This window comes from Thalassoroseus pseudoceratinae, assembly GCF_011634775.1.
GTDB classification, from domain to species: domain Bacteria; phylum Planctomycetota; class Planctomycetia; order Planctomycetales; family Planctomycetaceae; genus Thalassoroseus; species Thalassoroseus pseudoceratinae.
Genome location: NZ_JAALXT010000007.1, coordinates 461,372 through 503,075, shown reverse-complemented (window position 1 = coordinate 503,075; position 41,704 = coordinate 461,372). Strand labels below are relative to the sequence as shown.

The following is a 41,704-nucleotide window of genomic DNA, read 5'->3' as shown; positions in this document are numbered from 1 at the left end:
CCGGCCTTTTATGCGCAAAACACGACTCATTCTCACCATTAAAAGCGGCTAGCTTTCAACAGCAAACCGTCTGGTAGCAACACCAGACCAGAGCCGATTTTCCACTCAAATCTTGCTCACACACAATCTATCAACCAAGTTGTCAAAGATCAGTTCCGCGTGTTTCATTGCCGTTTGTGTTTGGCTTTGTTGCTCGCGGGAGAGGAATAATAGCCGCATTCGCGAAGATGTCAACGGTCCGCTTCAAGAAAACTTCAAATTTCCGGAAACGGCGACTTTTCAGCGTTTTTCGCTGTCAAAATCGGTGTCTGACGCTTCGTAATCCACCACATCTTCGCTTCCGTCTTCTTCGTCCGCGTCGGGATCGGTTTCATCAACTTCGGCGGTTAGCACCTGGTCCAACGGCGTGACCGTCTTTAAATGTTCGGCGAGCGGGAATGGAATCGCCAGATGTTTGATCAGATCGTCGGAATTCGTTTGCAGATCCCCATCGCTATCCGTGGTGATCGTGATGTGTGAAACGGTTAGATAATTACAGTCTTCACAGCTCGGGCACGAATGGACTGTGGCTTGTAGATAGTCGGTGTTGGGTGCGGGTTGATTTTGAAGTTCTTCGAGAGTGGCGTAATTTTCGGATTCCAAGTCCTCGCGGAGTTGTTCGATGTCGGTGTGCGGCATTCGCGCGGGTGAGATTGTGGAGTCCGTCCATTCGTTGCACTCATCACAGAATGGGGTGTCGTTCGAGAGCGCGACGGTCGTCGAGGTGACAATTACCACCCCAGCTTCCACCAACCAAAAGCCCATCAGAGTCCAACCGGTTGGCGTCCAACCTTTCATTTCCCACAGACCGTTGTCGATGAGGACTTCCCACGCAATCCAGAGGTGTTCCGGATTCCACAAGAACTGATCGATGAATGGAACCTGCCAGAGATAAAACACCCAGGCGAAATACATTCCCAGCACTCCGGCGGCGAATCCGAGTAGCCCCGTAAAGAAGCGACTACGAACTTTGCCGAGCGTCGCCCCAAACTGCACCGCGAATCCCATCAACAACCCAAACCCGAATGTCGCCAGGAAATTGATGTATATGAACGGGTTATGGTAAGTGAGCAAACCGTATAGCAAGCCGCCGACGGCTCCCGCGATGATGGCAAAGAGTTGAATCAGGATCACGCCCGCAAAGGGAACGCGACCTGTACTGCTGTAATACCGCTCGGACGCAAGTTCCATGCAACGCCTACGCTTTCTGGACGGATGATGAAGAAGTCTGGACGAGATTGGGTGGGGAGATGCCCCCGGCTCACGCAGAATGGGTGAACTTCTTGGCATCGTAAACCGCTGTTTTACCCGCGCCAAGCATTTTTGCCCTACCTCATCGACTTCTCACATCGCCCTCTCCGATTACGCCGAGATCGCGTCCATCAACTGGTCGATATCGTCCGCATTGGTGTAAACGTGTGGACTGGCCCGCAGATGTCCGCCCCGCGAATTCACCGCCACGCCACGTTCTTCACAGCGTTTCTTGATTGCTAGTGGGCTTTCATCGGGTATGTCGAACGTCACGATTCCCGACCAATGGTTCTCATCGCGTGTGCTGACGATTGTCGCGTTGATCGACTTTAACCGCTCGCATAGTTCCTCGGTGACGGCGTATAACCGCTCGCCGACATTGTGGATTCCGGCATTCGCGAGCAACTCTAATGACGCTGCTAACCCTGCCGTGCCGACCATGTTATAGGTACCGCCTTCGTAGCGACCGGCGTTCGTCTTCAGACGGAATTCGGGATTTGAAAAGTTTCCGGCGTCTTGGATGCTGTTCCAACCAACACCAAGCGGATGCAGTTCTTCCAATCGATCCGGCCGAACATAGAACACACCCGCCCCTTCCGGACCGAGCATCCATTTGTGTCCGTCGGCGGCGAGGAAGTCGATGGGAACGGCTTGCACGTCCAAAGGCAACACACCCATGCCTTGAATGGCGTCGACGAAAACACGGATTCCGCGGACGTGGGCCATTTCGCAGACGGCGGCCAAGTCGGTTCGCCAACCGGTTGTGAAACCAACCCAACTCAGGGAAATCAAGCGGGTTCGCTGATCACAGGCTCCGAAGAGTTGATCCAAATCAATTCGCCCCTCCGGACAGTGCACTCGCCGAGTTTCCACGCCCCGCCCCGCCAAATTCATCCACGGGAATAAGTTGCTGGGGAATTCGCTGTCGGGAACGACGACGTTATCACCGTCTCGCCAATCGAATCCTTCAGCCACCAATCCGATGCCTTCGGTCGTGCTGTGAACAATGGCGATGTTCTTCGCTTCCGCATTGATTAGGGTGGCGGCGTGATTGCGAGCCATTTCGATTTTCTTCCGCCAATACGGCCAATTTGTCGTGCCGAGCGTGGCGTAGGAATCCGCATACTCTTTGATGACTTGCTGTGAAGGCTCCGGCAACGGTGCGACGGCGGCGTGATCAAAATACGCCCACTGTTCGATAATGGGCATGTGTTTGCGGAAAGATGTCCAAATCGAATCAGCAGCGGGCATTGGTTTTCCAAGACGGGTGAAGGGAATTAAAGCGGTTATCAATATCGTGCGAATTGTAACGAGCCGCTGCGGAAAGTGACCGCTTTGTTTCCCCAATCGCAATAAACTCAACTTTCCCACGGGATTTTCGTCGTCAACTGATCGACAGACCGAGAACTGCTTGACCCTGCAAAAATTCCGGCCATATACTGAATATCCCCGTCACCGCGAGAGCTTTTGCAAGGTCTTCCTATGTTTCGCTTCGGCTGGACGATTCGACTGCCGCTGGTTTTGGCCGTTCTATGTTTAATGACGAGCCACACGCAGGCTCAGTCCCGTGATCGTTATGCACTCAACGCACCGGCTCGCGCGGCGGGTGAGGAAATCGCCGGTCAACCACGGTTGTGGGTGATGGATGTCGATTTCAAACCGATGCGGTTTCTCGATGTGCCCGTCAAAGACCCGGAAAGCGGCGAAACCAAGACCGAGCGAATTTGGTATCTGGTGTATCGAGCGATCAATCGCACACTTCCCCAACGGGAAGGTCTCGGCGATGTTGTTCCGTTGAACGATGACGATCCCGAACCACGTCCGCCACTGTTCGTTCCAGAGTTCACGCTCCAAACCGACGACACCACCGACAACCGCAAGGTGTCCGAAGTGTTCCCCGATGTGCTCGTGCCCGAAGCCGAACCGTACATCAATCGCCGGGAAAAACGTGTTTACAAGAACACCGTGGATGTCATTCAGCCCGTTCCCGAACCGGTCGCCAAAGATGAAGATGCCGGAGACAAAGCCATCTACGGCGTGGCAATGTGGCGTGGTATTCCCAAAGAAACCGACTACTTCACAGTCTATATGGAAGGGTTTTCGAACGGATATCGGTATGTGAAGGGTCCTGTGCCGTTCGACAAACTTCAGGAATTGGCGACGAATGGCGAATTGAAAGCGGGCAATTCAGTATGGGACGGTGCAGGTGACTTGAAAACCGCTTCCGAGTATTGCCGATGGGACGTCTCTGGAAAACGATTGTTCGATCAGAATCGTGAATGGACACTCGCGGGGAATGTCTCGGGGTTGCTCTCCGACTTGGCAGCACCGGCGCCGGGAGCAGAAGAAAAAGTCTGGTTCTACACACAAACGCCCGATCAGTTCGCCGGACAACCCAAACCGCCGGTTTGGCGTCGCACATTGCGACAGCATTTCACGCGGTTCGGCGACCAATTCGACGAACGCGAACGCGAATTCCGATCGTGCGGCGAACCCACATGGATTTACCGAGCCGAATCACCCAAGAAACCAGCCCCGGTAGCGGGTGAGTAAATCCGACAGAACCGAAAAATCGGATTTTTTTGGCGGATTGTGTCCTCGGCGTGCATAGAATGGGATTGTAAGAATGACAATCCCTTCAGCCTCTGCATGTCGGAGAGACGCTCATGAGAACTGCATTAGCCGTTGCAATTTTGGCGAGTACCGCGTTCCTCGCCATGGATGATACCGCCGACGCGGGATATTACCGGTACTATAACTATCGGCCCTCGTACTATCGCAGTTACTATCGGCCATACTACAGCTATAGCTACCGAAGTTACCGTCCGTACCGCACTTACAGTTCGTATTACCGGCCGTACTATAGCTCGTATTCCTACACGACACCGGGATATACGGCGTACTCTTATGCACCGTACGCCACGACCTACACGCCTGTTCCAGTCGGTTATTACGCCCCGGCATACTACGGTTCGTACTACCGAGGCGGCTTTTTCAGCGGTTACGGAATTAGTGTGGGCTGGTAACGCTCCATACAACTGAACCTATGCATCTTTCATTAGCGTGCAGAAACCGTCTTCCGATCGCTTTGTGCGGTCGCGGGGGCGGTTTTTAGTTGGTAGGTGTAGGGTTTCTCAAAGAGATCCACACTCGTCAAACTGTCCTTGAGCAATGGTCCCCAATCTCCTTGAAAGCTGATGCCGTTTAATTTCCACTGCCCTTCGTATTGGAAGGCGTGGAACGCGAAGAACATCGGTCCACGAGTGCTGTTGCCAACGAACGCAAGTCGATAGGCCTGCGTTGAGATCTGTTTCGCTCCGATGAAATCCACGGTCTCGAAGTCGAACTTCACTCGGGCGAACACAGCGTGTTGTTCCATCCAGTATTGCCGAGTGTTCTGTTGGAACGGAGATTCGTCTTTGCCGGGAAGTGGAGTCGGCAAGTGACGACTGACTTGATCGATGGCGTTTTCCAGATGCCCGCGTCCCAAGTCTTCAATGATATGCACCAACTGCGGGGCGTATTTCTCAACGGCTGGCAACGGGAATTCCTGAGCATCATCTGCCGCAAGTGGCGAACACACGACCAGAATTCCGAAGACGCTCGCCGCCAATCGACTCCAACTCCACGAACTCAAATCGAACATCCCTCACCTCCGTGCTGATTTCTGGGAACAAATCGGCCAATCACGCCAAGTATTTCCCGAGAATATACGCCAGGACAGGGAATTGGTTAAAGATCAATCTCCCCACGTCCGAGCAGTCAGCAGGATCCGTGCACCGAGGACGAGACGAATACGCGACGAAACCGTCAGCTTTTGGATGGCTTAGGCGTCTGAGGAAATCTCGTCGGATTCGAATTCCACTTCCACGAGCGTGGTCACGCCATAACCTTTGGGAGAGAAGCCTTTGCGGAAGTGAACTCGCCAAAGCAATTCACCTTTCATCTTCTCCAGCCCTTCGATTCCGCTGGGAATGAACGTCTCGAACGACTCACCCGGCTTCAGTTTTTTGCCCAGGTTTTGCCCTTTCAAGTCCCAATCACCGACGACAATGTGATCGTAAACCAGCAGCACGTCACCAGTAACGTCGTTGGTCTTCTGTTCGGGCGTGGCGAGAAAATTGTTGGCGTGCCAGCCTTCACGGTCGCTGGCGATGTGTCCTCGGGTGAACACCAGTTTCGCGTCCAATGGGTCGATAACCTGATCTTCCGAGACATTCTTGAATTTCAACCACAGTTTGAGCACCGGACCATCGGTCTCTTTTTTCGGCTGACCAGTCGCGTGGTGCACAAACTCGAGCGACCCCTGTGTCACACGGACCGGCGTGACTTCGATGTTGCCAAACCGTTGGGTCTCACCAAGTTTCAACGTGTGAGCCAACGGCAGCGTGGCGGCTTCCGGTGCAATGCGTACCGAGACTTCGCCTTGGTCATCCATCTTCGGCCGAACATCCGGCAGACTTTCCAGTTGATGTGGCTTGGAATTGCTCGCCCGATACCACAGCAATCCGGCGACGAACGTGATCAAGATCGTGTAGCTCAGCCACACCTGAAACGCCAGATTCGGGAGCGATTTCGTCGATGCTCGTCGTTTGCGGATTGCGACGGTGTCATCCTTCGGCATGGTTTCCGCAGGTTTCGCCGATGCAGCGGCCGCCGGAGTTGCTGTCGACGAAGCCGCGACAACTGCCGGAGCCGCTGGTTGAGATTCCGCCGCTGCACCCGGGGAATCGAAACTCGGAAACGCAGGGGCGGCGTCTCCGTTATCTTGGCCCAATCCGCTGAAGTCCGGACCGTCGGAACCCGCTGCATCCGCAGGCGGCCCAACGGGAGCTGCCACCGACGGCGTTTCTGGTGTTTCCGGTTTCTCATCGGATGCCGCCGTTTCCGCAGTCACGACCGGAACAGCAGGCGTTGCCGCCGGAGGACTTTCGTCGAAACTTGGAAAAGAAGGCTCGTCGTCATCACTTTGACCGAGACTACTGAAATCCGGACCGTCGGAAACTTCCGGCTCGCTGGGCGGACCAACCGGTGTCACGGCAGCCGGAGGTTCAGCGGGTTTTGCTTCCGATTCCTCGGGCTGATCGTCGGTCGAAGCCGCTTGAGCTGCGGCCGCCGTTACCGCCTCGACGTTGATGCTCGGGAACGTTGGTGTGTCGTCGTCTTGTTCGTCCAGTCCACTGAAATCCGGCATACCGCCGGTAGAGTTCGCGGCTGGTGCTGCCGGAACTTCTGGCTTCGCAGGAGCTTCCGGAGTTTCCACCGACTCGGCTGGCGGTTCTTCCGGCGTAGTCGGTGCCGGTTCGACGGCGGAAGTCACTTCCGGAACATCCTCGGTGACGGTCGGCGGAGCCGTGAAATCCGGGATTTCGTCAACGGCCTCTGCACTTGCCGGCCGCATGAATTCCGGGATTTCCTCTTCGGCGGGTGACGTACTTTTCTCCAATTCCGAGGTGGATTTCACGATGATCGAAGACCCGGTCGATGCGGGAGCTTCGGACGATGCAGTCGCGGAGACGGTCGAGGTCGGTTCGGCTGATGGAGTCGGTGGCGTCTCAACCGGCTTGGCGGCGGGAACCGCGGCATTCGGGTCCATCTCTTTGGGGATCGAGAGATGAGCGCCACAATGCGGACACGCGACAACAATACCGAACTGCTCGACAAGCAATCGGCCTTGGCATTTCGAACACGCTAATTCAACCGCAGACATGATCCGCTTTCAGTGACAAACGTCAGGAAGATTAAATGATTGCGTTCCAGTCTACCCCCAGACCGAGTTCGCTCTCAAGCATTCCCGATCCCACCACACCGAAAACCGGCACATTGGATCGCCGGGCGATTTCCTCTGGATTGGTTTTCGTAGCCGGATCGTCGGATTGTGGGGGATGATCGTTCAGCACGATGCCCGTAATCGGCAACCCCCGCGACCGCGCTACCTCGACTGTGAGCAAGGTGTGATTGATTGTCCCCAATCCCAAGCGAGCGACAATCAGAAGCGGAAAGGCCAAATCGGCCGCTACATCTGCGATGGTCGTGGATTCCGTCATCGGGCAAAGAAGTCCGCCAGCTCCCTCAATGAGCAGCACATCCACCCTGCCCCGCCACCAGTCTGCACCGGATCGCAGTAAGTCGGCGTCCACACAACGCCCTTCCGCCAAAGCCGCGACCGGCGGTGCCAACGGAGCATGAAAACATTGCGGACAAATCCGTTCCCGTGGAAACACGCCGTCGAGTGCGTGAAAGTGAGCATCCACGTCTTCCCACATCGGTTCACCGGCTTCGTTTGCCTCCACTCCACTGCACGCCGGTTTGTAGATGCCGACAGACACACCCGCCGTTTGCAGCTCTTGTGCAATCCGTGTGGTCACGAAGGTTTTGCCCACGCCCGTGTCCGTGCCGGTGATAAAAAGACCGCGTGTCATCGTCAGGAAGTGCCCATTCGTCCCGAGGAACGTTGCAATGCCGGGAAAAGTCGTCTCGAACTTTTCCCGGTCAAACTGTGTCCACTCCCGAGAGAAACGTGTTATCCTCGCTGATATGAGGATTCTTTGCGGGAGTGATCACGATCATGCACACCGACAACGAATTTTTCCAGGCGGTCTTGGCTGATCCGGACGATTTGATTCCTCGGTTGGTCTACGCGGATTGGCTCGATGAGCAAGGCGATCCGCGGGGCGAGTTCATCCGCGTGCAATGTGAATTAGCCGACATGCCGGAAACGAACGCCCGACGCCGAGCACTTCTCACCCGGCAAAGCGAACTACTGCATCAGCACAAACAGAAGTGGCACGCTGAGGTGCATCGGTATTTCGACCGAAGCGTGTTCCACGAGCGAGTCAGCAAACGCAAGAAAGGTTGGATTCGCAATTGGCGGTTCGGCCGTGGTTTGGTCGAACATGTCTCGATTGGTTCCGAAGCCTTGGAACATCCGAATGAGTTATTCGGAGTCGGACCGTTGCAAAGCCTTCAGGTTCACAACATTCCGTTCCCGACCAAAGCCCGTATGCTCTTCAGGACGCCGCAATTGAAACAGATTCGTCACCTGCGAATTTGGATCGGTGGCTTCTTATCCCGCGATGCGTTCGTTCGCCAAATCATTGAAATGCCGTTTGTTGACGGGCTGCATTCGCTGGAAATCAACGGCGTGCCGTACCAACATCTCAACAATGGGCGTATTTGGCGTCGGTTTCCGGAACTCGAAAACCTATTGCCGATCGATACCCCGTCCCAATCGCGGTAATCAATCAGTGATTGTGACCACCAGGACCGTGGACGTGGCCGTGTTCTTTTTCCTCGGCGGTCGCGTCGCGGACTTCGACGACTTTCACCTGGAACTTCAGTGGTTGACCGGCGAGCGGATGATTGCCGTCGACGGTGACGGTTTCATCGTTCGCTTCGACAACCGTGACCAAACGCGGGCCGTTCGGTGTTTGTGCCTGAAACTGTGCTCCGACGGGCACATCGGCTCCTTCGGGAAAATTGCTACGGGGCACGGGTTGAACCAAACTTGGATCGCGTTCGCCGTAACCGTCCTTCGGAGCAACTTCCACCGCAAGTTCCGCACCCGCTTCCTGCCCGGCTAATGCTTGTTCCAGCCCCGGAATAATATTGCCGGACCCGTGCAAATAAGCCAACGGTTGGCGACCTTCCGAAGTATCCAGAACTTGGCCTTCTTCGTTGGTCAGCGTGTAGTCGATACTAACGACTTTGTCATTTCCGGCTTGCATGGTCACACCAATTTCCGTTCGAGTAGAGTAACTGGCAGAATAGTTTAACACATTCGAAATCAAATCGACAGGGGGCGTTTTGGGCTTCTGGACGTCCCGAAATCCACTTTCGCATTGACGCTCTTCCCGGTTCCGACGACACTGTTCCCGCTGAACCGACTCCGCAATTGTGTTCACGGATGAACCACCGATGAGTGAAGCCACACCCAAGCCAAAGAAGAAAAAGAAGAAAAAGCCCAAATCGCTGTGGCGGTATCGAGCCGAGTATTTCGCGTTTCGGGCGGTGGTCTGCGTGATCGACATGCTGCCATTTCGGGCTTCGGTCAAGGCAGCCGAAGGTTTGGCGTGGTGTGTGTTCCATGTGCTACCGAAGAAAATGACGCGGTACCACGTCGCCGCGGAGAACATCCGCACGGCGTTTGGAGAGTCGGTTCCCGATGCGGAAGTCGATCGCATTATTCTCGGCATGTGGAAGCACTTGTTTCGCATGGTCGTTGAGATTGTGCAGATTCCCCGCAAGTTTCGGCTCGACAATTGCGCAGAGTTCCTCAACTTTCGGCATCGTGACGAAACCATCAAAGCGATGTGCAGTGGTCGTCCGGTGATGGTGTTGAGCGGCCACTTCGGCAACTGGGAAATGGCGATCTCCACGTTCGGCGTGTTCGGCTACCCGATGGGCGTGGTCGCAAGAGATCTCGATAACCCCTACCTACACGAGTGGTTCCGCCAATGGCGAATGCGGACCGGACATCAATTGCTCTCCAAAAAGGGCGGCGGGTCGGACATGGTGCAATACATGGAGCACCGGGGGAATCTCGGTTTGCTCGCCGACCAAGATGCCGGGAAAAAAGGGTTGTTCGTCCCGTTCTTCGGGAAGCCCGCCTCGACGTTCAAAAGTGTGGCATTGCTCGCGCTTCAATATCGGGCGGTGTTGCTCGTCGGATATGCACGACGGTTGCCGGATGATTTCATCAATCGTCGCTGGGTAAAGTTTGAACTCGGAACCGAGGAAGTCATCGACTCCGCCGACTTCGACGGGCCAAACGCCGTCCGTGAACTCACCGAAGCGTACACCACGGCGTTGGAACGAGTCGTGCGGTTGGCTCCGGAGCAGTACTTCTGGGTCCATCGTCGCTGGAAAAGCGAACCTCGCGTCCGCAAACAACGACAACGCCAAGCCGCCTGACAGTCTCAAAAGTGTGCCACGGCTCTTTTGATCGTTCAGCCTTCAGCCGATGACGACACTGGCGTCGTTCGTATGGATGACAGGAATCAGACCGCGTATGATCGAGTTTCGATTCATCGATCTTGATTCATCACACGCGAGCGGAGAGCGGTTCTATGTGGCGTCTATGCGGTCTTCTTTTGGTCATCTGCGGTTCGGTGTCGGCGGCGGAACCGGCTGACGAAACACACGTCATCCGCGACATCGAAGGTTGGACGGTGCATATCGATCCGTCCCTGCTCGACGGTGAACACAAATCGCTGGGCGATAAAGCACTGAAGGTTCTCGCGGCCGAGTTGTTCGAAGTCACGCTGTTGGTGCCGGAGTCCCGTGTGAAGGAACTCCGCAAAGTTCCGATTTGGATCGACCGCGAACACGCTCTCGGCAGTTGCCAATACCACCCGAGTGTCGGTTGGCTCAAGAACAACGGCCACAATCCCAAGATGGCCAAAGCCGTTCACATTCCACGGGCGAAACGACTGATCAACCTCCAACGCCCCGCCGGTCAGCCTGCCGTCTTGCTGCACGAGTTGGCTCACGCGTACCACGACCGCGTGCTGAGTTTCGATCACCCCGGCATCAAAGCGACTTACGATGCCGCCGTCGAACGCGGTGACTATGAATCGGTCCTACACATCAGCGGCCAGAAGAACCGTCATTACGCCCTAACGAATCACAAAGAATTCTTCGCCGAGATGACCGAAGCCTACTTCTGCACCAACGACTTCTACCCCTTCGTCCAAGGCGAACTCCGCACCACCGACCCGGAAACATTTCACCTGTTAAAAAGTGTCTGGGGCGATGAAAAGTAGACTGGCTCGTCTGGTGCCATGTGGGTTTCGGCTTCCGAGCAAGAGAACGGAGCAAGTACAAATGATGAAAAAATGGGAGACGTATGAAGAGGTAGCTGCTTATTTGCTCGATCAATTTGCGAGTGCGTTCGGATTAAGTCGAGTCGAGGGGAAACAAGACATCGAAGGTCAACGTTCCGGAACAAAATGGCAAATTGACGGAAAGGGTGTACGCTCGGGTGATGAAGGGTTCATGATTGTCGAGTGTCGTCGATTCACTACGTCAAAGCAGAACCAAGAAAGAATCGGAGCGCTTGCATACCGCATTATTGACAGCGGAGCAGATGGTGGAATTCTTGTGAGCCCATTGGGTTTGCAAAAGGGCGCTGAAAAAATAGCCAATGCTGAGAACATTACTGATGTTTATCTCAACGAACACTCGACTTGCCATGAATATACATTGAAGTTTCTAAATAGAATGATGGTTGGTATACAAGAGCAAGCGACCGCGGGCGATTCATGGGAGTGTACTGTCTTCCGCAAGGACAGTAGCGTGAAATCCGATGAAGGGACATAACAAAGCATGTCGACGGCATACTGATTGGATAAACAACGGGTTCCAAAGGCCCCATGATTTCACAATCGCAAATCGAGTGCCACTGCTGGCTTTGTCCAGCAGTAAGTAGGCTGGGTCAAGACCCAGCATTAAGTTCGGTAGCGATCTGGTAAGAATGCTGGGACGCGTCCCAGCCTACGCTACTTGCAGTTCAAGAGTTCGATGTTATTACCAACACGCGATTACGGTTGGAGCTTGCACCCTACGCAACGAAACCGACGGTTTCGAGAGAGCCGATCTTGCGACCAGTCACGGATTGCGGTCTACGAATTTGTCGAGGGGAATGATCACTTCCGTGCTCAATGCGGCTGCTTCCAGAAGCTGAAATTCATCGCTGCCGGGATCGGCCGGAATGCTGACACCTAACGAATACCAAATCTTGCCATCGAAAATAAGATGGTCAACCTTGACCGCATGCCGAGCCGTTGCTCCGGGGGCGATGAGATCATTGAAGACTCGGTAGCAGAGCCGATTTCCATACCGGCCCTTCTGGATTCGCAAATTCGGATCGTCTTTGTAAACGACGCGGCGAATAAGGTCGTCGTACTGCTTGGGAGTCATATTCGCAGGTACATGAGTCGAGAGGATAAACGCCTCAATGACTGGGTCAAATGCATTGTTCCGACGCAAACCATAGCTGAATTGCCGGCTGTGATCTTGCTGCGAGCCTAAAACGCTGACGCGTACAAACCCAGCCGGTAAATGAAATCGAAACGGACCAGCCACTTGGGTTTGTACAAGTTGGTTGGTCCAGGCCGGATCGGCACTCCAGTTCTCGTTCGTTACTTCAATCAAAGGATTCGTGCTGGCCAGCTGACCGTCCGACCCCAAGGTGGCCACCGCCTGCGCCGGACTTGTGCCGTTCCGATTATTGATGGCATCGGCAACCACAATAAACACCACAAACGCAATTCCCCCGGCTACAAACCAAGGCCAAGACGAGTTGCTAGGCGTTCGCTCGATGTGAGTTCCTTGTGTTCGACGTCGAGGCGAACGACGAGATGGCATGGAAGCGCGTGGTCGCGGCATAATCACGATCCTTTAGAAAAGCGAGTGCTAAAAGAGATAAGGATCGAAGGGACTTGTGGAACGTCGCCATTTAATCCATCAAATTTGCGGACGATGGGATGAGTGATATGTTCATTGAACTAAACAGTGTAACAAAAATCCAGTTCGTTGCCTCTTCGCCGGGTGCCGCTGCTGGCTTTGTCCCATGGTGTTTCGAGCGACTCCCGTTCTCTTAGTAATTCGCACTGCTAGCAAGCTAGCGATGGCATAGCACTTTTTTTATTCAAGCTTTCGAGCACTTCCATCCGATGGGGGAACCATAGCGGGCCGGCTTTTCCGGTCGCGAGGGTTGTTCCGATTCTTTTCGGGCGGGTTGGCGGATGGCGGTGGATTGGAAATCTCGTCGAGTGGCGTTGCCGCGGAGTCGTCGGTTGACGTGCGATGTGCTGCACTTCCATCGCAAAGTTCCAACGTGTGCGCACGAATGTGTCGTTAACCTCAGCGAAGTGCGAGAGTTACGATCGCAATTGCCGACACGGATTTCTTGGCCGGTGTTGTTCATCAAGGCGTATGCGTTGGTGGCGAAAGAGCGGCCCGTGTTGCGACAGATGTGGTGTCGATGGCCATGGCGACATCTGATTCAGAATTCCGTCAGTGTCGGCATGATCGCCGTCCAACGCGAATTCCAGGGTGAACCGTGGTTGTTTTGGGGTCGCATGACCGAACCTGAATCGGCATCGCTGACCGAATTACAAGCCCGACTCGATCGCTACTTGCAACAGCCCGTGGAACGTATCTTCAAGAAACAATTGCAGTTAAGTGCATTTCCCACACCGATCCGTCGGGCGTTGTGGTGGTACAACTTGAACATTGCGGCCGCTTCCCGTGCCAAACGCGTTGGGACATTCTTTCTGACCACACTCGCCGCGAAGGGCGTGGAGATTCCGCATCCGCCGTCGTTCCAGACCGGCAACCTCTCGTACGGGCCGCTAGATGACGACGGAAACTGCCGCGTCACGTTGGCTTACGATCACCGACTCACCGACGGCCTGCAAATCGCGGAATGTCTCGAAGAACTCGAAGCCGCGTTCGCCGGACCGATTGCGAGTGAGTTGCGGGGCTTGGTCGGCGACTCATCGCGTCTTGCTGCATAGGTCGATGTGGAGGGTAGAGTGTTGAGAGTAGAGGGTTTTTACTCACTACCCTCCACTCTCTACATCCATCTTGGCTCAGGCGTGTAAAACTGGTATCTCTCTCCCGACAACCACAACCGGGAGGAGTACACATGCGAGACTGGCAGGGACGGGTAGCGATTGTGACCGGGGCATCCGGGGGCATCGGTGTGTATGTTGCTCGGGTGTTAGTGGAGCGTGGAGCGAACGTGGTTTTGGTGGCCCGGTCGGCGGACAAGTTGGCGACCGTCGCCACGGAGTTGTCGAAGCTGACCGACTCGAAAAGTCGGGTGCTCGTTGTGCCGACGGATGTGACCTCGCTGCCGGACTTAGAACGTCTCGTCTCCCGCACACATGTCGAATTCGGGCAAATTGATGTGCTGGTCAACAATGCGGGCATTGACGGCTACTGCCCGTTTGAGAAGATCTCGCATGAGCGAATTTCGAGCATCGTTGACGTGAATCTGACCTCCGCGATGCACCTCACGCGGCTTGTCATTCCGCATATGTTGAAGCAAGGCGGCGGACATGTGGTGAATATGTCGTCGACGGCGGGTCAGGTCGGACCGGCGTTCGGAGCAGCTTACGGGGTGACGAAAGCCGGGCTGATCGCGTTCACGGAATCGCTGCGGGCAGAGTACGCGGATCGTTGGATCAGTGCCTCGGTCATCTGCCCCGGCTTCACGAATGACGGTGGCATTTATGAGGAAATGAAACGTCGCACCGGTCGCGGCACACCGGCGACAGTCGGTTACACGACTGCCAAAGCCGTTGCGAAAGCCGTCATCAAAGCCATCGAACAAGACAAACCCGAACTCATCGTCAACACGCCGCCCATGCGACCGATCTTCGTGCTCAAAGCAATATGGCCCACATTGGGGAATTGGATCGTTCGCCAAGCGTCGCGTCGGTTCCTCAAAAAAATCGCGAGCCAACCGGAACCGAGTGATTCCTCAGTGAAAGCGGCTTAAACTGGAAAGGATTTCAAGTCACATGGAATTCTTAGGTTCCAGCAATGATTACTTGGCACCCGATTGATCTGTATAACAAGAAACGAAGCCGCAGGTTGGGGGAATCCAATGCTGTCGAACGTGATGAAATTCTGACAGATTTTATGGTGATGTGGAGAACACTATTCTGTGAGCAAATTCCCTCGATTGAGAACCTCGAATGGAACTTGGTCATCTGTGGCATGGTAATTGATAATGGTACTTTCGGCTTGGTCGCTACCAAAGAAGTGGAAAGATCCCTTTCACAAGTCAGCTGTTTGGTCTGTTTTGCCAACCTTCGCGATGAGTTGCAGTCACAATTTGCTTCGTCTGCTGACTACTTGGCAGCCTGTCATGAATGTGAGCAGCGATATGTCAAGATGTTGACGGAGGCATGGACCGCCGTCCGAGTGGAACACTGCATTTGCGATTTGCTTGGAAGCATGCAGTTCCAGTTTCGAGTTGAGACATCACCTGAGAACGATGAACAACCCTTTCTTGAAACCGTTCTGAATTAGCGAACGATTTTGGCAGCTCACGACTCCCATGGCACTGGGACGCCGACGGTCTTTCCGACGGCTTCCAATTCTGCTTGGTGTTCGGCTGTCAGTTCGATCGTTTCGGCTGTGGATTCGGCGGGTTGGAGATGCTCGCGGTCGGCGTCTTCGAGTTCTTGCATCACCATAACCATGCGTTTGTCGAAGGTTTCGCGGCCGATGAGTTGCTCGGGGTCGATAGCGTAGACGAAGTGCTCGTCGCCTTCAATTTGGGGGTCGCGTTTCTTCAAAATGGGCGGTTTGCGGCCGCTGAGTGGGCCGGTCAGCATGTCCAAAACGAAGGCCAAACCGGTGTGCGGCGGAGCCAGCATGTCCCGTACGATGAGCGGTGAACCGTCGGAGATTGGCAAACTGCGGGCGACTCTCCCGGCGGAGGCAATGGGTTTGGAACCGTCCGTCAACGCATGTTTCGCTGGTCCACCGGCCGTGATGATCTGACCGATCAAACCCGCGTCGGCTAACTTGCGGGCATACACACTTAGATTCCCGACCGGTCGGCTGTTCTTCACCACGACGGTGCCAGTGCCGACCTGCTTGGCTTTCTCGATGGCCAATTCGATTGCCCGTGTAGCCGCGACGGGGCCAAGTCCGGTGCTGCCATCGAGGAGTGCGACGGCGGGTGTCTCAGTCAGTGTGAGGATCTGCGCTCGCGGATCGATGCTGGCGGTGTTAATGGCCTCGACCGCGTCTGGCAGCAACCGCGTGCCCAGTTCCGGAGTTCCCGCCAAATCGGCCGCCACCCAACAATCCGCGACGATGGCCGCATCCCGTTCGAAGACACTTTTCTTGTCCAGAACATCGATCACAAACTGCCGCAAACCCGCAACTGCAAAGGACATGACACCACTCTTCTAATCTATTGTTGGTCTCGATTTCGGATTTGATCCAGACAAAACCCGTTGGCTGGTCTCGGGATTCGCTGGAACGAAACATTGGAGTCTGCCCGCATTGTCGTCGATGTAAAGTCGGCCACACGAACCACATTGCCACATCAGTCGGGCTCGTGATGAGATGATTTGCCGCATCCGCATTTTTGCGTCTTCGTTGTCGAGAGTGCCTTCCGAAACGGAATCCACCACGTGTTCGTCGAGCGAATCGTAAACCTCGAACCAAACCTGATCGGGAATCAGATAAGCCTTGTGCGGCAGTGCGTCTGTCGCATCAAGAATCTTCTTGCCGCAATGGCAGCTAATCTTCACGAGAATTCCTCGAACTCATCACGGCCCGTTGAGAACGTCGTTGATGTTTCGCCCGCTAAGAACCGTCGAATCTGGCACGTCGGCGTCATTATGAACGCTTTGGCAGACCGTCGCAAAGCCGCAGGTGATTTCTTGCGGTCTGTGGCGAGGCCGATCTTGAGAGAAATCATGAAATCCGCTATGACACCGCCCGCATTCGGTCGGTTGGACGCGAGCGTTTTGCGAGCGTTCACTATCCGAGCATGAGTCATTTTGATTGCGGGTGTATCTGCCGGTCCACAAGGAGGTGCGACAATGGCGACCTTTCCAACTCCATCGACGAACCCAATTCGAGGCTGGATTGCGATTTCCTTCGTGGGATTGCTGACGGTTTCGGCAACGGCACAAACCGCCGATGCGGCCCAGAAATTTCCGTATGCGGCTGTCGTGCGGGTCGAGGGGGCTTACGTCCGGAGCGGTCCTGGGAAATCGTATTATCCCACGGAACGGCTAGCCCGCGGTGTCAAGGTGACGATTCATCGTCACGACCCCGGCGGTTGGTTCATGGTGGCTCCTCCAACGGGCAGCTTCAGTTGGATTCGAGCCGAATACGTCCGCCAGACCGGACCGAAGAAAGGCCAAGTCACTGCGGACAACGTCGTCGTGCGGGTCGGCAGTAGTTTCGGTGACGAAACCCGCAACGTCGAACAAGTTCGACTCTCGAAGGGGGATGTCGTCGACATCATCGAGAAGAAAACCGTCGAATCCGAACAAGGTCCGTTGGCGTTGTTCAAGATTCAACCGCCCAAGGGTGAGTACCGATGGATTGCCGGTCAGGATGTATCGGCGGCGAATGAAATCGTCCGCAACGAGCAGGATCGCAATCCGTTTATGACGCCGTCCAATGCTCGCCGCGAACCGACTCAACCCACCGGACCCACCAATCCGAATCCGCAACCGGAACGGGTCGCCAATTCGCCGGATCGGTTGATGCCTCGAGATGCCAACGCGGGGCCGGCGCCCGTTGGTGAACCATTCCAAACGGAAACGCTCGACAGTCCCGAGGACGGAATCCGCCGTAACGGACCCGATCTGCAAGAAAAGTTGGCTCAGAAAGCGGAGCTGCAACGACTCGATGACGAATTCCGAAACATGGTCGACCGCCCCACGAAAGATTGGCAGTTCGATCAGCTCACCGAAAGTTATCGGCAACTGAAAAAACACGCGGTCATGCCCGCGATTGCCAGCCAAATCGAATTGCGATTCGAGGCGTTGGAACGGTATGAGGAAATCAAATCCGAATACGATAACCTGATGAAACTCACCAGCGAGACCCGCAAACGAGACGCGGAGTTGCTTTCGCTCCAGAAGAAGAACGGCGGTGAGAAACCGCTCAGCGAAACCCTGCCGACGCTCGAAATGAAACCGGAGGCACCGGCTGAATCGTCGGAATCTCGGGATCCGTTTGCACAACCGCCATCAAACCCGGCCCCGCCGAGCCCCGCATCATCGCAAGGCACTCCGAAGGACAAAACGCCGGATGCCCAGGGTTGGATGCCGAGTGGATCAGCCGACGAAAAGGCCGATCGACCAACGCCACCCCCATCACCGCAACCGAGCCGACCGGTGCCGAATCCCGCGCCAGGGCCGAATCCGAATCCGGTTCCGAACCCAGGACCGACCGACGCTCCACAATTCGACGGTGCCGGCATTGTGCAGCGAACACCAGCGGTGCTGCAAAACTTCCCACGACACGTATTGATCACACCGAAAGGCCGCGTGTTGGCATATCTTCAAGCAACGCCGGGGATGAATCTCGATCGCTTCGTCGGCCACGCGTACGGTTTACACGGCAAACGATTCTACCGTGATGACCTGCGAACCGACCTCATCATCGTGGAGAAACTCACCCCAGTCCGGTTGGCACCGTGATTTCGTTCAATGGGTAAGCAGTAAAGAACCCGTCACTGCTTGCCCTGCCGAACCGGAAGCACGATTCGCACGAACGTTTCCTGTCGAGCCTGTTTCGGGGTGTGGTCGTCGATTTGGAATTCCGTCGCCGGGGTTTTGACGCGACCGAACAAAATGGCCCGGTTGTTGTGGAGCAAATCCGTCAGATCGAGTTGCCGCAACGAACTGTTTTGCAATGACGTATACTTCGCACCGCCAAGTTGGGAGAAGAACGTCATCACGCGGAGGATTTCGGCCTCGGCTTGCGGGTGTGGTTTGTCGAGCGGACGGTACAGCGAACGATCTTGCCGAAAATCGGTTTGCCCCGTCGTGCGGTCGGTTTCCGTGACGGTGACTTCGCCGGTCAGGAAGCCCGTCAAATCCCGCTGCGAAACCTGCGACCAAACAGCGGCCGACGCGGGCCAACTCCGATCGGGCGACAACGGGGCAATCTCGCCCGTGTTTCGATCGACGATCTGCCGATACACCCGCCGATCATACGCGAGCAACCAATCCTCGATGGCGACCGGCAGATGATGCGTGAAACTTCCTTGCAAACGACCGCCGCCGATGTGAACCAACTCGCTCTCCACCAACGGACTCGACTCGGCTGCATTCTCTGCGTGCCATTCCGCGGCGAAACTTCCGGTCGACCAGAGCAAAATCGGGTAATCTTCCAAGCCAGTCGCGGAATCGGCAAAATGATAGCTCGGTTGCCCGGCTCGCACACCCGCCTGCCGATACAACCCGCCGAAGGCATTCTCGGGCGCAGCGGACCAACTCAGCCGAGTGCCATTCGTGGTGGCTTTGCTTCCCGATCCGGCCCATTCCATCGGTTCGGCCGACAAGCGGTAGCGTCGGGCTTCGGGTGAGTAGACGGTACACCAAGACTGCGTCCGCACCGCATTGGTGTCCCCATCGATGTCGATAAGGTCGAGCTGATTCGTCAGTAATTCCGATCCGTTGTCGACACCAGCCAACCAAACCGCAAACACAGTCGCTGCCAGAATCCACATGGGCAACGTGATCCACGTCAGTTGCGGCCGCTTCAACACCCGATGCACAAGGAAATAATCCAGCGGACCAACGATCAGCAAATACAGCAACATCAAACCGAGAATCGCCCACAGACTACCTCGCGTGATGGAGGGGAAGTCCGCCTGTGTTGCGTGAATTTGCGAGGCGAGATCCGTGATTCCGGTGCTCGCCAATCGACCCGTTCCCCCCGCAGCGGCAGAGGACTCGTCGGAGATACCCACGAACAATTTCCGCATCAGGAACGGCAAGGGTTTCCAATCGGCGAGTGGCGCACGGTTCAGATCGGTCCCGATGGCCGTGACGAGACCGAATCCCATCGGCACTTGGATCACGAGCGGACCGGAGAGTGCCGAAACAACCGTCCGACCGCCGCCGGTTTCTGAGTGATCTTCCGGCGAATCGAACCGCACACCGATCGGAAACGGCCGCCGAACTTCCAACGGCGATTGCTTGCTGGTGTACGATTCCAACCCTTGCAAATCACGGATTTGCGTCGTCTCGAACGTCGGTAACACACCGGAAGACGGATCGTCCGAAGCGAGTATTTTTCCCAACGGACTGTTCCGGAACGCATCCGATTCCTCGCCAATCGCGACGCAAAGATGCCCGCCATGCCGGACCCATTCCGCAATGGCGGCGGTCGGTTTTTCGCCGAGATCTTGAGATTCTGAAACGATCAAAATCGCATCGAGCGATTCGTACAAGTCGCTTTGCTCCGGCGGAGCGGCGGCGTCTTCGGAGATGAGCGGGATATACCGAATCGGTGGCGAACCCGCGTCTTCCGTGAATTGCCAAGGCCCACCGACCACACCCACCAAGAACTCGGACTGCTCCAACGCCGGCAGGGTTCCACCGAGACTTTTCGCCACCACGGATTCTGAGGCTTCCGAGTCGCGACTCAATTCCACCCGCACGGTCAGCGGTGTGTCGAGTCGGCCCGGCCGAAACCGTGTGGTGAGCACATGCTCGCCGTCGCGATCCAGCGGGATCGGTTCGCTGGGAAGAATGGTCAGGTTGCCATCGGGATCGGGCGACTCGACAACCAGCGTGACTTCACAAGCCCGCGTGGTCTCCAACCGCACCGTGATCGGCGTCCAACGACCGACTTTGAAGAGATTCTCCGAACCGAAACCCACGTGTTCGACCACAGCCGAACCGGGCACCAGAGCGGGGTCATCGAAGGCGAAACCGATCGGCGTTTCAGTCAGAACGAAAACCAGGCACAATCCAAGAGCACGCAGCATCACAGATACGACCGAGACAATAGGAAACAAATGATGGTATGAGCCATCATCATAAAGCGTCCCCCGTTGCCTCGGCAGTGTACCCTCCGAATTTTTCCGGCTTGCTGATGATCAAGAATTGATGAAGACCAGTCTCAACCGCCGCCTTAACGGGGCGAATCCGCTTTTGCGCTGGCGGTTTGAACGTCGGAATCGGCTTGATTTCGCCATTTCGTCAGACCTTCGTCGAGGAAGTTCGCGAAGTCGCCTTTCTCGCGTTCCAGCCCAGTGTATTTGGAGAGAATCGTTTCGCCATTCGGTGTGACGACCGCATACGCCGGCAACGACACATCACCGAACCAATCGTTTTGCAGCTTGCGATTCTGCTCCAAAATTTCGTTCTTGCGATCGGCGTCGGCGATGCCGGGAACATTGTCGGTATAAAGTTGCACGCGGACGAACTCATTGAGTAAATCGCGATTCTGCGGTTCGGCCATGCGTTTTTCCATCAACCGACAATTCACGCAATTGACGCCGGTGAAATCCAAGAACAGCGATCGCCCGGTTTGTTTCGCATAGGCAACGGCAGTATCGAAATCCAAGGAATATACCAAACCATCGTGGAAGGTGTGCGGACCGAGCGTCTTGGTAAGTGCTTCGGTCGCTTCCGAATTCGGTGACAGCACGAGCCCTTCGTGAATCACCATCGGACCGGGAAGATTTTCGAGAATTGCCGATGCGACCGGATCGTCGGTCACGGTGTGTTCCGAACCGTCCTCACTTCCGAATTGCGGAGGCGCGAACGCGATGACTTGCTTGTCGAACTCGTTGCTGGCGGCTTCGGGATCGGCCATCAGGTAGCCAAGTCGCCATGTCACGAGCAAAAACGGAATAGCGATCAGAATGCGGGGGATCGTCAGCATTTTGCTGCCGGAATCACAGGAGAACCGCACAATTCCCAAGATGTAAAGCGTCGTCATAGCTGCCACCAAGAACCAGACCATCATCACGGTATCGAACGTGAAAATGGTCGGCGGGGTGTGGTAGCTGAGTTCCGCGGTGCTGAGGAACTTCAACGCCGCTCCGATTTCCAGCAATCCCAGCGTGACTTTGACATTCGTCATCCAACCGCCACTCTTGGGCATGCTCTTGAGAAACGCCGGAAAGAGTGCCAGTAGGAAAAATGGTGCAGAGAACACTCCGGAGAACACCACCATCCCAATGATCGGCCAGAGATAATCGCCTTTGGAGGCCCACACCAACACCGTCCCCGCCACCGGGAATGTGCAGGTGAACGAGACGAGGGTAAAGGTCAACGCCATGAACACCGTCCCGACCATGCCGCCTTTGGATTCCTTGTTTGACGACCACGTGAGCAACCACGATGGCACGGTCAGTTCAAAGAAGCCCAACATGCTGATGCCGAAGAACACCAGCACCAAACCGAGCACCACGTTCAGCGTCACGCTGTTCGCAAACGCATTGAGTGCCGCCGGTCGGAAGAGGACAGCAATGAGCAACCCCAATACCGTGAACGTCAGCATGATGGAACCGCTATAAACCATCGCCAAAGTCGCCGGGCGATGGTGTGCCTTCTCCGCTTGTTTGAGGAAGAAGCTGACGGTGATCGGAATCATCGGGAACACACATGGCGTGAGCAGCGACAACGCGCCGGAGATCGCCGCCCACCCAATGAAGTACACTAATCCTTTCGCTTTGAGTTCCGCACCACTAGTGGTGGAATCGTCGGTCTTGCTGGATTCGTCGGCTTCGCTGGTGATCGTTGTCGGAGCAACCGCGGCGGCATCGGGGTCAAGCGAACCCAAATTAAATTCCAGACCGATCGGCACGCATGAACTCTCGTTGCAAACCTGTCCATCGTATTCGCCGATCACTCCGAAACCGTCGTCACCGGCGGCCTCTTGCACAGTGTAGGTCCGCGACCAAGTCACTTCGTCTTCGTAAGATTCTTGTTTTGCCTCTTTGAAGCCAAGATCGATCGTTTTGATCTCGAACTTTCGATCGGCGGTGAATTCGTCTGATTTGGGTTCGAGATTGCGGACCGAGGTGACATCGATTTTCGTCGCCTGTGCCGCATTGCCGGGCGGTTGCGTCGTGGAGTACGTGTGCCGGTCCTCTGGCATTTTGACCGTCACCGACAGCGTCACCGTATCGCCGGGTGCTGCATCGGTGGGCGACAACTTCACGGAGACGGTCGCCGCACCAGTCTTCTTGACGATGTTCTCGAACTGCCCTGTGCTACCTGCCACGGGAGCGGCTCCCGCGAGTGTCACGGCGATTTCACTGTTGAGCGGTCGGCAACTTCCCGCCACACAAACTTGATAATCGACGGCCCCCGTCAATTTCACGTCTTCAGTCGGCACGTCGCCGGTGTATTCGTACTTCCGAGAGAACGTTGTTGTCTTGTGGAACTCCTCGACATCGCCTTCGAAGATCTCGTTGAATTCCCGTTTCGGTTTGTGATCCGGTGTGAACTTCTCGTCAACGGCTTTCAGTCCAACGGTCTCACTGACTTTGAAAATCGTCGGGCCACCTTTGGGGGTGTTCTGAGAATAAATGTGCCCGCCCGTCGGAACGTTGATCGTCACTTCCAGAACGACTTGATCACCGGCTTTGAGGTCATCAACCGACCCGTTGACCGGTTTGATTGCCGAACTTACGTCAGCTTTGGACTTGGATTTCGGTTTGATAGGCCCGTCGTCGTTGCCGGCGTTGAACAAGTCCAGCAGCGATTCGCCATCTTCCTGTGCCGACACCGACGGTCCGCTCAAGGGAAGAATGAGTGCGACAGCCAGCAGCAAAATGCCAGCGCGTTGCAATCGTCGAATCAGGTCTTGAGTTATCGGGCCCATCAGTTCAGTCCTTGTTGATTTCGGATCGGGGTGCTCCCAACCGTGAAGTCTCGTCGTCCGTTGGATTGGGTCTGCTCCAAGGGTATCTTCGTCAGGGCAACGTGAGGAGTCTGTGAAGTATTCCACAGTTGTCCCAAGCTGCCAGTCATGGAACAATCCCATCATGCGAATTTTAGCGGAAACACCCCGATTCAACCAATGGGTCTTTACCTTCGCTGGATTGCTGGTCGTGCTGGCAGCTTTGGGTAGGACTGTCGCGATCCACGCGGAACCGCCTCAAAACATCGCCTTGAACGATCCCCTGCCCTACGGAACGCCGGTCATCGACTACTTCGCCGAGACAACCGACGATGCAGTCGCCCAGTGGAACAGCAAAGCCAACGCCAAGGCGATTGCACTCGAATCCCACCCCTCACGGGGATACTTGGATGGACTCCTGAATGCGTTGGATGTGCCGATTTCCTCGCAGATGTTGGTGTTCACGAAAACGGCGTTGAATCCCCGGCTCGTCTCGCCGCAAACACCGCGTGCGATTTACTTTAACGACGACGTCAGTGTCGGCTGGGTGTCCGGGGCGGAGTCGTTGGAAATTGCCACGGTCGACTCCAAACGCGGCGTCATCTTCTACACGCTTTCGCAACCCAAGGACGACGCCGATCGGTCACTCGTTTTCCGACGCGAGCAACGCTGTCTTGCTTGCCATGCGGGTTCCGCCACGTTGAAAGTTCCGGGCGGGGTGATCAAATCGTTCCGTCCCGACGAAATCGGCAAGCCGATCAGCGGGTACTCACGCGTCACGCACGAACTCGAATTCCACAAACGCTTCGGCGGTTGGTATGTGACCGGAAAGCATGCCGATGCCGAACATCGTGGGAATGTCTTTGGAGAGGTCCAAAACACTATCGACCGCATGAACATGACCGACTTGGACACCTTGGTGGACACTTCGCCGTATCCGTCTCGGCACAGCGACATCGTGGCCCAACTGGTGTTTCATCATCAGATGCACGGCTGGAATTTGCTGATCCGTGCGGGCATGGAATCTCGGTTGAATCGCCGTTCGACCGTGGAAGACGATCTGCTGCGGTACCTGCTGTTCATCGACGAAGCCCCATTGACGGCGGCTGTGTCGGGCACATCGAGTTTCACGCGAGAGTTTTCAAATCGCGGACCGAAAGATTCGCAGGGTCGGTCGCTGCGTCAGTTCGATCTCAAAACCCGGCTCTTTCGCTACCGGTTGAGCTATCTTGTGTATTCACAAGCGTTTAAGGGATTGCCTCGGCCAGTTCGCGGACGCTTGGCCACGCGATTCGCTCACATCCTGACAACCCCGGATTGCCCGCCACCGTTTGATCAAATCCCGTTTGAAGAACGGTCGGCGATCTGGGAAATCCTCTGCGACACAAAACCAAAGTTTGTCGCGCTTCGGAAGAAAGCGGACAAGTCGAGCGGTTCATTGGATGCCCGTCGGGAACCAAATTCGAAAGGTGCTCCCAAATCCAAATTCTGACTCGACGGTGATTTGAGCATCGTGATTTTTCACGATATTTTGCACTAAACTCAACCCCAATCCCGTTCCACCGCTTCCCGCCCGCGTGGTAAACCGCGGCTTCCAAATGTGCATCAGTTGAGACTGTGGAATCCCGAGTCCCTCATCAATTACGGCAATTTCAACGCCATCCCGAATACACTGAGTCCGAATCGTGACCGGTGAATCGTGCGGGCTGGCTTGAGCCGCGTTCTGAATCAAATTAACCAATGCAATCTCGATCGCGAGTTCGTTCACCAAGATCGGAGGCAGATCATCCGTTAATTCTTTTCGAACGTCGAGACCAATGCCAGTTTCCGACATTCGGGCTAATGTCACGGCTGTCTCACAGATCTTATTGAGGTCCGCGAACGATCGAACATTTCCATCCCCATTGCAAAACGACAACGCACTTTTGACCAGATTTTGGCATCGACGCGACGCCTCGACAATCAATTTCAGGCACTCGCGAAGTCGGTGAGCGGATTGAGGGCGGTCGACAATTTGCATAGCCGACTCTGCAGAGAGAACAATAGCCCCAATCGGATTTTTCAACTCATGGGCCACCCCGGCAGAGAGTTGCCCAAGCGACATCAACCGTTCTTCCTCAGTTGATAATGGTCCTTGCTCAATCGATCGGAATCGGCTGCGAAGTCGTCGTCGACGAACAATCATCAATCATCCTCTCTCTCACACCTTATCGATCACACGCTACTATCTAATGAGAACGGCATGGATGTTTGTGATTTCGCAGCAAAACTTGACAACAAATTGAGAATACGGGGGATTCCCCCATCAAAATGACTGTTAGGGCGCTTAAGAACTTCCAATATAGGTAGTTCTACCAACACCCCTTAGGAGCCAAACGGACTGTCTCACGGAGGCTTTGTCAACGGGTTTTCACTCGTTGGACAGCGTCTCTTCTCGCCGTTCGAGAATGTGATTGCTGATCAATTTACGAAGGAAACACAAGAAGGGAGGTTGCCGAGTCAGTTCCCATCGAACCGACGGCCGAGCCAATGCAAAGTGCAATTTGGTCTAGGGATCAATTCGACAGACGACCTCCGCCCCGACGTAATCGGCAAACACGAACGGCCCGACAAATTCGGCATGATCGAAACAAGCCGGATAGCGAGCCCGATCACCGATCAAGCCATGAATGATGGCCCGATCGGCGTAAACCGGCACGGAAACCGAACTGGGTACCGAATGGCTTCGTTCCCAGCTTTCACGACCATACGAATCACCCAGCGTAATACGCATTGGCAGCAGCGACGCCGCTGCCGGGGGTGACGGATACGGATTGATCGGTCAGGCAGCGTTCCAAGGCGGCGAGGAACAAGAGCACGTTGCGTTCGCTACTGGCTTCGCCCATCAATCCGATTCGCCAAGTTTTGCCTTTCATTGGTCCCAAGCCAGCTCCAATTTCGATGCCGAATTGGTTGAGCAGTTGGCCCCGAACTTTCGCATCGTCGCAACCCTCGGGAATTTTGGCGGCATTGAGCATTGGCAGGCGAATGCCCTCAGCGACGGCGTAATCGATCCCCATTGCTTCCAGACCGGCTGCGAGGGCTTGATGATTCCGCAGATGCCGGGCATGTCGGGCTTCCAAACCTTCTTCGAGGACGATCCTGAGTGCCTCGTGCAATCCGTAGTTGGCGTTGATCGGCGCGGTGTGGTGGTAAGACCGTTGTTCGCCCCAATAATTCCGGATCATCGTGGTATCAAGATACCAACTCGCAACTTTCGTCTTGCGGTTTTCGATTTTCTCGACCGCACGCGGGCTGAACGTCACCGGAGCCAATCCCGGCGGACACGACAAACATTTCTGTGTGCCGCTGTAAACCGCATCGAGTTGCCAAGCATCGACTTCCACCGGTGCCCCGCCGAGTGACGTCACGGTATCGACGAGCAACAGTGCCCCGGCATCGTGGACGATTTTCGAGATTTCTTCGAGCGGTTGATGGGCCCCCGTCGACGTTTCCGCATGCACGATTCCCACGACTTGCGGCGAATGTTGTTCGATGGCGGCTTTGACTTCGTCTGCATCGAACACCTCACCGAATGGGCGTTCAATGACGGACACCTCTGCCCCGGCCCGCTCGGCGACATCGGCCATCCGTCCGCCGAATACACCGTTCTTGCAGACCAAAACGCGATCGCCCGGCTCGACCACATTGACCACGCAACATTCCATCCCCGCACTGCCGGTCCCGCTGACGGCCAACGTGAGTTGATTCTCCGTGCGGAACACCTCTCGCAGCATCGACTGCATTTCATCCATAATCTGCAGGAAATACGGATCGAGATGCCCCACCGTGGGAGCCGCCATCGCCGCCAAAACCCGTGGCGAAATCGCACTCGGTCCTGGTCCCATCAAAATTCGTTCGGGTGGCGTTACGGGAGCGGGCAAAGTTGTAGTCGTCATCGAAACTCTCCTTGGGTGATCTCTGAGGGCGGCATTCTAACGAACTGCCGGCTGGGTGGCACGTCTCAGAGCAAAGCGATCGACGCGTTCAGTAGGGAATCCCGACCCGTCCCGTTGGTCATCGCGTGTCACTGAACCGCACGTTCCGCGAATCACTAACTTGGCGTGTCTGACGTCTCTTCCTACACTGAAGACAAATCCATCAAAACTGTTCGATCCGTTCACTCGATACACGTTGGAAACATGAAATACGCAATTGGCTTGTTAGCGGTCTTCGTTTGTTCGTGGAATAACGCACACGCGGCTACGCTCCTCGCGGGGGCGGCGAAGGTGGATATTACCGATGTGGACGCCGGGCCGGTGGATGGTCCCATGTACGCCCGCGCGTTGGTGTTGAAGAACGACACCACGATGGCGGCGATTATCACCGTCGATGCGGTCGCGATTGGCGAAATTGGACCAATCGGGAATGATTATCTCCCGAATGTACGGGCCGCACTCAAGAAACTTGGCATCCCGCCAACACAGGTCATCGCCAACGCGAGCCATTGTCATGGGCTTGTATGTGCCGACGCCGACCAACGCACGATCCAAGCGGTGAAGCAGGCCATCGAAAACCTGGTGCCGGTCCGAGTGGGTGCCGGCAGCGGGCATGAAGACGGCGTTTCGATCAATCGGCGATTGAAACTCAAGAACGGTCGGGAAATCGACGTGCGACACGCCTACTCGATGCCCGCCGATAAAGACGTCGCCAAAGTCGGACCGATCGATCCGGAAATCGGCGTGCTCCGGTTAGACCGCATGGACGGTCGCACGCTCGCGGTTGTGTACAACTTCGCATGTCATCCGATTCAGGGAGCCGCCAGCAAAGGCAACACCGCCGACATGACAGGCTTTTCCTCGAAAGTCATCGAAGAGAATACCAGTGACGGAGCCGTCGCACTCTTTGTGCAGGGATGTGGTGGCGATATCAATCCGGTGTTTTACAAAGATGTCGATCACCCCCGCGACGCCGAACCCCTCGGCAACCAATTGGGTCTGAGTACGTTGAAGGCGTACCGCAAAATTCAGCCGACTGAAGATGACCGTTTGCAAGTCATCAACGAAACTCTCGCCCTTCCGCGAGCCGACAATGCCGAAAAGATTGCCGCAACCGAGTCCGAAATCGATCGCCTCCTCAAAACCCTTCGTGGCACGAGTTTGAGCTTCAAAACCTTCATGCCGCTGGCAGTGAAATACAAACTCGCACCGGAATTTCCGTCGTATTACTCACACCGATACCTGCACGACGAGAAACTCGGCCGCAAGGATTTGCCGAATCTCGATGCCGAGAATCGTCAGAACATCGAACGATATATTGCCAACATTCACACGATGGAGCAGTTGACGCGACTCCAAACCAACTTACGATTACTCAAGAAGCATCAAGCCGAGAACGTCGCCGCGGGCAGTCGCACGGTGGACGTCGAACTCGTCGCCATGCGAATCGGTGATTTCGCACTGCTCACCTTCCCCGGCGAACTCACGGTGCAAATCGGCCTGAATATCAAAGAGAAAATCCAACGCAAAAACACCTTCGTGGCCGGTTACACCAACGGCTACATCTATTATGCTCCCACGACTGAACAACTCCTGAACGTCGGCGGTGCCCAAGAAGACAGCGACTGCATCCTCGCCCCCGATTGGCAACCGATCTTCGAAACCAAAGCCGTTGAGATGTTAAAGAAGATCACGAATTAAAACGTAGGGTGCGTGCAGCGCAGCGTAACGCACCGATAGGGCGACTATCGAATAGAAAGTGTCCAAGATCCGTAGGGTGCGTCGCGACGCACCGCATTTCCGTGTCACCAATCGGTGCGTTACGACGCACCCTACGAAGGCAAGAATTTAAGAAATTATGACCAAACGTGTGGTCCTCGCGATGAGTGGCGGGGTGGATAGTTCGGCGTCGGCGTACTTGCTGCAAGAGCAAGGATATGAGGTCATCGGGTTGTTTATGCGATCCGGGGCGACCGAAGAAACCGCCTGCGCGATCAAACCGGGCGAGTTGCCGATCATTAGTTCCGCTTCGCATAAGCAGGGGTGTTGTAGTGCCTCGGATGCCGCTGACGCTCGGCGGGTGGCCGATGCGCTGGACATTCCGTTTCACGCGCTCAACTTTGAGAACGGTTTCGGGCGGATCAAGGATTACTTCGCGGACGAATACCTCGCCGGTCGCACGCCAAATCCGTGTGTGATGTGCAACAACTGGCTGAAGTTCGGCAAACTCTGGGATTTCGCCGAACAAGTCGGAGCCGATCACATCGCCACCGGGCATTACGCACAGCTCGCGGATGTCGGCGAAGATCAACCCGCGCTCGTACGCGGGATTGATCAAGGCAAAGACCAATCCTACGTGCTGTTCGGCATCCGCCGGGACTTGCTCGATAAAATTCTGTTCCCCGTCGGCGAATTCGAAAAGCCACACCTGCGGGAACTTGCCCGACGCGTCGGCATTCGCACGGCGGACAAGAAGGACAGCCAAGAAATCTGCTTCATCCCCGATCAGGATTACGTCGGTTTCATCGAACGCTATCGCGGTCCGCAGGACACCACCGGCGAAATGGTCGACACCAACGGGGAGTTCATCGCCCATCACGACGGCTTCGAAAATTTCACAATCGGCCAACGTAAGGGGCTGGGTGTCGCGTTCGGCTCGCCACGGTATGTGGTCGCCATCGAAGCGGAGACGAAGCGGGTGGTTATCGGTGAAAAAGAAGACCTCGCCCGTCACACGCTCGAAGCGGATCGATTGAATTGGCTCATTCCGGATGTGCCTTCAAAAATCCGTTGCCGAGCGAAAATCCGCTACCGTCACGATTTGGCCGATGCCGTCGCCACCGTGACGGACGAAGACCGTCTGCACGTTGAATTCGACGAATCCCAATACGGCGTCGCACCTGGCCAAGCGGTGGTGTTGTACGACGGCAACCGCGTCCTGGGTGGTGGTTGGATTCGCTGAAGGACCGGCAGATCACAGAAGGTTTTTGCTCGTGTGCCACTGGCGTCTCGCCAGTGCGATCAATGGACGGCGTTTTCCGCGAAGCACGGCTGACACAGCCGTGGCACACGACTTTAACCAACCGCGTGGGAAGTTTTCCTGGAAAATGGAGCGTAACGAATCGGTCGTCTCGGGCAATTCCAGGTGGGTATTTGCTGGTGAATCCTAACAGTCGAGACCGCTATGGCTAGCAGTGTGTTGTCCCGGTATTTGAATCCTGATGTTCTCAGCCGCGTGGCGGATCGCGCGATCGAGCCGCGGGGTTTAGTGCTGGGGAATTTGGCGGGGGCTCACAAATCGCCGTTGTCGGGGTTTGCGGTCGAGTTCGCCGGGCATCGCGAATATGTGCCGGGGGACGATCCGAAACACGTCGATTGGCGGTTGTACTTCACGCGGGACAAGTACTTCATCAAACAGTACGAGCAGGAGACGAACTTCACGGCTCATCTTCTGATCGATGTGTCCGCCTCGATGCGATACGGTGACGGCTCGCAGCAGAAGATGCTTTATGCCGCTCAGTTGGCGACAACGCTGGGTTATTCGATCATCCGTCAGAACGATAAAGTTTCGCTGGCGACATTCGATGAAACACTCCGGGGATTCGTGCCGCCCTCGAATTCATTGGCTCAACTGCACCGCATGACCAACCATCTCGACGAAATCGAACCCGTCGAGACCACCAACATCGCCCCGGCCCTCAGCGAATTCGCCGGGCGACTGGGGCGACGCGAGATTGTGTTCGTCTTCAGCGATTTCCTGGGCGATCCCGAGGACCTCGAAGCACCACTGCAACGGTTGCGGTACAGTCGGCACGATGTGGTGTTGTTCCACGTCATGCACCATCACGAGTGGGAATTCGAATTTGAAGGCATGGTAAAATTTCTAGGCTTGGAAGTCGAAGACGAATTCACAACGCAAACCGAAGACATTCGCCGAGGCTACTTGGAAGCCGTCAAAGAACACACGCGAAAGCTGGACGAAGTCTGCCAACGCAATCGCGTGGAGTGCGTTCCTGTCGACACTAGTCGCCCGCTCGCCGAAGTGCTGATCGACTATCTCAATCACCGCAGCCGTCAAAATCGCGGCCGGTAAACCCAGCGAAGAATGAGATCAGTCTTCCGAAAGTTACTTGACTTTCGATGCTTAGCCCATCTCACGCGCCTTGACCGGGAAATTCGACCATCTTATACTCGCCGATCCGGCAAATGGCTTGCCAAACGTGAGAAAAACCAGGATTCGCTGTACGCCGCTCGTGAGAATGGATCGATGAGCAACGAACTCAAACAACAAGATCAGCCCCAACACCATCACGAAGAAAGTGAATTGGAACGCTGGGGCAAAGCGGTGATGGCGTGGCTGGAGAAGAATGGCATGCAGTTGGCCATCGGGCTGGCTGTGGTGGCCGTCATCGCCGCGATTGGAATCTTCTGGTCCCGAAGTGCCGCCGCGACCAAGGCAGCTCGCTGGGAACCGATGATCACCGCCAACGATGCGGAACGCTTCGCTGAAATCTCCGACGAATTCAGCGGCACCGTGGTGGCTGACTGGGCTCGACTGAAAGAATCACAGCGAGCACTCGCCGAGGGGATTCAACTCTCCATGACCGATCGCGAGGGCAGCATCGCCGAGCTGACCCGAGCACGCGAAGTTCTTGAAGGTTTGTTGAAAGACGACATTAGTGACATCATCCGCGAGCGAGCGTTGTATGCTCTCGGAAATACGATGGAAACTCTGGCGGGCGTCAATGTTGGCGAAGATGGCGAGAACGTTGATGGGGTGGAACCCGCCATCGAAGTGTATCAACGACTTGTGCAAACCTTCCCGAATTCCGTGTTTTTTGAACCGGCTCAAAAGCGAATTGCAGCTTTGAAATCCCCGGATACCCAAGAGTTCTACGCCTGGTACAAAAAGCAAGACCCGTCCCCAGCTGATCGGGAAGGTCCGAACGACAACCAGAATCCGGCGGGGGCTGCGAGTGAATTCCGTCCGCCTGCTTCACCGAACGATGGCCCCATGTTGCCCGGCGGGACCGACCAAGATGCGTTGAACGAGTTCGAGAATCTCATCAAAGACATCGAAGCCGAAAAAGCGGCGACCGAAGAAGATGCTTCGGAAGCAACAGAAGAATCCAAACCCGCTGCGGCCGAGAAAGCAGCGACGGAGTCTGCAACCGAAGAAGAAGCGTCATCGGATAGCGACGGTCCTGCGTTGCCGACTCCGGACGCAAACGATGATTCGGCCACGGAGTCCGACGCGAAATAGGTTGATCTCAACGGACTTCATGCGGACCGTGGAGTGTCGGGCGTAGAGAGTCAACAGAATTGCGATTGGTCGCTTCCGTTTTACTCTCCACCCCACCCTCTCGATGCAAGAGCGATGACCGATCAACCGCCCTCCCTCGAAAACGCCGAGCCGATCGAAATCACTGTCGAAGCTCGTGCTCATGGATGGCGGTTGGACCATTATTTGGCTCGGCTGTTCTCAAATTACAGCCGGGGGTTGTTTCAAACGGCAATTTCCCAGGAACGGATTCTTGTCAACGGTGTGGCCGCGAAGCCGTCACGCCGCGTGCGTGTCAATGACCGCCTAACTGTGCAACTCCCCGAGGTCCCCGACTCCAGCTTGGTGCCGGAAGATATTCCGCTCGATGTTCTCTACGAAGATGACTTTCTGGTTGTCATCAATAAGTCGGCGGACATGATCGTGCATCCCGGCAAAGGGAACTATCGCGGCACACTCGCCGGGGCGTTGCAATTCCACTTTGATTCCCTCAGCGACATGGCTGGCACACTCCGTCCGGGCATCGTGCACCGCTTGGATCGTGACACGACCGGTGTCCTCGTAGTCGCCAAGAACAACCAAGTTCATGGCCGACTCAGTGCTCAGTTCGAAGAACGTAGCGTTGAGAAAGAGTACCGAGCCGTCACCTGGGGGCACATCGAGTTCGACAGCGACTACATCGAAACTCATACGCGAACGCATCCCAAAGCCCGCGAGAAAATGATGACTTGTGAACCCGGCGGCAATGCCCGGAAAGCAAGTACGTTCTACGAAGTGTTGCGGCGATTCTCATTGCCGAACGGTCAGAAATTTACGTCGGTCAAGCTTCTGCCGAAGACCGGTCGCACACACCAACTTCGCGTGCACATGCAGCATCTCGGCACACCGATCATCGCCGATCGTTTGTACGGCGGACGGAAAGAACTCAAGAAATCCGTGCTGAATGAAGATGCGACCGACGGCGAAACCGTTCTCATCGCCCGACAAGCCCTGCACGCTCATCGGCTGAAATTTGCTCACCCCGATAGCGGTGAATCCATGGAGTTCATCGCCCCGCTGCCGGACGACATCGAACAAACGCTCGCAGCCATCGAAGCCGCGGAATAGAACACGCAGTGTGTCACGGCTCACAGAGCCGTGACACGCGATTGACTTAGGCGGCGCGTTGCACGGTTGTCGATTGTTCGTACCATTCGACGGTGCGTTTGAGACCTTCTTCGAGGTCCATCTTAGCTTGCCAACCGAGGAGTTGGTTCGCCCGAGTGGTGTCGAGACAACGCCGCGGTTGGCCGTCGGGTTTGGTGGCGTCCCACTGGATCTGGCCGGTGAAGCCGCAGGCGTCGGCGATGAGTGTGACCAATTCGCGAATCGGAATTTCCCGACCAGTGCCGAGGTTGATCGGCGTGGGTTCATCCATGACTTCGGCCGCCCGCACGATTCCGGCAGCGGCATCATCGACATAGAGAAACTCCCGCGAGGCCGATCCGGTGCCCCAACAAGAAATGCTGGGTTGCCGCGTGTCACGGGCTTCAATGCACTTGCGGATCAACGCCGGGATGACGTGCGAGGAACGCGGATCGAAATTATCACCGGGACCATAAAGATTCACCGGCACCGTGACGGCGCTCTTCATGCCGTATTCTTGACGGTAGGCGTCGAGCATCACGAACAACGCTTTTTTCGCCACACCGTAGGGAGCGTTGGTTTCTTCGGGATAGCCGTTCCAAATGTCGTCTTCAGAGAACGGCACCGGGGCGAATTTGGGATACGCACACACCGTCCCGGCTTGCACGAACTTCTCCACGCCACACATCCGAGCGTGTTCGACGAGATGCAAACCCATCGCCATGTTCGCGTAGAAGAACCGACCGGGATGCTCACGATTCGCGCCGATCCCGCCGACTTCCGCCGCCAAGTGAATCAACACATCGGGGCGGAAATGAGCAAACATTTTCCGCACCCCGGCTTCGGTCGTCAGGTCGTAATCTTTCCGGCGTGGCACATCGATCTGCCGACAACCACGCTCGCGCAGTTGGCCACAAACCACACGACCGAGAAATCCCGCACCGCCAGTAACGGTGACTCGCTTGTTGGACCAATTCATGGGGGTGTTAGTCATGACTACTCCAAGTCGTTCAGTTGATCATTGAACTCTTTCGAAATGGTCTCCCGAAGGCCCGGATGAGACATTAGTTGGACGGCAATCGTCAACGCAATTTGGGCTTCAAGACGTAACTCCTGATTCTGCTCTTCACGAGCCACGCGAGTTAGGGCTGGCAAGACTGTTTCCGCCGGGAATTCCGGATGGCGAGCGGCATACGCGAGCTGAGTCACTGCGATTCGCCGAACGGCCAACCGCTTATCATCGAGCAACTCAACCAACCCTGGAACAGCCGCCGTGCCCATTGCTAGTATTGCGTGGTTTGCTCGTTCTGGTCTTGCGGCGCGATAATCAGTTGCATTGGAATAACCAACCTGTTCGACATTCGCCTTCTGAGCGACCGACGGTTCATCCAACTGCGCAGCCATCTCGACGAGCGTCAGCAAGATCTCCGGATGAGCTTCCAAAGTCTTGGCGAGTTTCGCCTTCGATTGAACAACCGATTGCGGCGTCGGCGCATACGGTTCTGCCGCATTGGTGATGACTGGCGAAAAACCGAAACCGATCCAAAGACATAACGCGACTAGCATGCGAATCATGTGCGACTCCGTTCAGGAAAGAAGTTCCACTAAGGCGCGACAAACGACAATGGGGCCATCGCTTGCTGTTTGACCTGTCGACGGTAGTCGTCGTTGGCCAGAAAACCGATCAGCACCGCGAGACCTTGCTGGGCGGCTTCTTGGACTTTTGGATCAGCATCCTCTTGAGCCACGCGACTGAGTGCGGGCAATACGGTTGCCACGGGATACTCGACGCTGTCGTCCAAAGCGGCAAACGCGAGGTTTGCGGTGGCGGCCATACGATATTTCGAGTCTTTGTGTTCGAGCATTTTCAGGTGAGCCGGGATCGCTCGCGTTCCCAAACTGAGAATAGCTCGCATTGCTTCTTGCTCGTTCTTCTCGTTCACGGCCATCTCAACGATGTGATTGAGAATCTCCGGATGTTGCTCGATGACTTTGCCGAGCGCGTCTTTTTCGGCGACACGAGTCGCTTTCTTGGCTTTCAGAACTTCGGCGTCTTCGGGGCGGAGTTGGGGAGCCAGTCCAGGAATGCTGTGCCCAATTTGTTGCATGCGAGCGACGACTTCAGGGTCGAGTTCGCTCATGTTGATAACGCCGTTATTCCGCGCTGCCGACTCTGCCATCTGTCGGGCGGCAAACGGGTCGGAGTTAATGTAGGCTTGCATTGCCTGACTGTATTGTTGAACGGCTTCCGGGTTCGGAGCCGGCGTAGGCTTGGGTGTCGAAGCCGGTTCGTCTGCGAGAATCGGATTGGCAAGCGTGAGTAAGACGAGAGTGAGTCCCCAGCGAACACGTGCGGACATGATCGATTCTCCTAATGCAGTGTGCAACAGCTTTGTGAGCCATGCCGGGTGATGTTCTTGGAACGCACGGCTCACAGAGCCTTGGCACCCATCATCACGCTAGACTTCATCACATCATCAAACTAGGCGGCTTTGCGTGGGTATTTGGGGAAAGCATGCCCGGCGTTCCGAAGTGTTTTCTCACGGGCGGCGAGTTCCATGTCTTCATCGACCATCATTTGCACGAGTTGCTCGAAGCTGACCTTTGGTTGCCAGTCGAGTTTGCGTTTGGCGTTGGTCGCATCGCCGAGCAACAGATCCACTTCCGTCGGGCGGAAGTACCGCGGATCGATTTCCACGTAATCTTGGTAGTCCAACCCGACATGCGCAAACGCCAGTTCCAGGAACTCACGCACCGAGTGGGTTTCGCCGGTCGCGACGACGAAATCCTCGGCCTGTTCCTGTTGGAGCATTCGCCACATGGCTTCGACATAATCTCCGGCAAAGCCCCAATCGCGTTTGGCGTCGAGATTGCCGAGATAGAGTTTTTCCTGCAAACCGTGTTTGATCCGTCCCACGCCGAGCGTGATTTTTCGCGTCACGAATGTTTCGCCACGTCGGGGAGATTCGTGATTGAACAGAATCCCGTTGCTCGCGTGCAGTCCGTAAGCTTCGCGGTAATTCACCACGGCCCAATAGGAGAAGACTTTCGAACACGCATACGGGCTGCGTGGGTAGAACGGTGTGGTTTCTTTCTGCGGAGTTTCGACGACTTTGCCGAACATCTCGCTCGAAGACGCCTGATAGAATCGGATTTCTCGGCCGGTCGTGTCTTGCACTTCCCGCACAGCTTCAAGCAACCGCAGCGTGCCCATTGCGTCGATATCGGCGGAGTCGAGCGGCATATCGAAGCTCACCCGCACGTGGGATTGAGCCCCGAGGTTGTAGAGTTCATCGGGTTGGGTGGCGTCCAACACGCGACGCAAACTGTTCGCGTCGGAAAGATCACCATAATGCAACTTCAGTCGCACATCCGGATTATGGGGATCTTGATAAAGATGATCGATTCGGCCCGTGTTGATCGTCGAAGCTCGCCGGATCAAACCGTGAACTTCGTACCCTTTGGAGAGCAGCAACTCGGCCAGGTAACTTCCGTCTTGCCCGGTGATACCAGTGATCAAGGCGACGGGACGGGATTTCGAATCGTGGGCGTCCATGCGTGTTCCTGTCTGTTGCGTCCATGCATCCATTTGAACGGTTGGGATGTAGCGGACACTCGGTTTTTCGTCAATAGCGAATGCGAATCGAGGGTGGAGCGTGGTCGGTCGCGAGTCCGGCGAACAACCGCCGATTTCTTGACTCTCTACTTGCGACCCTGAACTCTCCGTGTTCCATCACCGATGCGGATACTGCACAGGGACCGCGCCGGTGCCGAAGTCGTGTCCGAGTCCGGCCCGGTAGTCGGGTGCTCCGGTTTCTGGGCGGAGGTTGAAGTCTTCCGGACGGTAGGAGTGGTAATCGTTGGGTCCAATCATCATGCCCGACGAAACCGCTGGACGGTTGTTGGCCGCTCCTTGCCCCCACTGACCGCGTTGCGTCGAGAGTTGCTGTAAGTCGTCGTTGTACGTGGCGGCGTGCTCTTGTCGTTGCTGATCATACGCGTTCAGCGGACCGGAATTCCGATGCGGATACTGTTGGGGATCGGTCGGTCCGTTTTGAGGATCGGTTTGACCAGGGTTCTGCTGGAAGGCACCGTTCTGATCGAATCGTCGTTCCATCGGCATGCCGTTGGGTTGATGTCGCGATTCGTTCGGCTGAATCACCGGCATACCGTTCAGATTTGCGGAACCGTTCGTGTGGGGCCACTGACCAGGTGTGTTGGCACCGGATTCCATTGGTCGACTCCAGTTCGAACTGGAATACTGATCCTGCGTGCCCCAATCGGGAGCGGCGGGTCGGTTTTGCCATTTTGGAGTCGCGATGCCTTGCGTTTGCGAATTCGATCCCGGCAATTCACGCCGTGGAGGCGCCATCCCATGCGGCTGAATAATCGGAGCGGCAGACCCGTCGGCCATCAGCCGGGGTTGACTGCCATGGGGGACCGGATCGGACGATCGCAGTCCCGGAAAAACTGCACCCGGTCCGGTTTGCATGCCCATTTCAGCTGCTTGGCGAGCGGCGGTGTAGTCGGTTTGCTGAATCGAACCCTGGGGCATCCGAGAGGCATACCGTGTTGCGGACTCCTCAGCGGTGGGAACTTGGGACCAATTTTGCTCGGGAATGTTCTCCCAACGCGGGGCTTCCGGTCGGGAGTCGATCGAATTTCGTGAGGCCAAAGCGTCCGACGGATTCCCGGCATCCCGATTGTTCATGTCGTACCGAGTCGTGTGGTTTGGCGGCGCGGCGTCGAAGTCCGCGTGTTGGAGACGATCGTGATCATCGAAACGCGAACCGTACGCCACTTGAGTCGACGAGTGCGGCGGCGGAGCCATCATGGACTGATCGTAGTCTCGTCGCGTGTCTGCCATTGACCGTGGAGCCGACGTGGGTTGTTGAGTTCTTCGCTGCTGAGTTCTTGCCAATGTCGTTTGTTCGGACGCGGTGGGCCATTCCGGATTCGGTTGTGTTGGCCAAGCTCGTGCGGATGGTGATTGCGGAGCGGACGATGAGCGGTCGATGTCACGAAGTGCGTTCGCCAAGTGTTCGTCCGGCACACGTCCGCCCTGTCCTGCGTGAACAACACGCGGTCGCGGACGCTGTTGCGGTCGCGGCATCGGGCGACTTGGCTCACGTGGCGGGCGTGATGCGGCCCGTTCCGTACGAGCCGCCGCCATCTTACGACGCAACCATTCGTTCGGGTCGACCCCTTCTGGTGGTGTCTCCGAATTCAAATCCATGCTGTCGTTGGCTGGTCCGCTCGAGAACAACGCCGCCAGCGTTTGCTCGACTTCCCGAGAGCTTTGCACCGTTCGCAACACAGATTCGGCTTTCGCACGGTCGAACAACACGGAGAGGTTATCGCGAGCGTGTCGGTGTTGCGGATCCACTTGCAAGGCTTCGCGGAGAAACTTCTCGCTCTCGATGGGTCGGCCTTGCAGGAAGTACGAATACCCTAAATCGCTGAGCAAGTCGGCATCGGTCGGTCGACCACGAAGTGCTCGGAGGTAGTGTTTCTCGGCGGTGGCGTATTGACCTTCCCGGTCCGCGAGAATCCCAAGCCGGTGATGCGCTTCGGCGTGATCGGGATGTTCGTCGAGAACCTGTTGATACAATCGGCGGGCGTCATCGGCACGCCCACGCACGACGGCATCGTGTGCTTGTTGCAACCACGCTTGAACACGCGGCGAATCGGCAGCCGGACGTCCAAGTGGCAAACCAGATTCCCGTCCTCGGCTGACGAATTTCTTGGCTTCCAATTCCTCGCGATCCGACGAGGACGCGAACGCCTCTCGAATTGCTTCCGGGTTCGATGAACTCGCGGTGCTGCCTTTGAAGAACGGAGGCGATTGGCAACCACACAGCATCATGCTGCCCGAAATGGTCAATAGGCCAACAGAAGCGGCTTTGCGGAACGGATGTCGCATCGGGCGGTTCTCCCGGATCGATCCAACCACGGAACGTTCACACCAAAGGCATCGCGGACCGCGACCTGCCTGCAGAACGAACCGTTCTCAGCGAATGCCGATTGAAATCGATGGACGAGTTTTGAAGAGACTTCAGAGAAAAGAGTGCGGCGGGTTATAGATTGCGTCCAGATCCATGTCGAGACCAATTCCGAACCCGTCGATCGGAACACCCTCAATCGTAGTCGTCGAACCCCACTCATGGTCTCAAATAAACCGACGTCGATGGTCAGACAGGAAGCGAAGGCAGCCTGGGCAAACTACTAAACTCTTGCCGAACACAAATTGACGATTTGGCAGACTATTCGTGCACTGATTCGACAAAACTGGACTAGGCAAGATCTTTCGTACGAAATAACTTTCAGCGCTAACTCACGCGTAACAGAGCGGTTCTAGACCGAGCAATGGCCTCGAACTAGCCCCGCAGACCATTCGCGAGCATGAGGCTCGCGTGAGCGTGGTGACGGTCAGGGATGAACTCACAGCCGAGAGGATGACGCGAATGGCGAACGAAATGATAGCCAGTTCCCAGCCAGATATGATGGCTGGTGTGCCCGGAGGCGATTCTTTCGACATTCTCCAAATACTGAAGCGACGATGGGCGGTTTTGGTCGTCGCTGTCGCGTTGGGTTGGGCCGCATCGGTGGCGTATTGGTATCTCACACCGCCCACGTACGAATCGGCAGCTCAGTTGATGATCATGCGTCGTGACCCGCGATTGGCCACGCGTGGTGTGCAGGACGGTCAGACCGGCGGTGTCGGCGAAGATATTCTCGCGACTCACATGCAGTTGCTGCAAAGCCCCCGGATCGTCAAGGACGCTCTCAAAGGAGGCGAACTGTACGACTTGGAGTCCATCAAGGGCGAACTCCAGCCCAATGAAACCCCGGTCGATTATGTGATTGATCACTTGGATGTCACGCGGGGTGGTTCCGGTGGAGCGAAGGAAGCGAATGTGCTCAACATTAACTTCCGACACAACTCCCCGCGGGATTCGCAGTTGATCGTCAATGCGTTGGTTCAGCGATTTCAGTCGTTCGTCGATGAACAATCCGAAGACGTCAACAACGAAGCTGCGGAACTCATCGCCCGTGCCCGCAAGGACTTGGAAAACGAACTGAGTGAAGTGGAATCCGAACGTCTCAACATGCGGAAGAACGCCCCGTTGTTGTGGAACGGATCGGAAAGCAACAACATTCACCGAACCCGTTACGAGCAGATTCAGCAAGAACTCTCCGCTCTACGATTACAAGCCACTGAAGCCGAATCCCGATTACAAATCGTTCGAGACGTCGTCAAACGCGACTCGGGTTCGTCTGTCAATATGCTTCAGAAGCTGTCATTGATCGACGACGAAAACTTAGCGCGACTCGGGGTGTTCGTGGAAGTCATCGGTAGTGAAGCTAGTTCCGCCAGCTTCCAAGCAAGTATGCCGGTGCGGTTGGAGGAGGCGAAGGCTCAGTACGAAGTTCTCGCCCAACTTCGAGCGGAAGAAAAAAACCTCTTGGAGAACTTCGCGCCGCGGCATCCCGAAGTCGTCCGCATTCGGCACAAAATTGAAGAAGCCAAACGAGTGCTCAAGGAAACGTCTGGCACCACAACCCTCACAGGAAACGAGAAAACGCTTACGCCGGACGGTATTGTCGATGCCTATGCCCGGATCCTCGAGAACGATTTGCAGTCGATCAAGAAGCGTGAAGAAGG

Annotated in this window: 36 protein-coding genes (1 of these 36 only partly in view); 17 read left to right on the top strand and 19 right to left on the bottom strand. The window is 55.8% G+C overall.

All coding sequences use genetic code 11. From position 1 onward, the window contains the following. Window positions 1–279: 279 nt before the first annotated feature. Together G6R38_RS24430 and G6R38_RS24425 are read right to left on the bottom strand one after the other, a co-directional pair. Window positions 280–1,230, bottom strand: a complete 951-nt coding sequence (locus G6R38_RS24430) for a voltage-gated chloride channel family protein (protein WP_166831400.1) — start codon at window positions 1,228–1,230, stop codon at window positions 280–282. A gap of 171 nt (window positions 1,231–1,401) precedes the next feature. Further along, entirely contained in the window at window positions 1,402–2,541 is a 1,140-nt protein-coding gene (locus tag G6R38_RS24425) for an aminotransferase class V-fold PLP-dependent enzyme (protein WP_166831399.1), read from the bottom strand. 231 nt (window positions 2,542–2,772) lie between these two features. On the opposite strand from G6R38_RS24425, the gene G6R38_RS24420 reads away from it, so the two are divergent. After that, complete coding sequence (locus G6R38_RS24420) at window positions 2,773–3,843, top strand: hypothetical protein (RefSeq protein WP_166831398.1); 1,071 nt, start codon at window positions 2,773–2,775, stop codon at window positions 3,841–3,843. A gap of 113 nt (window positions 3,844–3,956) precedes the next feature. Then, on the top strand, window positions 3,957–4,316 hold the full coding sequence (locus tag G6R38_RS24415; protein ID WP_166831091.1) for a hypothetical protein: 360 nt from the start codon (window positions 3,957–3,959) through the stop codon (window positions 4,314–4,316). A gap of 32 nt (window positions 4,317–4,348) precedes the next feature. On the opposite strand, the gene G6R38_RS24410 is transcribed toward G6R38_RS24415, so the two are convergent. From G6R38_RS24410 to bioD, 3 genes are all read right to left on the bottom strand, one after another. Further along, window positions 4,349–4,936, bottom strand: coding sequence for a hypothetical protein (locus tag G6R38_RS24410; RefSeq protein WP_166831397.1), 588 nt, complete (start codon window positions 4,934–4,936; stop codon window positions 4,349–4,351). 180 nt (window positions 4,937–5,116) lie between these two features. Beyond that, window positions 5,117–7,000, bottom strand: coding sequence for a hypothetical protein (locus G6R38_RS24405; protein WP_166831396.1), 1,884 nt, complete (start codon window positions 6,998–7,000; stop codon window positions 5,117–5,119). A 31-nt stretch (window positions 7,001–7,031) separates the two neighbouring features. Beyond that, complete coding sequence (bioD, locus tag G6R38_RS24400; protein ID WP_166831395.1) at window positions 7,032–7,712, bottom strand: dethiobiotin synthase; 681 nt, start codon at window positions 7,710–7,712, stop codon at window positions 7,032–7,034. Between the two features lie 146 nt (window positions 7,713–7,858). Between bioD and G6R38_RS24395 the strand changes: the two genes are divergently transcribed. After that, window positions 7,859–8,530 (top strand): TIGR02996 domain-containing protein, encoded by a 672-nt coding sequence (locus G6R38_RS24395; RefSeq protein ID WP_166831394.1) that lies wholly within the window; start codon window positions 7,859–7,861, stop codon window positions 8,528–8,530. Window positions 8,531–8,534: 4 nt separating this feature from the next. On the opposite strand, the gene G6R38_RS24390 is transcribed toward G6R38_RS24395, so the two are convergent. After that, window positions 8,535–9,017 (bottom strand): FKBP-type peptidyl-prolyl cis-trans isomerase, encoded by a 483-nt coding sequence (locus G6R38_RS24390; RefSeq protein WP_166831393.1) that lies wholly within the window; start codon window positions 9,015–9,017, stop codon window positions 8,535–8,537. A gap of 190 nt (window positions 9,018–9,207) precedes the next feature. Here G6R38_RS24390 and G6R38_RS24385 point away from each other — a divergent pair, with 190 nt between their 5' ends. From G6R38_RS24385 to G6R38_RS24375, 3 genes are all read left to right on the top strand, one after another. After that, entirely contained in the window at window positions 9,208–10,203 is a 996-nt protein-coding gene (locus G6R38_RS24385) for a lysophospholipid acyltransferase family protein (RefSeq protein WP_166831392.1), read from the top strand. Window positions 10,204–10,358: 155 nt separating this feature from the next. Then, window positions 10,359–11,054, top strand: a complete 696-nt coding sequence (locus G6R38_RS24380; protein ID WP_166831391.1) for a M90 metallopeptidase family protein — start codon at window positions 10,359–10,361, stop codon at window positions 11,052–11,054. A 61-nt stretch (window positions 11,055–11,115) separates the two neighbouring features. Next, entirely contained in the window at window positions 11,116–11,610 is a 495-nt protein-coding gene (locus G6R38_RS24375; protein WP_166831390.1) for a hypothetical protein, read from the top strand. Between the two features lie 288 nt (window positions 11,611–11,898). On the opposite strand, the gene G6R38_RS24370 is transcribed toward G6R38_RS24375, so the two are convergent. Beyond that, window positions 11,899–12,678 (bottom strand): hypothetical protein, encoded by a 780-nt coding sequence (locus tag G6R38_RS24370; protein ID WP_166831389.1) that lies wholly within the window; start codon window positions 12,676–12,678, stop codon window positions 11,899–11,901. Between the two features lie 359 nt (window positions 12,679–13,037). On the opposite strand from G6R38_RS24370, the gene G6R38_RS24365 reads away from it, so the two are divergent. From G6R38_RS24365 to G6R38_RS24355, 3 genes are all read left to right on the top strand, one after another. Continuing rightward, entirely contained in the window at window positions 13,038–13,811 is a 774-nt protein-coding gene (locus G6R38_RS24365) for a 2-oxo acid dehydrogenase subunit E2 (RefSeq protein WP_166831388.1), read from the top strand. A gap of 131 nt (window positions 13,812–13,942) precedes the next feature. Then, the gene (locus tag G6R38_RS24360) at window positions 13,943–14,800 is read left to right on the top strand and encodes an SDR family NAD(P)-dependent oxidoreductase (protein WP_166831387.1); all 858 of its coding nucleotides are present in this window, start codon (window positions 13,943–13,945) and stop codon (window positions 14,798–14,800) included. 44 nt (window positions 14,801–14,844) lie between these two features. Beyond that, complete coding sequence (locus G6R38_RS24355) at window positions 14,845–15,336, top strand: hypothetical protein (RefSeq protein ID WP_166831386.1); 492 nt, start codon at window positions 14,845–14,847, stop codon at window positions 15,334–15,336. A 17-nt stretch (window positions 15,337–15,353) separates the two neighbouring features. Here G6R38_RS24355 and G6R38_RS24350 read toward each other — a convergent pair whose 3' ends face one another. Next, window positions 15,354–16,214, bottom strand: a complete 861-nt coding sequence (locus tag G6R38_RS24350) for an Ldh family oxidoreductase (protein WP_166831385.1) — start codon at window positions 16,212–16,214, stop codon at window positions 15,354–15,356. A gap of 12 nt (window positions 16,215–16,226) precedes the next feature. Beyond that, entirely contained in the window at window positions 16,227–16,574 is a 348-nt protein-coding gene (locus G6R38_RS24345) for a hypothetical protein (RefSeq protein ID WP_166831384.1), read from the bottom strand. 294 nt (window positions 16,575–16,868) lie between these two features. Between G6R38_RS24345 and G6R38_RS28285 the strand changes: the two genes are divergently transcribed. Beyond that, a complete protein-coding gene (locus G6R38_RS28285) occupies window positions 16,869–18,485 on the top strand; it encodes an SH3 domain-containing protein (protein ID WP_166831383.1) in 1,617 nt (538 codons plus the stop codon). 32 nt (window positions 18,486–18,517) lie between these two features. Here the strand turns inward: G6R38_RS28285 and G6R38_RS24335 are convergent, their stop codons facing one another. Together G6R38_RS24335 and G6R38_RS24330 are read right to left on the bottom strand one after the other, a co-directional pair. Further along, on the bottom strand, window positions 18,518–20,785 hold the full coding sequence (locus tag G6R38_RS24335) for a hypothetical protein (protein ID WP_166831382.1): 2,268 nt from the start codon (window positions 20,783–20,785) through the stop codon (window positions 18,518–18,520). 146 nt (window positions 20,786–20,931) lie between these two features. Next, complete coding sequence (locus G6R38_RS24330; protein ID WP_166831381.1) at window positions 20,932–23,637, bottom strand: protein-disulfide reductase DsbD family protein; 2,706 nt, start codon at window positions 23,635–23,637, stop codon at window positions 20,932–20,934. Between the two features lie 163 nt (window positions 23,638–23,800). Here G6R38_RS24330 and G6R38_RS24325 point away from each other — a divergent pair, with 163 nt between their 5' ends. Continuing rightward, window positions 23,801–25,147, top strand: coding sequence for a hypothetical protein (locus G6R38_RS24325; protein WP_166831380.1), 1,347 nt, complete (start codon window positions 23,801–23,803; stop codon window positions 25,145–25,147). Here G6R38_RS24325 and G6R38_RS24320 read toward each other — a convergent pair. From G6R38_RS24320 to G6R38_RS24310, 3 genes are all read right to left on the bottom strand, one after another. Next, window positions 25,091–25,840, bottom strand: a complete 750-nt coding sequence (locus tag G6R38_RS24320; RefSeq protein WP_166831379.1) for a sensor histidine kinase — start codon at window positions 25,838–25,840, stop codon at window positions 25,091–25,093. The two genes, G6R38_RS24325 and G6R38_RS24320, sit on opposite strands and share 57 nt — an antisense overlap. Before the next feature lie 363 nt (window positions 25,841–26,203). Next, window positions 26,204–26,428 (bottom strand): hypothetical protein, encoded by a 225-nt coding sequence (locus tag G6R38_RS24315; protein WP_166831378.1) that lies wholly within the window; start codon window positions 26,426–26,428, stop codon window positions 26,204–26,206. Then, complete coding sequence (locus G6R38_RS24310; protein ID WP_166831377.1) at window positions 26,409–27,593, bottom strand: pyridoxal-phosphate-dependent aminotransferase family protein; 1,185 nt, start codon at window positions 27,591–27,593, stop codon at window positions 26,409–26,411. The genes G6R38_RS24315 and G6R38_RS24310 overlap by 20 nt, the downstream gene beginning before the upstream one ends. A 243-nt stretch (window positions 27,594–27,836) precedes the next feature. Between G6R38_RS24310 and G6R38_RS24305 the strand changes: the two genes are divergently transcribed. The 5 genes from G6R38_RS24305 to G6R38_RS24285 all read left to right on the top strand — a co-directional run bounded on the left by G6R38_RS24305 (window position 27,837) and on the right by G6R38_RS24285 (window position 34,020). Then, window positions 27,837–29,333, top strand: a complete 1,497-nt coding sequence (locus G6R38_RS24305) for a hypothetical protein (protein WP_206028710.1) — start codon at window positions 27,837–27,839, stop codon at window positions 29,331–29,333. Between the two features lie 157 nt (window positions 29,334–29,490). Then, a complete protein-coding gene (gene mnmA / locus G6R38_RS24300; RefSeq protein ID WP_166831376.1) occupies window positions 29,491–30,594 on the top strand; it encodes a tRNA 2-thiouridine(34) synthase MnmA in 1,104 nt (367 codons plus the stop codon). A gap of 222 nt (window positions 30,595–30,816) precedes the next feature. Further along, a complete protein-coding gene (locus G6R38_RS24295; protein ID WP_166831375.1) occupies window positions 30,817–31,725 on the top strand; it encodes a DUF58 domain-containing protein in 909 nt (302 codons plus the stop codon). A 174-nt stretch (window positions 31,726–31,899) separates the two neighbouring features. Continuing rightward, a complete protein-coding gene (locus G6R38_RS24290) occupies window positions 31,900–32,895 on the top strand; it encodes a hypothetical protein (protein ID WP_166831374.1) in 996 nt (331 codons plus the stop codon). A 114-nt stretch (window positions 32,896–33,009) separates the two neighbouring features. After that, a complete protein-coding gene (locus G6R38_RS24285; protein ID WP_166831373.1) occupies window positions 33,010–34,020 on the top strand; it encodes an RluA family pseudouridine synthase in 1,011 nt (336 codons plus the stop codon). A gap of 46 nt (window positions 34,021–34,066) precedes the next feature. On the opposite strand, the gene G6R38_RS24280 is transcribed toward G6R38_RS24285, so the two are convergent. From G6R38_RS24280 to G6R38_RS24260, 5 genes are all read right to left on the bottom strand, one after another. After that, window positions 34,067–35,032 (bottom strand): GDP-L-fucose synthase family protein, encoded by a 966-nt coding sequence (locus G6R38_RS24280; protein WP_240928366.1) that lies wholly within the window; start codon window positions 35,030–35,032, stop codon window positions 34,067–34,069. Window positions 35,033–35,034: 2 nt separating this feature from the next. Next, on the bottom strand, window positions 35,035–35,613 hold the full coding sequence (locus G6R38_RS24275) for a HEAT repeat domain-containing protein (protein WP_166831372.1): 579 nt from the start codon (window positions 35,611–35,613) through the stop codon (window positions 35,035–35,037). Between the two features lie 29 nt (window positions 35,614–35,642). Beyond that, window positions 35,643–36,398 carry a hypothetical protein gene (locus tag G6R38_RS24270; protein ID WP_166831371.1) on the bottom strand — a complete coding sequence of 252 codons (756 nt, stop codon included), beginning with the start codon at window positions 36,396–36,398 and terminating at the stop codon, window positions 35,643–35,645. A gap of 122 nt (window positions 36,399–36,520) precedes the next feature. Then, a complete protein-coding gene (gene gmd, locus G6R38_RS24265) occupies window positions 36,521–37,594 on the bottom strand; it encodes a GDP-mannose 4,6-dehydratase (protein WP_166831370.1) in 1,074 nt (357 codons plus the stop codon). Window positions 37,595–37,771: 177 nt separating this feature from the next. Next, window positions 37,772–39,961 carry a tetratricopeptide repeat protein gene (locus G6R38_RS24260; protein WP_166831369.1) on the bottom strand — a complete coding sequence of 730 codons (2,190 nt, stop codon included), beginning with the start codon at window positions 39,959–39,961 and terminating at the stop codon, window positions 37,772–37,774. Window positions 39,962–40,502: 541 nt separating this feature from the next. Between G6R38_RS24260 and G6R38_RS24255 the strand changes: the two genes are divergently transcribed. Next, window positions 40,503–41,704 carry the 5' portion of a polysaccharide biosynthesis tyrosine autokinase gene (locus G6R38_RS24255; protein ID WP_166831368.1) on the top strand. 1,129 nt of this gene lie beyond the right edge of the window, so the window shows 1,202 of its 2,331 coding nt (coding positions 1–1,202); it begins with the start codon at window positions 40,503–40,505; the stop codon falls past the right edge of the window.

Excerpts from the sequence above, each read along its gene's own strand:
- G6R38_RS24430 (WP_166831400.1), bottom strand. The coding sequence starts at position 1,230 with ATGGAACTTGCGTCCGAGCGGTATTACAGCAGTACAGGTCGCGTTCCC.
- G6R38_RS24370 (WP_166831389.1), bottom strand. The coding sequence starts at position 12,678 with ATGCCGCGACCACGCGCTTCCATGCCATCTCGTCGTTCGCCTCGACGT.
- G6R38_RS24360 (WP_166831387.1), top strand. The coding sequence starts at position 13,943 with ATGCGAGACTGGCAGGGACGGGTAGCGATTGTGACCGGGGCATCCGGG.
- G6R38_RS24425 (WP_166831399.1), bottom strand. The coding sequence starts at position 2,541 with ATGCCCGCTGCTGATTCGATTTGGACATCTTTCCGCAAACACATGCCC.
- G6R38_RS24270 (WP_166831371.1), bottom strand. The coding sequence starts at position 36,398 with ATGTCCGCACGTGTTCGCTGGGGACTCACTCTCGTCTTACTCACGCTT.
- G6R38_RS24310 (WP_166831377.1), bottom strand. The coding sequence starts at position 27,593 with ATGACGACTACAACTTTGCCCGCTCCCGTAACGCCACCCGAACGAATT.
- G6R38_RS24375 (WP_166831390.1), top strand. The coding sequence starts at position 11,116 with ATGATGAAAAAATGGGAGACGTATGAAGAGGTAGCTGCTTATTTGCTC.
- G6R38_RS24390 (WP_166831393.1), bottom strand. The coding sequence starts at position 9,017 with ATGCAAGCCGGAAATGACAAAGTCGTTAGTATCGACTACACGCTGACC.
- G6R38_RS24295 (WP_166831375.1), top strand. The coding sequence starts at position 30,817 with ATGGCTAGCAGTGTGTTGTCCCGGTATTTGAATCCTGATGTTCTCAGC.
- G6R38_RS24355 (WP_166831386.1), top strand. The coding sequence starts at position 14,845 with ATGATTACTTGGCACCCGATTGATCTGTATAACAAGAAACGAAGCCGC.
- G6R38_RS24415 (WP_166831091.1), top strand. The coding sequence starts at position 3,957 with ATGAGAACTGCATTAGCCGTTGCAATTTTGGCGAGTACCGCGTTCCTC.
- G6R38_RS24275 (WP_166831372.1), bottom strand. The coding sequence starts at position 35,613 with ATGATTCGCATGCTAGTCGCGTTATGTCTTTGGATCGGTTTCGGTTTT.
- bioD (WP_166831395.1), bottom strand. The coding sequence starts at position 7,712 with ATGACACGCGGTCTTTTTATCACCGGCACGGACACGGGCGTGGGCAAA.
- G6R38_RS24395 (WP_166831394.1), top strand. The coding sequence starts at position 7,859 with ATGCACACCGACAACGAATTTTTCCAGGCGGTCTTGGCTGATCCGGAC.
- G6R38_RS24405 (WP_166831396.1), bottom strand. The coding sequence starts at position 7,000 with ATGTCTGCGGTTGAATTAGCGTGTTCGAAATGCCAAGGCCGATTGCTT.
- G6R38_RS24350 (WP_166831385.1), bottom strand. The coding sequence starts at position 16,214 with ATGTCCTTTGCAGTTGCGGGTTTGCGGCAGTTTGTGATCGATGTTCTG.
- G6R38_RS24315 (WP_166831378.1), bottom strand. The coding sequence starts at position 26,428 with ATGCGTATTACGCTGGGTGATTCGTATGGTCGTGAAAGCTGGGAACGA.
- G6R38_RS24365 (WP_166831388.1), top strand. The coding sequence starts at position 13,038 with ATGGCGGTGGATTGGAAATCTCGTCGAGTGGCGTTGCCGCGGAGTCGT.
- G6R38_RS24290 (WP_166831374.1), top strand. The coding sequence starts at position 31,900 with ATGAGCAACGAACTCAAACAACAAGATCAGCCCCAACACCATCACGAA.
- mnmA (WP_166831376.1), top strand. The coding sequence starts at position 29,491 with ATGACCAAACGTGTGGTCCTCGCGATGAGTGGCGGGGTGGATAGTTCG.
- G6R38_RS24320 (WP_166831379.1), bottom strand. The coding sequence starts at position 25,840 with ATGATTGTTCGTCGACGACGACTTCGCAGCCGATTCCGATCGATTGAG.
- G6R38_RS24330 (WP_166831381.1), bottom strand. The coding sequence starts at position 23,637 with ATGGGCCCGATAACTCAAGACCTGATTCGACGATTGCAACGCGCTGGC.
- G6R38_RS24280 (WP_240928366.1), bottom strand. The coding sequence starts at position 35,032 with ATGACTAACACCCCCATGAATTGGTCCAACAAGCGAGTCACCGTTACT.
- gmd (WP_166831370.1), bottom strand. The coding sequence starts at position 37,594 with ATGGACGCCCACGATTCGAAATCCCGTCCCGTCGCCTTGATCACTGGT.
- G6R38_RS24410 (WP_166831397.1), bottom strand. The coding sequence starts at position 4,936 with ATGTTCGATTTGAGTTCGTGGAGTTGGAGTCGATTGGCGGCGAGCGTC.
- G6R38_RS24305 (WP_206028710.1), top strand. The coding sequence starts at position 27,837 with ATGAAATACGCAATTGGCTTGTTAGCGGTCTTCGTTTGTTCGTGGAAT.
- G6R38_RS24385 (WP_166831392.1), top strand. The coding sequence starts at position 9,208 with ATGAGTGAAGCCACACCCAAGCCAAAGAAGAAAAAGAAGAAAAAGCCC.
- G6R38_RS24260 (WP_166831369.1), bottom strand. The coding sequence starts at position 39,961 with ATGCGACATCCGTTCCGCAAAGCCGCTTCTGTTGGCCTATTGACCATT.
- G6R38_RS24380 (WP_166831391.1), top strand. The coding sequence starts at position 10,359 with ATGTGGCGTCTATGCGGTCTTCTTTTGGTCATCTGCGGTTCGGTGTCG.
- G6R38_RS28285 (WP_166831383.1), top strand. The coding sequence starts at position 16,869 with ATGGCGACCTTTCCAACTCCATCGACGAACCCAATTCGAGGCTGGATT.
- G6R38_RS24335 (WP_166831382.1), bottom strand. The coding sequence starts at position 20,785 with ATGCTGCGTGCTCTTGGATTGTGCCTGGTTTTCGTTCTGACTGAAACG.
- G6R38_RS24420 (WP_166831398.1), top strand. The coding sequence starts at position 2,773 with ATGTTTCGCTTCGGCTGGACGATTCGACTGCCGCTGGTTTTGGCCGTT.
- G6R38_RS24285 (WP_166831373.1), top strand. The coding sequence starts at position 33,010 with ATGACCGATCAACCGCCCTCCCTCGAAAACGCCGAGCCGATCGAAATC.
- G6R38_RS24325 (WP_166831380.1), top strand. The coding sequence starts at position 23,801 with ATGCGAATTTTAGCGGAAACACCCCGATTCAACCAATGGGTCTTTACC.